The organism is Ferroplasma acidiphilum, from assembly GCF_002078355.1.
In the GTDB taxonomy this organism is placed as follows: Archaea; Thermoplasmatota; Thermoplasmata; order Thermoplasmatales; family Thermoplasmataceae; genus Ferroplasma; species Ferroplasma acidiphilum.
Map to the genome: position 1 here is coordinate 1,440,752 of NZ_CP015363.1, position 57,671 is coordinate 1,498,422.

Sequence of the window (57,671 nt, forward strand, 5' to 3'; positions counted from 1 at the left end):
AACTTGAATGGGATTTCAGGCTCAGCCACGTAAAATCCATAAACGTTTCAGGACATAAATTCGGGCTTGTGTATCCTGGCATAGGATGGCTTCTCTTCAAGGATAAAGCCGACCTGCCCGATGATCTGGTATTTTACGTTAATTACCTTGGAGATGATATGCCCACATATACGCTTAATTTCTCTAAAAGTGCTGCAAACATAGCACCACAGTACTATAACATAATAAGGCTTGGAAAATCAGGTTACCGCAATATAGCGGAAAATATAATGAAGAATGCGAAATATCTTGCAGATAAAATAGGGGAATTTCCGGAGCTGGAGGTTGTAAGCAGGGCAGAACATATACCTGTTGTAACGTTCAGGCAGAAGAAAGCTGGCAGTTACACCCTCTTCGACCTCTCCGCCGCAATCAGGAGCTATGGCTGGATTGTACCGGCATATTCCCTGCCGGATAATGCGAAGGATACGGTGCTTATGAGGGTTGTAGTCCGCGAAGGCTTTAGCAGGGACCTTGCCGATATATTCCTTGAAAATTTACAACAGTCTATGGAAAGATTATCCGGAAAGGGAATAGAAAAATCAAAAATTTCAAGCCGCAGGGGGCATGCTGTCTCCTGAACTTTTAATTTTTTCTCCTTTTTGATAGTTCATCCATTATATCGGATAGTTTTATATTTTCGTATGAGAGGAATACAAGAAGATGGTATAGCAGGTCTGCAGTTTCATATACAATCCTGTCCTTGCCCTGTGCCAGTATTGATTCAACTGCTTCTTCACCAACCTTTTTCTTTATGTTCTCCTCTCCGGATTCAAAAAGTTCCGTTGTGTATGAATTTTTCCTGGGTGTGTTTTTGGTTTTAGCTATTAATGATTCAAGTTCAAGGAGGACTTCCAGTGAATAATTTATATTTCCCACAACAACCGGAGTTCCAATTTCCCTGAAGCAGCTTTTGGTTCCCAGGTGGCAGGCAGCACCCTTCTGTTTTACCATGAATAAGAGGGAGTCATTATCACAGTCTATCATAACATCCTTTATTTCCTGTATATTTCCACTGGCTTCCCCCTTCATCCTTACCCGCTGCTTAGATCTTGAATAATAATGCATGAGGCCTGTTTCCATGCTTTTCCGGTATGCCTCTTCATCCATATATGCAAGCGTTAGAACCTCTTTTGTCTCACTGTCCTGTACAACAACGGGCATGAGCCCTTCAAATTTTAAATCATAATCTGACATTTACACCATTCTCCTTCAGGTATTTTTTGATCTCATTTGCAGTATACTTCCCTTCATGGAAGATGGAAGCTGCAAGTGCCCCATCCGCCCCGGCCTGGAATGCACCAAGGAAATCTGCAGGTGATCCGGCACCACCGGAGGCAATAACAGGTATATTGACACTTCCGGTTATTTTTTCAATCAGTTCCGTATCAAATCCCTTCTTTGTGCCATCTGTGTTTATAGAGGTAACCAGAAGCTCCCCTGCACCAAGGCTCTCTGCTTTCTGTGCCCATGAAATTGCATCAACTCCAGCATTCAAAGTTCCTCCATGGGTGTATACATAATAATTTCCATTATGCCTGCCTGAATCTATTGCTATAACTGTATTGGCTGAACCAATTCTATCCGATATTTCACCTATTATTTCAGGGTGTTCAACTGCGTATGTATTAATAAATATGCGGTCTGCCCCATTCCTTATTATTTTTACCATGGTTTCTATATCCGTTAACCCGCCTCCTACTGTAAATGGGATATATACCTCTGAGGCAACCCTTTCAACAAGCATATTCATAATGTTCCTTTTCTCACGGGTTGCCCGGATATCGAGGAATACAAGTTCATCAATTCCTTCCGATTCATAGCGTTTAGCAAGCTGGATAGGATCTCCGGAATCCCTTACATTCTCAAAGTTTACACCTTTTACTACCCTATCACCGGCAATGTCCAGTGCCCCTATTATTCGTTTTGCAAGCATTTTAATTCCTCTATTTTTATATTCCCATTATAAAGGGCCTTACCAATTATGGCACCATTAAACCCCATACTTTCAAGTTTCTTCAGGTCATCAATCGAGTTTACGCCACCGGCATACATAAAATATCCTTCATCCCAGAATTTCTCTATCCTGCTTATATGCCCGGTACCATCGCTATTTATTGCCGTAAATATAAAACGGTTTGCCATGCCCTTTACCATGGAATAAAAATCACGGTAACTGATTCCCGCCCCATCTGCCCATCCGTTGTATTTGATATAGCCATTGTATGCATCTATGCTGATGGTTATATTTTTATATTTTTCTGAAACTTCCTCCAGAATTTTTTTATCAAGGGAAGCTGTGCCTATTATAATGCTATCAATTCCAAGGCTATAGCCTGTTTCGATGGATTCCATTGTCCGGTAGCCACCTCCTGCCTGAATAAAAGATTTCACATTTTTCCTTATGCTTTTGATAAGATTGGTATTGGCAGGATTTCCTGTGAAGGCCCCATTAAGGTCAACGATATGCAATTTGCCCGAGATTGAAGAAAATTTCTGTGCAAATTTTACCGGGTCTCCAAATGACTCAATTTTTTCTATCTTCCCGTTTTCAAGGGATACTGCTTCACCATTATAAATATCAATAGCAGGATATATATCTATCATTTCAAACCTCCAAAATTTTTCAATACCCTTATGCCATCGTTTCCAGATTTTTCAGGGTGAAACTGCACCCCGTAGATATTTCCCATTTCGATTCCTGAAGCAAATTTATTTCCGTATTCTGTCTCCATAACTGTATATTGATTTTCAGGGACATAATAGGAATGCATAAAATAAAAGAATGAGTCATTCCCTATGCCTTCCATAATCTTTGAAGGGGATTTTACATTTACTGTATTCCATCCCATATGGGGAGTTTTTACACCATTAAACTTCTTTACAGTTCCATTGAATACTCCTAATCCGTTGCCGGGGCCTTCTTCGCTGTTTTCGAAGAGGATTTCCAGCCCGAGGCATATTCCAAGATATGGAATCCCGGACTTTATTCTCTCTACCAGCAGATCCTTAATAGGCTTAATAATTTGTGATACATACTGGAAAGACCCCACTCCCGGAAAAATTATTTTTTCAGATTTTTCTATTTCATATGGATCGCTGGTTACTTTTCCCCTGACTATTCTATTTATATTGGAAAGGTTTCCTGTATTAATATCGATAATTGCTATCACAGTATCCCCTTCGTGCTCCTTGTATATTCAGTTCCTTCCAGTGCATTTCCCAGGGCTACCCCTAAAGCCTTGAAGACATTTTCAGTTATGTGGTGTGAATTTGTGCCACTGAACTTAATCACATGCAGTGTCATGGGCATTGTCCTGGCAAGTGCCCACAGGAACTCATAGAGGAGGTTCAACTCGAAACCCTCTGCATCCCTGAAATCAACCTGGAAATTTATGTATGCCCTTGAAATATCTAAAGAAACCATTATGAGTGATTCGTCCATAGGCATTGTTGCACTTCCAAACCTCTTTACCGGTTTTTCGCCCTTTAAGGCTGTGAGCTCCATGGCAATTGTAATACCCAGATCTTCCCACAGGTGGTGCCTGAGATCATAGGAACACTTAATTTTTGCATTCCTGCCCATGTAGAAGAACAATGTGCGCATCATATGGTCCAGTATCTTATCCCCTGTTTCTATTATTGTACTTTCTGAACCGATATCCACCTCTATCACAGTTTCCTTCGTCTCCCTTATCATAGCCTTGCCTCCATAGATTTATAGTGAAGTGGCATCCCTTCTATTTTTGCCAGTTCCAGACCCAGCTCACGATCAGCCATAAAGTCTTCCCTGGATACGCTGGCAAAGGATGTTTTTTTCATAAAGTCGTCCACTGTAAGTGCTGAAGAAAATCTGGATGTCCCGCCGGTTGGCAACAGGTGGTTTACACCAAGGAAATAATCTCCAGCTGGCACAGGGGCATACTCACCTATGTATATTGCACCGGCATTTTTTATCCTGCTGAATATTCCCATTGGATCTTTTGCCTGTATTTCCATGTGCTCCGGAGCTATTTCATTTGCCTTTGATATGAGTTCGTCCATATTTTCGAAAACCATTACCTCTATTCTTTCATTTCCGGCAGTGGAAATGGCTTTGCCGGTGGTGAGCAGCCATGCCTTTGATGTTATGCCATGTTCCAGCTGTGAATTGAGGTCAGCCAGTATATATTCATCCTTTGCTGTTCCATCAGATATTACCATAACCTCCGATGGGCCGTATAAGCCATCTATCCCGGTAAATCCATAGACCTGCCTCTTTGCCTCGTTTACATATGAATTCCCGGGGCCGAATATTTTATCAACCTTTTTCATTCCAATGCCGTATGCCATTGACCCTATTGCCTGCACACCTCCGATACGGTATACCTCATGAATGCCCAGAAGGCCAGCTATATAAAGTGTGTATGGATTTACCCTGCCATTGCTTTCCGGAGCAGACACAATTACAATATCCCTGACGCCTGCTATTTTTGCCGGAATCCCTATCATCATTACGGTAGATGGCAGAGGCTTTTTTCCAGGTATATACATTCCTATTCTTTCTATTGGCGTGTATCTTATTCCATATATAGATCCCCTGGAAAAACGCACCTTATCGTTGTTATACTGTATAGCATGGTTTTCATATATCCTCTTATAGGTTCTGTTTATTATGTCTTTCTGGTATACCGGTATTAATTCTTTCGCTTCGGCAAATTCGCTTTCAGGAACTTTAAATGGCATCCCGTAGCCGTCGAATTTTTTGGAATATTCCGAAACTGCATCAATGCCGCCCGATTTAATATCATTCAATATATTTTTTACATACTCTTCTATTTCCATTTAATCCACCTGCTTTTTCAATAAAATTATTTATTTCCTTATATTTTATTTTCTGTGATACCCTGTTAACCACCAGAATTGCAGAGATATCCATTATTTTCTGTATTTCCACCAGATTATTCTTCTTCATGGTTTCTCCGGTCTGGACCACATCCACAATTGCATCGGCTATCCCTGTTTCCGGTGCAAGTTCAAGGGAACCGTTCAAAGGTATTATATTTGCATCTATGCCCATGGAAAAGAAATAATCCCGGGTAATATTGGGGTGTTTTGTGGCTATGTCAAGCCCTTCAAAATCTTTTATGCTGTATTTTTCCGGAGCAATTAAGCTGAGCCTGCATTTCCCGAAATTCAGGGTCAATGGCGTAAACAGCCTGCTCCTGCTCTCAGAAAGTGTGTCGGAACCGCATATGCCTATATCTCCTGCATATTCTGTATATACAGGTACATCCCTTGCCCTTGGCAATATAATTTCATTGCCATCCTGGTAGAACATGAGTTTTCTGTCATCATCGATATTTATTTTTATCCCTGCATTTTGAAGGAATGCCAGGGAATCATTCATCAACCTGCCTTTTGGTATTACAAATTTCATCTTTGCACATCTCCGTATAATTTTGATAATGCCTGCAAATCAAGCGAGAAGCCACATCCATTCATCTTTTTAATTACGTAATTTCCACCGCCTCCAAGAAATTCGTGCCTTCCATAGATCTCGAATATAAGGCCACGGTAATATTCAGGTTGCCTCACTGTCCCGAGGTCTATAATAACCCGTGGATCATTTATTTCTTCTAATATGCTGTCCAGTTCAGGTATGCCACTATTCCTTGTCCTGGTGTCCATTATCTGAAACAGTTTATCCATGCCATCAATATCCATATTCTGAAGCTGTGGATAGTTCCTGTTTTTCACTGCATTTAAAATTATGTCTCCATCTTTTTTCTTCCTATATGGGTCAAAAACATCTGTAATGCTGATATCAATATTGTAATCCCTTATCCCCAGGTCATCCAGAATTTTTATGGCCATTTTCAATATTTCTATATTTGCCTCACCTGGAACTGCCCCTATAATTTCCAATCCAGCTTTGAGTGATTCACCGAGAAATTCGTCTGCCTGCCGTGAAATATAATAAACCCTGGAATTTCCAGGAAAACGGTTGTTCATTAACCTGAGGGTAATATCGGGCTCAAGGACATACACATCATTCCTGAATATAAACCTGAATCCACCTATCCTATCAGATTTTACATATGCAGGAGGGAATATTTCCGAATATCCAGAATCATGGCATGATTTCCTGATGGAGTAGGCAATATCACTTAATTTCTGATCTTCCATTTTCAAAATAACCACTATAATTCAAAATACTATCTGGCAAACTATAAACTGTGGTTATCTTGCTATGATGATGTATATGCGAAGCCATTTTTGAAAAAGCAGTATCGCTGGCTATATATTCCGTATACATCTCTGTTGCCATGGGCTTTGATTATAATAGCATATATAAGAGTTATCAATAAAAATTATGCTTAAAATATCAATTTTAATATTAATGTGCCCCCGGTGGAAAAACTATGTCATCGAATTTTCTATATGTTTCTTCATCGAATCTCAATAAGTCAGGGTTTACATTCTGTTCCACCGCCATATAATATGCCAGATAATACAATGGAAGGACATTTAAAAGTGCGTTTATGTACTCGTCCCCTAAGTCCGGCAAATCTATGGAATAATCACCATCTCCGTTAATTACCACGGTCTTTGTACCTACTACTTTACATGCCCTTACTATATCATCTGTCCTTGAATTAACTGTATTGCTGTTAATTATGATCAAAAGCGACTTGTCATCTATGAGCGATGTACACCCATGAATAAATTCTTCAAGTTCTATTCCCTCCGCGTGTATATGTGTAGCTTCCTTTATTTTCTGTGCAGCTTCCCTGGCTACAGGCTCTTCCGGACCTGCGCCCAGTACGAATATCCTGTTGACGTATGAAAGGTTATGTGCGATTTTCTTTACAGTTGAATCCAGGGATGCTACAAGCCCCTTCAGTGTTTCTATGGTATTATCAATGTCCATGTCAATTCCTGCATATCTCGAAGCAATGTACATAGATGCAATGGCATTGTCAAAGAAGGATTTTGTATTGCAGAGTGATTTATCATCAGCATCGATAACTATGCTTTTATTTGATATGAGTTCCATGGGTGTTCCATGGTAATGTGTTATTCCCACTATATACGAAAATTTTTTCTGGTATATGAGGGAGTCTATGGTTGATTTTGTTTTTCCACTGTTTGATATTCCAACGACGGTTCCATGAACCGGGACATAATAATTTAAAAGTTCATATGACTGGACAAATGCGTATTTTAAATCCGTTTTATACAGGAATCCTGCGCCTATCTGGGCTGCGTGGTATGCCGTGCCATTTCCTGTAAACAGCAAAGGTTTGCTGGATAGAAATGAATAATCTGTATTTTCCATGGTTTTTCTTGTAATTTCAAGGGATTCTGGCGTTTCCCTGATCATATCATACATATAATACGGATGCCCATTGCGTTTTTCCGGAATTGTATCTGTCATAGGGGTATAAAGCTAAAAAGCATATATTTATTTTGTTACAATATAAATCTAATTTTTACAGGCATATTCCAGGGCCAGTAATACTTCATACAGGCTATAACAGAGAGAACTATAAATTGAAATACTGTTATGAATTTAATGAATATGGTAGATCCGGATTTTAATTCGCTTATAGAATTGTCAAAAAGTGCGGGAGATATGACGAAAATAGAGCCTGCTATGCTTAGAAATTTCCTTGACGAATCCTCACTGAGCTCCAGGGGGGCGCCAGTGGAGATAAAAGAGATCAAAGATTATAAAATAAAACTGGATGGGCGCACACTGAATGCCAGAATGTATGATGATAATAATGCAAAATCAGCTATTTTATATTACCATGGTGGAGGCTTTCTTTTCGGCAATATTGAAACATATGATAATTATTGCCGCTTCCTTGCTAAGGAGTCAGGGGTTAAGATTATATCTATTGAATACCGACTGGCACCGGAACATAAATTTCCAGATGCTTTCAATGATGCTTATGATTCGTTCCATTATATAGCTAAAAAGAAGAAAGATTTTGGAATAGAAGGCAGAATAGGCGTAGCCGGTGATAGTGCCGGTGCAAATCTTGCAGCTGCATTATGCCTGAAATGCCGTGATGGGAAAACTGAAATGCCTGCTGTACAGGTATTGTTCTATCCAAGCCTTGCACCGGATAATTTCTCCAGATCTTTTATTGAGTATTCCGATAACTATGTCTTAACGGGAAAGATGATAAGATATTTCGGAAATATGTATTCAAAAAATATGCAGGATCTGATAAATCCATATTTCTCGCCCCTTGTTGCCGATGATTTTTCAAATCTTCCACCAGCCATAATGGTAACTAATGAATACGACCCTTTGAGAGACCCTGAAGAAACATATGTTAAAAAACTCAGGGAAGCGGGAGTCAGGGCAGTTGGAATAAGGGGGATAGGAATGATTCATGGCTCGGCCACTGACTTTGAGGTTTCTGATGGTGCCAGAAACATTGTAAAAATGGTTGCCAGGATTATTCCTGACTATTTATAGATAGGAATGCAGGGTATTTTAACAACAGAATAGGCGAGATCAGGCAATAACCTGGAAACCATCATCTGTTTTTTTCAGAAGGCGGGAATAAATTCCCCATTCAATAAGTATTACCTCCAGGTCATGAGTTCCGTCCGGGTTGTTGAATGTAGGCACATCATTTTCCTTAAGCTTATCTATTATATCTTCAAGCGTGAATTCACTCATAGAAATAGCAGTTTTAAATGGCTCTATATTTTTAAGCGAATCCCGTATAATTTGCTTTCTTGTATTCATTCCCGATTTTATATATTCTATTCCCTTCTGTGATATCGATATATCTCCGGATTCTGCATTCACCAATCCAATATTTGATGCGGTGTATACTATTGGCATTAAATCGTCAAGGTCTACTTCCATTTCCTTTTCCATTTGATAAAGGTCAGTTTTTCCATCGAATATGTTATTAAGTACATAAAGCAATCCCAGCAGGTCAGCTATCCTTGCATCGGGGTCAATTACATCCATAAAGTGTATATATAATCTGCGTTTATAATATTAATGTTTTATAATGTGCTTATAATTGCATAATTTTAATATATACAATTATTGAATTGAGTTCTATATAATATATAATAACAGGCATTTTTATTATCCTTAGCGTAGATTCCAATAATACGGTATATAGGCTCCACTTCAATATCATATGGCATTTTGGGGCTGCTGGTGAGCTTACGATCGTATGGAAAGAAGCTTCTTTTCTAAAACAGGAACAGATGGCCTTAAATCAGTAACCCGGCAAATTTGTGAGGGCAATACTTATACAAAGGCATAGTTTTTGAGGCGTATCAAGCCGAGTAAACACCCTCTTCAGCAACATATTTCTTCTGTGCAAGATCCATCATTTTTCTTGTAAACAGTACAGAGTAAATAGCTACTATTATGCCGAATATTAAGGACCCCCAGGCCGCAAGGGTCAGGTCTCCGTTGGCAGTAGCAATATCTATAGTTTTCATAAGCCCGGTGTGTACAGAAAGGGAATGCGTGCCATATATATTTGGCCAGTATTCTCCTATCATTAACCCTCCCCATGCACTGTTTATTGTGGATGATATTCCACTGATGAGATATGGGAATGTAGAAGGAATTATTACCTTTCTCATTTTTTTGAAATACCCGAGTTTGAGATTTTTTGTAATTTCCCAATATTCAGATGGCATTGCCTTTACCCCCATCCAGAAGGAATAGAATACATAATAAAAGGTACTGACAAACCCGAGCGATAACACGTAGAGTTCATTGGTAAATCCTCCAAATAAACTTAACATGAATGGTTCTGTCAAGATAAACAGAAATGGGAAATAAATAGGAGCCGGATAAGCACTCAAAGATTGTATGATCGGTATCCAGTATTTTTCTGCCCTTTTATTCACAGCCAGATAATATCCAAGGAATATAGCTATTACCATGGATACCAGAAGTATTGATCCCACCCGGACATAGTCAAATCCCAGCCCTGTTAACAGAAATGGGGTTTTGTTGAATAATATACTCCATTCTGATGGCTTGACTGAAATTATTAAAGAGACAACGCCGTATAATAAAGCAATCAATATGATTATGCCAATTGAAGCATAGATGTATTTATACCTCTTCTGCTTCTTTTCCTTCTTCTCATATGTTTGCTCATGTTTGTCGCCCTCTCTGTATTTATAGTATCTTGCCAGCCTTGTGAGTGGATTTTTTGAAAGTGCCGCAAAAACCCTTGCTGTTTCCCTTAGATTTAGCCTGCCACGTTTCATTACAGGGGCATCTGTATCCAGTGTATACCTGCCAACTGCGTATTTGCTGAATTCCCTTAATACAATAACAATTGCCACTATTACTATGCCCAGTATAAGAAGCGCCATTTCTATATTAAAGAGCTGTGCACCGGCTACAAATGTATCCAGTACTGACCCTATGCCGAAGGTCTGGTATGTATGTACACCCACCTCAAAAACTTCGCTGACAGTTATATAAAAAAAACCGTTGGACACACTTGGAAAGAGGTTTGCAGTAATACGTGGCACAGAAAAAGGAATATAAAGGTACCGTAGCCTTGAGAATAGACCGAATCTGGAGTTTTCTACAACTTCAACCATTTCACGGGGAACCGTTTTAAAAGCCTGGTACTCTCCCATCCAGATATTCCATACTACAGCGGTAAACACCAGAAAATCTGCGGCAAGTTCAACACCCAGTGTACCGCCAACATGTGTAATGAATATCACCAGAACAACTGGAAAGAATGTAATTACCGGAATTGATTCAAATACTTCAATAAGAATGATATATATATTCTCAAAGAATTTGGATTTAATTGAGGCATATGCCAGAAACCAGCCTGTAAGTATGGAAAGCAGTATGAGCCCGATTACACGTCCTGCTGTGGCAAGCACAGCCAGTATTATTAGTATTATCGCATCCATAATTACACCTCATTTCTTCTTCCTCGGCGGTGTCAGATAGCTATAAAGCATATCTAAATTTGCATTAAATTCATCACTTCTCGGGCTCCTTGGCCTTTGCATCGTAACCTGTACTTTGCTGATAACAGTTGCGGGTATATTATTCAATATATATATTTCATCTGCAAGTTCCAGAACTTCTGTAAGGTTATGTGAGACCATTATAACTGATTTTAGTGGAGTTTCTCCGCTGAAAAGTATGTTGTATATATCCTGCCTTAGACCTTCAGCGGTAAGTTCATCAAGATGCGCAAATGGCTCATCCATGAGAAAGACATATGGGTCTGCAGCAAAAGCCCTTGCTATTGCAACCCTCTGGCGCATTCCCCCGCTCATTTCCTTCGGATATAAATCCTCAAAACCATCAAGCCCGACCCTTGACAATGACACTGTGGCTTTCTCTTCCATTTCATCCTTTGTCATATTCTTTGTCTTCATGGAAAGCATGACGTTCTCTTTTGCATCCATCCATGGAAATGTTACTATAGACTGATGAATCAATGCAACCTCCGGAGTAGGTTCATACAATGGTTTTCCCATTAACCTGACAATGCCTTTATCCGGTTTTAAAAATCCGCCTAATATGCGCAAAAGTGTTGATTTCCCGATTCCCGATGGGCCTATAATAGCAATAAATTTTCCGGGTTCAGCTTCAATATTTATATTTTCAAATACATCATAACCATTGTCGTATGAAAAATATATTCCCTCTGCCTCCAGAATTGAATTCGTTACATTTTCATCCTTAATTCCCATTTCCATTATGATTCACCCGCTGGTGAAAATACCCCCGATCATAATGGTTATTAATTGAATATTATTTTATTATTAACTCACGAGGCTATCTCCAACTTGGTATTAAAATAATATATATAACATTATCCCGTATCAAACTCTGGAAATTATATAATAAAAATCATTGTTTATTTTTAAAGAAATGCCACCATCCGGATTGTTTTTTATCAACTTTATTCTTTTTGCCAGATTTAACTCCGTTTACAGGTTCCAGCATTACATCACCGCCAACAAAAATAAAACCAAGGGTGATATTATCTATATTTTTGTTAACCCAGTCGTTATCCCTGTATTCCCTGAACTTGTCGTTCGAGACTATAAGGCAATTTTTTTCCCGGGCATAATCAAGTATAAATGTATCTGCTTTTATTCCTGATGGAGAGAGAATTAGCTTTTTGTTTGCAAGCATCCGGTTAAATTTATCTTTTTCGTCTATAATGTACCTGATATTGGCATCACATATTGTTATAATTTCTGAGGCTTTTAATTCTTTCAATTTTCTTATAACTTCCAGTATATTGCCGAGCACGGCAGTTTTCTTATCAGAATCTTTATGCCCGTAAAGAGCAACATTGCTCCCATCTATAATTACCGTTGCTCCTGAAATTTTATTTTCAAACATAAGTCAACTTAAATGTAAAATAAAATAAATAGGTTTTCTTAAATGTTTAATCTCCCAGTTCTTTTAATTCTTTTTTAGAGAATAATATTTCCTTTAATTCCCTGTCAAGTTCCGGGTCATTTCTCCTGAGGTATTCCAGCAGCAATGAGAAATGTTCTTTTTCATCGTCCCTGTTATGCTTTATTACTTCCTTCAATACAGGATCCTTTGATGCATCCAATCTCTCATCATAGAACATTATTGCCTGCATTTCCTCTATTAGCGATTGCCTTGCTCTTGACATATCCTTTGTCTTTTCATCCAGATCCTTTCCTACTTCATATACCGGCATGAAATATACAATCCAATTTCCAATATAAATTTATTGTATATATAAAAAGAGCCATTCATTTTAATATAAATTTTATAACATAAAATGACTGGAAAATATTGATTATTATGTGCTTTAAGGTCATTGTTATGAAAATATCAATATATTTGTATCAGAGATTCTAACAGATATAGAATAATTTTTGACAATGGTGTAATGATAAGCATTGATACAATCCATATCATACCAGAAATTTCACATATATAATACAGTAACTGCACAGGCAGCAAGGCCAGGGGATTACGGCCGTACAATGGGAGAATTATTATATTTATTAACCTAGAATCGATACCATGTTATGGCAAACAGGATAGAACAGATTATGAAATTTTCGGATGACCTGGAAACACTGAATAAAATGTTTGAACAGAACGAGAATTTATTTGCATACTTAGGCATAAAAATAACAAAAATTAGCAAGGGCTATTGCGAACTATCACTTCCATACAGTGAAAAAATAACCCGTGCCGGGAATGTTCTACATGGTGGCATAATGATGACCGCTGTGGATTATGCAGGCGGAATAACCACGATGACGGTAAACGATGGAATGGACCAGGTAACACAGGAAGTAAAAGTTAATTTTCTAGCTCCCATGTCAGAGGGGCCGTTTAGAATAGAGGGGAAAGCGATAAAAGCTGGAAGAACGGCAGTCATAGTGGAAATAAAGCTATTTGACTCTGAGGGCAAGTTGGGAATAGTGGCTCTTGGAACATGGTATGTGATAAGGGACAGGATAATAAAAAAGAGCTAATGCTATCAATGCCTAACGCAAAATAATTATAGGTATCCCATATATTAATTTATGAAAGGTGTAGAAATAGCATTTCAGACTAACAAAGATGGTGAAAATGACATAGTCACCGCACTGGGGAATCTAACAGGCAATTATTTCAAAAATGAGGAAAACATGGATATAACATGGAGGATTTTCCACGTAACACTTGATAAGGAAAAATACTACAGGGTTTTATATAAAGGAGAAAAGATATCTGAACTGCACCCTGAAAACAGGAAAAAAATAAAGGAAAAATTTGATCAATTGAGCAGGACAGATTATAATGCACTCATGGCTCAATATGAAAAAGAATCAAGAAAACAGGGCTTTGAAAAAATCGGAATAAAAGAGCTTACAGAGGAATACGATCTCTGGCAGGACCCGCTCTGGAATTATATTTAATCATTCTTTGTCACTATAATATCGAGGCCACGCCATTTTAATTTGTAGCCAAGGGCTGGAAGAACCCGTTCAGGTATAAGCCCCTGGCTCTCAACATAATCGAACATTTTTTCCGTCTGTGGATATAGCTTCTCCAGTTCTTTCTTGATTGAATCAACTGAATTGTCATCAAGCTCACCATTTAACTTCTTTTTTGCCGAATATTTTTCCGATAGTATTAATTTCAATGCAGGAAAATCTATGTCTTCGTAGAATGCTATTTCATCCTTCATTTTTTTGTCCTTCTGCCTTAAAATGAATATATTTTCCCAGTTTACTTTACCCTTAAGATTCTCCTTTATCTCATTATCCTGTCTGGCGTATGTTTTTCCTGTAATATTTATGTAAACAGTTTTATCCCCTATTTTCATTACGTAATCCGGAAAATAAACGGTTCCGTTTACTATCAAGGGTTGTGCCTTTTCAACAAAATCGTAATTTATGCTGTCAGTTTTATTGGATTCAGGAAGGTAATAGGAAACTGTGTCACTGAGTTTAAGTTTGTATACCTTTACGGTTTTTTCGAATTTGTCTTTGATTTTTATATCTGCCTCTATTGCCCAGTTTTCCAGCTGGCTTATTTTATGTATTAACATGGCAAATCTTGAACCGTAACGTTCAGGCGATTCAAACATTTCAAGCGGCCCGGTAATTTTAATGGATTTCAATTTACTTCCATCTATCTGCGCCGTAAACAATAACCCAAGCCGTTTAATTGATGTGATTGTATAGCTCCAGTCTGATGAAGTAGTAATATAGAGTGTACTGCACCTCATCATTATTGTCTCAACCTGTTCAAGGTTGTAAGCCCTTGCAATTTCAATGTTGCTTGCAGAATACGCCTGATGGAGCACGAGTTCACTTTCTTTATCCGCATAAAGCCCGTTGATTATTTCATCCATGCTGAGGCCATATTTTTCTTCCACAGGCTTGAGAATATTCCTTTTTTCATCCTGATTTACCGGCGGTATCCTGGCTATTTTAAAAACATCCTCACGCAATGCAGGGGCATCAACATCCACCGGCGGTTCAAAAATAGAATTTCTGAAAAATAGGAGGGAGAGAGCCCTTATAGTTTTCGTACTTGATGAATTTAGCTCTAATTCCTTAAGTGCCTTCAGTATTGTTTCCCTATTGTTCCCTGTATTTTCATTAAAAACAGTTTTCACACTATCTATATAGTCACTGTTTTCATCTGATAAAAATACAGGAAATACAAGCCCTGTTTTAAGTTTACGCACTATCATTAAGTCCGACGGGAACACCTTTTCTCCTCCTCCTGGAAGTTCCATACTCCGTTGTGCCGGAGGATACCAGCTCGTATAAATAGCTGGCTTTTCCCTCGGAAGGCCGGAGTATTCTGCCCAATCTCTGCCTGAACTGCCTTGTGCTGCCAGAACCACTCATTATAATGGCTATAGATGCGTCAGGCACATCAACGCCCTCGTCAAGAATCCTTGATGTGGCCAGTACTGTAATTTCACCTGATTTAAACATTTCCAGATATTTTTTACGTTCTTTTCCTGATGTCATGTATGTAAGCGCAGGGACAAGAAATTCTCTGGATATCAGATATGCAGTGGAGGTATCTTCTGAAAATATTATTATTTTTTCGCCCGCATGCTTGCTCAGCAAATATTTGAGGTACTCCACCTTTCTCTCTGCGTTGAATGCGATTTCCCTTGATTTTCTCCATGCCATGAGCGCTTCTTTCCCTTCAGCACTCCATGATGACCGGATCAAATCTTCAAAATTCATATTCCCGTTGATCTTTATGTCCCTTTTTCTAAGGTAGGATAAAAATATAGTATGGTTTTTCTCATATTCTATTTCGTCTTCATCGGTGAGGTCTATGGGTATTCTTACAATTTTATAATTGGAAATAAAATCATTCAGCTCTTCATATCCCAGTTCAAAAACCTTGCCGCCCATATATTTTTCCAGCACCTCATGCAGTTTGTCATCCCTTTCATATGTTGCTGTAAGACCCAATCTATAGGGCGATGCATAATATTTTGCTATCTGTAAATAGCTTTCCGAAGCCATGTGGTGGACTTCGTCCGCTATTATAAACTTAAAACGGTTTCCGAGGCTTTCAGCCATTAAATAGGCAGAATCGTAGGTCGATACTGAAATGTCCCTGATTTCTTTTTCGCCGCCACCGATTTGCCCCACTTCCACATTTAGAAGATCCCTCAATTTCTCCCTCCACTGGATTATAAGCTCTATTGTCGGTGCCAGAATTATTGTGGGAACTTTAAGCATGGTAATTGCATATATACCCAGTATAGTCTTTCCCGCTGCGGTCGGGAGAACAATTGTCCCTGAGTAATTATTTCGCTGCCACATCTCAAGTGATTTTTTCTGGTATGGCCTGAGGTTTATTTCAGAACTAATTTCGAGTTTTTTATCCTTAAAAACATTGTCAATGATTCCCGGCTTCTTTATGATATCTACATAACGGTAAGCTAGAGCCCTGTATTTTTTAATTCGTTCATCGTATGAAAATATGCCAGAGTAATTCTCATCAGATATTATACTTCCGGCTTTGAAATATATTTCCATGAATCTATATATGAAATCGTTTAATAAGTTTGTCCATTGGATTCCCCAAAAATCTTGTTTCTTGGAGCACCTTCAAGTATGGATTTTCCGTAATCTGTGGTATCCTTAAAGGCTTTCATCTCTACAAAATCTTTAAAAGCTTCACGTGATTTCCATTCTGTGTAAATCATATATTCACGTGGCGAATCTACTTCCTGGTATAATTTGCCATCTACAAATCCAGTTTCCGGTTTGCTTTTAAGCAATTCTAAAACATTGTTGAAAGTTTTAACAAAATCATCGTTATGCCCTTCTTTAACTTTGTAATACAAACCTACATGGATCATAAAAAGATATGGTTTTACAACTAATAAATATTATGGAAAAATAAAAAAATTAATAGTCTCCGCCTGGAGGCATTCCGCCTGCTCCGCCAGGTGAACCACCCTTTGATGACTTTGTTGCTATTACGTCATCAATTCTGAGTATCATCACCGCAGCTTCTGTTGATGCTTCTACTGCCTGCTTCCCTATCCTGATCGGCTCTATGACTCCAGCTTTTTCCATGTCCTCGACATTTCCAGAAAAGACATTCACTCCGAATGTTTTGTGCCCATTTGCATGTTCACTCCTTATTTTTATAAGTATGTCTATTGGGTCGAGTCCTGCATTTTCAGCCAGAGCCCTGGGTATTTCCTCAAGTGCGTCTGCGAACTTTTCTATTGCAAGCTGTTGTCTTCCACCAACTTTAGTAGCGTAGCTTCTAAGATTAAATGCTATTTCTTCAGCAGCGGATCCACCGCCTGTTGTATATGCCCCATCTTCAACGGCTGCTGCTACTACGTGTAGAGAGTCTGTAATTGACCTTTCAATCTCATCTGCTACATGTTCTGTACCAGCTCTGATTAACAGGCTTATTGCCTTTGGATTCTTGCTGCCTGTAACAAAGGTCATGTAGTCGTCGCCAATTTTTCTTTCTTCTACAGCGTCTGCGGCTCCAAGGTCGGATGCTACGATTTCTTCCAGTGATGAAACTATTGTAGCACCGGTAGCTTTTGCTATCTTGTCTACATCGCTTTTCTTAACTCTCCTTACAGCATATATGCCGGCTTTTGAAAGGTAGTGCTGTGCCATATCATCTATGCCTTTCTGGGTAATTACTACATTTGCGCCTGTTGCTTTGATCTTATCAACCATTTCCTTCAGGACATCCTCTTCCTGGCCCAGGAATTTCTGTATCATTGAAGGGTCATTTATCTGAAGATTTGTATCAAACTCTGGTTTCTTTATTTCAAGAGCAAGATCAAGCAGCGCTATTTTCGCATTCTTAACAAGCTTTGGCATGTTAGGGTGTACCTTTTCTTTGTCAAGGATTATACCATCTATAAGTTCAGTCTGATTGATTTCGCCACCGTTTTTCTTTACAACCTGGAGATTGTCAAAATCAACAAGATATTTGCCATCCCTCTCTTCTGCTATTGTTTTTATTGCATTGTATGAAATAGTTCCCAGAAGTTCTTTTTCCACAGATGCACTCTTGCTGTTAAGTGAAGTCTTTGCCATTTTTATAAGGATTTCCTTGTCTTTCAGTGTAACTGGTCTGGATATTTCCTCCAGAACCCTGCTCGCCTGTGCTGCGGCTGTTTTGTACCCCTCTGTAATCACTGTAGGGTGGACATTTTGCTTTACAAGGCTCTGTGCCTGGTCAAGCAATGCACCTGCTATTATAACAGCAGTTGTTGTCCCATCGCCTACATAACTGTCCTGGGTCTTTGAGACCTCTACCATCATCTTTGCTGCTGGGTGCTCTACATCCATTTCTTTCAGAATGGTGACGCCGTCGTTTGTTATAACTATATCACCTAATGAGTCCACCAGCATTTTATCCATTCCCCTCGGGCCCAGTGTAGACCTGATGGATGTGGCAATTGCCTTTGCAGCATCAATATTCTCGAACATTGCATCTTTTCCGCTTTCTCTTTTAGTTCCTTCTTTAAGGATAAATATGGGTTGACCACCAATCATGATTATCAAGTAAGTAAAAATAAACTTCTATATATAGTTTACTATATTTAGGTTAATTATATTATATAATTAAAATATATATAAGTATATATTTATATGCATAATGCCGGTAGAACTATACACTTGCTGTTTTGAAAATTGAAATTGCAATTTTTAATTTCTTCAAATGGAGTAAAAAGCAAGGCTGCAATACCTTATAACATAGGTATCAGTATATTGCTTAGTTATTTGATAAACAAAGTTTTTATATAGAGTTGTTATATAGAGTTGTTATATAACATATATAACAGGTAGCCATATGTTTAAAATAACTGTGAGATACAATAGCACAATTCCGGTCTGTGACCAGATATATTCCGGAATGATAGATGAAATAAGATCCGGCAATTTATATTATAAAACTAAAATACCATCCACGGAGCAGGTAGCAGGCGTCCTGGGGCTAAATTTGAACGCTGTTGATAGAGCATACGGGCTATTGCTCAAGGACAGAGTTATCAGGCAATTTAAGAATAAAAAATATGTGATGGCACCTGGAGACACAGACATTAATCCAATGATTAAGAAAAGGAGCAGAAACAAATGATTGTATTGAGGCTAGGAATATGAATAATCAGTTATATTTTATAGAATATATATTTGAATGCGGGCTCACAAAGGTGGATGAGAAATGAATGTAGAAGCGTTCAGGATTATTGAGCCCGTATGGGTACTTATAATAGGAATTTTAATATCTATAATACCGTATCTGACAGAGAAGTCAATAATATTTGGGGTACGGGTCCCTACAGATAAAATAAATTCAGATACAGTCAGAAAAATGAAGAAAATATACGTTTCCATAACTTTTATTTTAACCATTATTTTAACAGTGCTGACATATCTATTGTCATCATACCTCCTCGTAATAACTTTCTTCATGCCCCTGTTTATGGTACTGGTTGAATTTATGGTGTATTTGCCGGAACATTATAGCCTGGAAAGGATTAAAAGAGACGAACAATGGGAATTCAATGCTAGCAGTGTTACAGGAGTTTTCAATGTAGAGGATGGAAAAAAGTTTCCCTGGTTCTTCACACTTCCGGGTATTCTGGTACTTGTTTCTCTTTTCGTAACAGGCATTCTGGATTATAAAAGTATACCAGAAAGGTTTGCAACACATTATAATGCCAGTGGAATCGCAAATGCCTATTCAACAAAATCAATAGAAAGTGTATTTATTCTGGGCTTTATAAGCATAATAATAACAATTATGATGATTCTGATTGCATATGTTATAGCAAGGACTCCACTAAAAACCGATAACGCATCCCCACATGGAACTGAAAGGGTTGTAATATATCAGGAGAGAATGGTGTACCTGACTCTTCTAACACCGGTATTTATAAATTCTAGCCTGCTTATTGGCAGTTTCGGTGAATGGGGCATAATTAAGGAAAATGTTTTTCTAATACTTATCCCGGTATTTTTACTGATTATATTTGTTATTGCCATATCAGTGAAAACAGGGCAATTAGGCAGCAATATTAAAATTCCTGAAAGTAAAGGGCCGGAAAATACTATTCCGGATAATTCAGTGTCGGATAACAGAAATGATGATTCATTATGGAAAGCTGGCGTAATATACTGGAATAAAAACGATCCGCGCATAATGGTGCCTAAAAGGTTCGGTGTGGGATATACAATTAACTTTGCCCATCCTGCTGGCAAAGTTATACTTGTGTTAATAATAGCTATTCCCGTAATAATTGTTATATCGGTACTCTTTCTACATTGAATTTGATATAATTTTTTTAACATTCCAGTAAAAATGGATAGTGCACATGAAATGATGCAGTGTTGAAAATATTCTGTACAGCTTCCATATTACTGTATTTTTCCGGCCGTTTTTCTGAATTCAAGATTCAGTTTCCGGTTACGTTTACTGTATTCATCATTCTCCAGGATTCTTCATAGAATGCTATGTAGTTAAGTAAGTACTCTTTGCTGTGGCCTTCACGGTGAGTGTACAAATCTCTTTTCCACCGGTGGTAAATAAATACGGTACATTAGAAACCATGCTGGAAAATAAATTTACAATAATTAAACATTGATGATAATCATAAAAATACCAATATTTATATAATTATCCAGGATTAATTTATATGAAATCAATATGCCCTTTTTGCGGTGTTGGCTGTGGACTTGAATTAATGGCTGTAAATAATATTGTTGTTGGCGTAAAACCTGTTCCAGAACATGTAGTAAGCAGGGGGCATTTATGTGGCAAAGGAAGTGTTGCACATGAGGCTTTGACAGCATGGGATCGTTTATACTATCCATTAAAGAAAGTAAAGGGGGAACTTGAAAGGACGTCATGGGAAGATTCAATAAAATATACTATAGAATCTATAAAAAACATACAGAAAAAATATGGCAAAGACTCTGTGGCTTTTTACGGAGGATGCCAGAACTCCCTTGAAGAGGTTTATCTTTTGCAGAAGCTTGCAAGAGCCCTTGGAACCAATAACGTAGATTCATGTGCAAGGGTTTGTCATGACCCATCAGCGAAGGCGCTTAAGGAAATTGTAGGAGTTGGTGCCGGATCTAATTCCGCTACAGAAATCCCGAAGGCAAAAGTTGTTGTGGTAGCAGGAGAATCTGTAACAGATAGCCATCCTGTATTGATACAGTATTTTCTGGAAGCAAAGGAAAAAGGAACAAAAATAATATTAATAGATCCAAGGAATACAAGGTTTGCAAGCTTTGCAGACCTCCATTTAAAGATAAAGCCCAGAAGTGATATATTTTTATTCAATGCGGTTGCCAATTACCTTATCCAGAATAATATGATTAAACCGGATTTTATTGCTGCAAGGACTGAAGGGTATGAAAAATATAAGGAAAATGTTTCAAAATATACACTTGAACTCGCAGTAGAACAAACAGGGTTAGCTGAAAAAGATATTATAGAATTTGCAAAATACATATCTGAGGATAAGGTTATTTTTTCATGGGGGCTGGGGCTTACTGAATCTACTGGCACCAAGGGAATTAAATCTTATTTATCTCTCCCATTGTTAACTGGAAATATGGGGAAAGAAGGCGCAGGGGTAATTGTTTACAGAGGACAAACAAATGTGCAGGGGTCCGGAGACCTCATAAAACCGGATGTGTTTCCTAATGGTGAAATGAATGAGGCAAATAGTGAAGCATTATCCCGCATATGGGGATTTAAGCCACCAGTAAACAAGGGTTCTTCCATTATAGATACTTTTTATGGTTCCAAAAATATAAAGGCACTGTTTATTATGGGATACAACCCGGTAAGGAGCTTGCCGAACAGAAAAAAAGTAAAAGAATTTCTCGGGTCCCTTGAACTTCTTGTGGTGCAGGACATATTTATGACTGATACAGCCCGTTACGCCGATATTGTGCTACCTGCAGCGGCATGGGCTGAGAAGGAAGGTTCTGTAGCCAGCCTTGACAGGCTTGTGAAGTGGAGATTTAAAGCAGTTGATCCGCCAGGAATGGCAAGGCCAGATTATGAAATACTTTCTGACCTGGCAAAGGCTGCCGGGTATAACTTTAATTCAAACCCGAAAGAACTGTTTGAAGAGCTTAAAACAGCGGCTCCCCTGTATTCCCATCTTAATATAGATGATGTGATGGATTATTCAAAAGATTCAAGATACCCTAACGGTGAATTGCACCTTTATGGGGAGAAATTTTCAACAAAATCCGGAAAAGCGCAATTTATTCCTGTGGATTCCGAAAAACATAATGATGGGCTGATACTGGTTACAGGGAGAACCGTAACAAGATACAACAGTGATGAGGTTATAAATAGGGTACCCGGTATGCAGGAATACAATCCCACATTATGGGTCAATCCTTCAGATGCAAAAAATCTCGGAATAGAAAACGAGGATATGGTAAAACTTGCATCAAAGAGCGGTGAACTGGACATAATAGCAAAGATTACAGATGATGTTATACCAGGAGTTGTATTTACCTATATGCACAATCCCAAAATAAATGATATCGTATCTCCAGAATTTGATGACGAAACTAAAACACCCAAATATAAGTATACGCCCGTAACAGTTACTAAATAAAAAAATTCCTGATATATTTTTATATATACCAATTATTATTTCTTCTTTCCCTATTATGATATTTGTTATACACCGTATTTCATATTATATTCCACTATTCTTTATTATTGAACGGTATACTCCAGGCTTATGCCCTTATTTAAAAGCCCGGCAATATATTGCAGCATACCAACATAATTCAATACCATTCTCTGGATGCAAATACTTTCCAGTATATCCTGAATACTTCTGCACAACATTTCCATTTACACGCTTTTCATCAACCATGTTTTAATACTCCTTTCCGTTCTTCGCCATTGTTTTCACAGGTATTATTGCCCTTATGTATATTAACTGCTGCATACAATATAAATGCTTTAACATCCAGTATTTTCAGTAATAAATACAGTAAAAATAATTATTCTTCCAACGGAATATATTGCTAAAGAATAAACCATAAAATATTTAAACCTAAGGTTAATTAAGTGCTGTAGAAAATTTAAATATATTATTTGTTATTAAGAAAATAATAATTGTTTAGAGGGATTATATGGAAGTATTAAAAACTGGAACAACAACACTCGGTATCACAGCAGGCGATTACGTTATTATGGGAACTGATAGCAGGGCTACCATGGGCAATTTCATTTCAAATAAAAATGCACAGAAATTGTACAAAATAGATACTTATGCAGGCATGACTATTGCTGGCCTGGTAGGAGATGCACAGGTCCTGGTAAGATACATGAGGGCTGAAATGGAACTTTACAGGGTCCAGAGAAAGATAAATATGCCCATAGAAGCAGCGGCAACATTGCTTTCAAACATGCTTAACCAGTCCAAATATTATCCATACATGGTGCAGTTGCTGGTTGGGGGATTTGACAAAAAACCGCATATATTCTCTATAGATGCTGCGGGAGGATCTGTAGAAGATGAGTACGCAAGTACAGGATCCGGCTCCCCATTCGTTTACGGAGTTCTGGAAGCTGAATACCAGCCTAACATGAAACTTGACGATGCTATAAACCTTGCAATAAAGGCAATTAGCGTTGCAAAACAGAGGGATTCTGCATCCGGAAATATGCTGCAAATAGGAGTTATAGACCCGGAGAAGGGATTCAACTATCTTTCAGAGGACGACATACTGTCCAGAATGAAAAAATTAAAACTAACTTTATAAATTATTTTTTTTACATTAAAGGTGTTAAAACATGTCTTTTCGAGATTATCTTAGCGAGGGCAGGTCTATTTTTGATAGGCTTTATCCAGACAACAAGATTACGGAGATTGATTACGAAGGTTCAACAATAGTTGTATATACGAAGGATCAGAATTTATTTTCACAGCGTGATGACCTTGCAAGGCAGATTGCCCAGGAATTGCGGAGGAGAATAGCTATAAGGCCTGATCCCAGTATTATGTCTGATGAAAAGGAGGCGGATGCAAAAATTCGTGGAATCATACCATCCGATGCCGGTTTGCAGGACATATATTTTGAGCCCGACACGGGTGAAGCTGTTATAGAAGTGGATGAGCCCACAATAGCAAATCCGGAAATAATAAAATCCATTAAAGCCGAAACTAACTGGTCACCCAGAATAGTCCGGGCTCCGCCAATGTATTCAAGGACTGTAAAAGAAGTCAGGGAATATTTGAGGGATGTTAAAAAGGAAAGAAAGGAATTTCTCCATAACCTTGGAATAAAACTTACAACGCCCCTGATGCCAGGAGAGACATGGATAAGGATAACGGCACTGGGAGGCCATAGGGAAGTAGGGAGGAGCGCCACACTTATATCAACGAATAATTCAAAGGTTCTTGTTGACTGTGGCATGATAAACATAAATGACCCTGAACACCCATGGGAAGAAGCACCATATCTTTACGCACCTGAAATTCAACCATTCACATCGCTGGACGCGGTGGTATTGACACATGCACATCTGGACCACTCTGGATTATTGCCACTATTATTCAAGTATGGGTATACTGGCCCCGTCTATTCCACAGCACCCACAAGGGATCTTGCAGCACTGCTGCAGAACGATTATCTGAAAGTATCACACAGCGAAAACCATAAACTGTCATATGAATCAAAACATGTAAGGGAAGAGCTTAAACATACTATATCGCTTAAATACAACGAAACAGCAGATATAACGCCCGATATAAGGCTGACATTCTACAATGCAGGGCATATACTGGGTTCTGCTGCCGTGCATCTCCATATAGGGGAAGGCCTGTATAATGTGGTGCTCAGCGGTGACCAGAAATACGAGAAAACATGGCTTTTTAATCCTGCAGTTAACCGTTTTCCACGTGTTGAGACACTTATGCTTGAATCAACGTATGCGGGAAGAGATGATTATTCCTATACAAGAAATGAAGCCACAAATACATTAATTGATGTTGTAAACAGGACATTTGACCGTGGTGGTTCTGTCCTTGTCCCGGTTTTCGCTGTAGGGAGAAGCCAGGAGGTAATGCTTGTGCTTGAGGATGCATACAGGAATAAAATGATACCCGAGAATACAAAAGTATACCTGGATGGGATGATAATGGAAGCAACAGCTATACATGCAGCTTATCCAGAATTCCTTAACAGGGACCTGAGAGATGAAATCATGATCAAACGTGAAAATCCATTTCTCAGCCCTATATTCACCAGTGTGGAAACAAGAAAACAGAGGATTGATGTATGTGACTCACCTGAAAGCAAAGTAATACTTGCAACTGCAGGGATGATGAATGGTGGCCCTGTACTGGAATATTTCAAGACATTGTCAGCAGATTCCAGAAATACACTTGCGTTTGTAGGTTACCAGGCTGATGGAACACTGGGCAGAAGAATTCAATCAGGTGCATCCAGCATCACACTTTCTGATGGCGGAAAATCCACTAAATTTGACATAAATATGGCAGTTGAAAACGCAGAGGGTTTCTCAGGGCATTCTACCAAGAGGGAGCTGCTTAATTTCATAGGTGGAATGCAGCCCAGGCCAAACAGGATTCTTGTCAATCATGGAGATGGAAACAAATGCTATGATTTTGCAAGGTTAATCCATACAAAATTTGGCGTAGAGGCAATATCCATGAAAAATCTTGAAACAACAAGGCTATTTTAATTATTTAATTGAAAACACTGCATTATCAATGTTGCAGTTGAAAATTTTTAAAATTATATATTATTTTCAACATAATTTATATATTTATAGATATATATGATATATTATTTAATATAGGTTTATATTCATTGGCAAATATTCAATTTAAATACACAAATCTAAATATTTGATTTCCATTGCTATTTATGAAAAGCAGTCTGAAAAAAGATTCCCTTTCTTTGTCCAATGTTATTTTTCAGGGCGTAGCAGGATCTGCCCCTGCAGGAGCTGCTGTTGCAACTTTAACCGGATCCGCAGCATTTGCACTTGGTTCCCTTCCATTGTCAGCAGTAGTAGCATTCATTATAGTATTGATAAATGCGGTAATCATCAATAGGATTTCAAGGCACGTTGCAGGTGCTGGCGGCTATTACGCTTACAGCAGGGAAGGAATTGGAAACTTTGCTGGAATATTTACAGGCTGGATGTATATTATGTACCAGATCATGTCACTGGCCTTTATCGGGCTGAGTGTAGCCATATTCCTTCCAGCCCTCCTTGGAACCGTATTCGGAATTGATATCCCATTCTATTCATGGGTATTGCTTCTGATTCTCATAATGGGATTCGGGTATTTTGTATCATTCTCTGGAGTGCGGAATTCTGTAAGATACGCTATGGTAATGGCTACAATTGAAGTTGTCGTAGTAGCAGCTGTAAGCATTATAATAATAACTGCAAAGCCTTCAATAAACACGGTCTCAGTTTTTACACCGGTATACGCTGTACACGGATTTACCGGAGTAATGCTCGGCGTATTATTCATGTACACTGCATTTTCAGGATTTGGCACTGCAACGCCATTAGGCGAAGAGGCTAAAAACGCAAACGCCGTGATTGGCAAGGGCGTACTTATATCTGCAATAGTGCTTGGCTTATTTTTCACCCTGGTTTCCTATGCATTCACAGTAGGATGGGGGCCAACACGCATGCTTACCTACTCTACTGAACTGGTTCCAGGCATTATACTAGCAAAAAACTATCTGGGGCTTGCCGGAGCAATAGTTATAACTGTTTTATTTGTTAATAGCTTATTTACAGATTCTGTGGTGTTTACAAATTCACTTTCCAGGGTTGTTTTTTCAATGAGCCGGGACAATGTACTTCCTGGAATATTGTCCAGTGTCCATTCCCACAGGCAAACTCCACATGTTGCTGCAGGAGTTATGGTCATTATTTCATTTATAATAGGCGTTATCTCTGTAATAACACTAGGAGGGTTCAATGCTTTCCTGTTCGCTGGAATCGCCGCCACATTAAGTGCCCTGCTGGTCCATATGATTGCCAATGCATCACTGGCGGGAATTTTGCATAAAATGAAGCTGAAAATGAACATTGCAATGGATGTTGTGCTGCCTGCTGTTTCGATAGTAATACTGGCGTTTGTATTTTATGGAAGTTTTATAAGCATTGACAACGTTGTAATAATAGCATCTGTGAGTTTTATAGTATGGGCTATTGCGGGCCTTATATACTCCGCAATATCCAGAAAATATCTAATGCACGTGCAAATAAGCCAGAATTAATTATAAAAATTATTTTATAATATTAAATATTTATAAAAATTATAGGGGCAATGACCCATCAGGCGAAACTTTTTTCCAGTCATCCAGAAATCTGTTTAACCCTTCATCTGTTTTCGGGTGCATGGCTAGTTTCTTTATCACATCATATGGAATTGTTACGGCATCTGCACCCATAAGGGCAGCCCTTAGTACGTGCACTGGATTTCTAATTGATGCAACAAGCACCTCTGTTTTGTATCCATAATTTGTGTATTCAGTTTTAATCTGGTCTATAATAGCCATGCCATCTTCCCCAATGTCATCCAGCCTTCCAACAAATGGAGAAACAAATGCAGCCCCATTTTTTGCAGCAAGCAAAGCCTGTATTGCATTGAATATCAGTGTTGTATTGACCTTTATTTCTTTTTCTTTAAGAATCTTCATAGCTTTCAATCCCTGCAGTGTCATGGGTATTTTTATGACTGCATTGCTTCCCAGCGCATGGAGCTTGAGTGCCTGTTCCACCATATCTTCAGCTTTTTCTGCAACTACTTCCAGGCTAACAGGGCCGTTAACCTCCCTCAATATTTCTGTTGCTATTGCCTTAAAGCTTTTTCCGCCCTTTGAGGCTTTCATGATCAAAGATGGATTTGTTGTAACACCATCAATCAATCCAAATTCATTTGCTTCCTTTATTTCTTCAATGTTTGCTGTATCTATAAATATTTTCATTTAAAATCACCTTTAAAGAATCTGTCTGTCTTTTCTACTATATCGTTTACCCCTATATGAAAATAATCGAACAGTTCCATTCCCTTGCCACTCTTTCCAAAAATATCCGGCATCCCGATCCTCATAACCGGAACCGGGTACTCTTCAGATGTTACCTCTGCTACACGTGAGCCAAGTCCGTTGTATATGGAATGCTCCTCAGCGGTAACTATTTTCCCTGTTTCCCGTGCGGCCTTAATTATTGCGGGGCGGTCCAGAGGCTTTATGGATGACATATTGATTACCCTTGCGTCTATTCCCCTGTTTTTTAGCTGTTCTGCAGCTTTAAGGGCAAATGAAACCATTATGCCATATCCCATAATTGTCACATCAGAGCCATCCCTGAAAGTAACAGATTTCCCTTCTTTGAATTCATAATTCTCATCGTTGAGTACGGGGAATTTTTCCCTGGTAAGCCTGACATAATATGGTGATGTTTTCCTGGCTGCGAGGTAATCTATCACACTGACAGTTTCAATTGAATCTACAGGAACAATAACCTTCATATTTGGCAGCCCGGACATAATGCCAACATCCTCCAGTATCTGGTGTGTTGGGCCATCCTCACCAAGGGAAATGCCTGAATGTGTTACCACAAAATTAACCGGAGCTTCGTTATAGCATATTGACTGGCGTATCACATTGTATGTATTGCTTAGAAATACTGCAAAGGTTGAGGCAAATACAGTTTTTCCAGCAAGCGAAAGGCCTGCTGCTGCAGAAACCATGGACTGCTCCGATATACCCATGTTGAAGAACCTTTCAGGAAACTTTTTCCCGAATACCCCTGTTTTTGTTGACGATGAAAGGTCTGCGTCAAGTACCACAATATCCTTATTTTTTTCACCAAGTGAAGCCAGTTCCTTTCCATAGGCATCCCTCAAGCTTTCCATCCTATCCATCTTTTCCATCATTGTGACCCCTCAATTTCCTTTAATGCCTGTACATATTCTTCCTCATTGGCCGGAGGTGAGCCATGGTATTTCGGGTTATTCTCCATATAACTTACACCTTTGCCTTTAATTGTGTTTGCAACAATAAATAATGGCCTATCCCTTGGTTTCTTTGCATATTCAAGCGCATTGACAACTTCATCCATATTATTTCCGTTTATTGTTATAACTTCCCATCCAAATGGGGCCACCTTTTCAGCAACATTGCCCAGTGGCATTATATCCTCTGTAAATCCGTCGAGCTGTATCATGTTCCGGTCAAGAATAGCGGTAAGGTTGCCCAGATGGTATTTGGAAGCTGCCATCAAAGATTCCCATATATTTCCCTCTTCCATTTCACCATCGCCAAGTATGGCATAAATTTTATTTGGCTTTGAATCAAGCTTGGATGAAAGTGCAAATCCTATCGCAACACCGAGCCCCTGGCCAAGTGAACCTGTTGAGGATTCTACACCAGGTATTCCCCTGTGTACATGCCCTTCGAGCTTTGAATTTACTTTTCTGAAGCCTTCCAGCAATTCCACGGGGAAATAGCCACGGAGAGCGAGGGCAGCATACTCGGCAGGGGATGCATGCCCTTTGCTCATTATAAGAATATCCCTATCCGGCTTGTCTGGTTTTTCAGGGTCTATATTCATTTCCTTAAAATAAAGTGCAGTAATAACATCTGCAATGCTCAAAGAACCCCCTGGATGCCCGCTCTTTGCACTGTAAACCATTTTTATAATTTCCTTTCTGATTTCCCTTGCAGTTGCGTTAAGGTCATTGATGGTATAGCTTTCCATTGATTATCATTATTGTATTAACTATAGGCTTAAAAATCTTTTTAAATATATAAAGCAACAAATTTTTAGAGGTCAATTCATAAAGTCTATTTATATCAGGGATATTACAAATTATGATAAAAGTTGGCAAAGGGTTATATGTTGCAGATACGGCCGTAATAATAGGGAATGTAACAGTAGGTGATAATGTTACAATAATGGATTCCGCAGTTATACGGGCAGACCAGAATTCAATAAAAATTGGCGATAACAGCAACATTCAGGACAATGCAACGATACATGTTGACCTTGATTGCGAGACAGTAATAGGAAAAAACGTTTCAGTAGGGCATAACGCTATTGTGCATGGTGCTATTGTAGATGACGATGTCCTGGTAGGTATGGGAGCAATAGTGTTGAATAAGGCGCACCTGAGGCCCGGAACAGTGGTTGCTGCCGGCACTGTGATACCTGAGAACTTTGAGTCCGATGGGAATTGCATGATAGCAGGAGTGCCTGGAAAGGTTAAAAGGACAGGTGAACAGTATTTTACAATGGCTCATCTTAATTCTCTTGAATATTTGAAGCTAAACAAAGATTTCAGGGAAGGAAAATACGAAATTATGAAAGGAAATAGGCATGAATAAATACGTGGAAGGGCTAATATCAGCAATTTCTTTTTTCACAATAATACCATTAGGGGGAAACTATAAAATAACCGGCTATACCATGTATTTTTTCACCTTCACGGGGCTTATTGTTGGATTGATAGCAGGCATTCCATACCTGGTTCTAAGGCCGTATAATTCCCTTATAGCGTCCACGGTTTCAGTTGCTATTATTATCCTCTTATACGGATTCAACCATCTTGATTCCATAATGGACTTTGGTGATTCCATCATGGTAAGGGGCAAAGAGGAAAAACAACGTGTTATAAAGGATAGATATACGGGCTCCGGCGGCATTGGCATGTTATTTATTATATATATTCCTGCCATCGCATTTCTCACTTATTTTAAGCCGGTTACAGGTTTTTTCATAATTATTGCGGGGGAAATGGCATCGAAATACGCCACATTATTTTCCATGTACAGGGCCAAAGCATTCGGTGAAGGACTCGGGAAAATGTTCATTGATAAGGTAAGCGCAAATGCAATAGTTTTGAATGTAATCCCTTTGCTGCTTGCATTCGCATTTAATCTCTATAATATAGCAATAATTGCCGCTCTGATATTTTTATCATATTTCATGAGGTCTGCAATGGAAAAACATTACGGGGGGTTAAATGGTGATCTGGCCGGCAGCATTGGGGAAATATCCCGCCTGCTTTTCTATGCCATAACCTTTGTATTTATAGCCTTAAAATTAAACCTATTTCTTCTTTAGCTTTATGGAAAGCATCTGGTCATATTTCAGGGTATATTTGATTTTTTTATTCCTTATCTCATGTGCAACTTTTTCTGTAAGCTCCTCTATTTCCTCTGAAATAATGTTCCTGTAGATTGTCAATTCTTTTCTATCCTGTGGGAATATCATTTTAAACCTTGTATTTTCCCTTCTGTACCCGAAAGGTTTTTTATTTTTCCTTATCTCTTCCATATTCAATTCCAGCAGGATATCATCAAATTGCTTCTCCTCCTGGTTTAATTTTGATTCACTTTCAACGATTTCCCACATATCAGGAAAGTATTTTTCCAGATCCTTCCACTGGAAATTTTCATCAAATATAATATGGCCACTATAATTTTTCACCATTGCCAATATATAGATAATACATTAAGTTTTTCTTTGAACTTAGAAATGATTATATTTTATTGTGCTATAGTGTATAGAATGGTTAACAGGATTAAAGTTATAAATGATGTCGGTGAGCTGGTTACCATATTCCATGCGGCTGATACCGATGTAAAACGAAAGTTACTCCTTGACCTTTCTACCGGCTGGGTAACAATGCCACAGATAGATGAAAGGTATGGCGTTGAAGGCAAAAAATCACTTCATTACCTGGATAAAATAAGAATGATAGAGAGCCAGTGGATAACAGGAAACAAGGGTCCGGAAAAGGCATACCATACTTATTATACAAATGTTCAGATCAATCTTATAGGTTCTATGGCGGACCTTTCAGACATAATATTTGCTACCACATTAAACGATGAGCAACTTCAGTCCTATGAAGAAAAGATTATAGCAATGATGGCAAATGGCGGAGTGTTTGTAGGTGATGTTGCGGACTCATTAAAAATATCACAGACACTTTTAAAGGGAATTGTAAATAGATCCTCCGTGCTCACAATTAAGGGCTATAGAATAGAGATGGAAAACGGCGCATGATCACAGTAATCAGGATAGGGCACAGGCCATTCAGGGACAAGAGGATTACAACCCATGTGGCACTGGTGTCCAGAGCTTTTGGAGCTGACCGCATACTTGTGGATGAGAAAGATGAAACACTTGAATCCACTGTCAATAGGGTAACAGAAAATTTTGGCGGGAATTTTTCCATAAAAACAGGAATTAACTGGAAAAAGGAATTCAAAGATTTTAATGGAGTAAAGGTAAACCTTTCCATGTACGGAATAAATGTTGATGACCGGATAGGTGCAATAAGAGAATCAGTAAAGGGAAAGGACGTTATAATTTTAGTTGGTGCAGAGAAGGTTCCAATCGATGCGTATAATATTGCTGATTATAACATTGCAATTGCAAATCAGCCACACAGTGAAGTTTCTGCCCTCGCTATATTTCTTGACCGTTTTTATGAGGGCAAGGAACTGGAAAAAAAATATGAGGGAAAAATGAATGTTATCCCCATGGACAATGGAAAAATGGTAAAATTTATTCCTGATGAACAGCAATGCATGAAACTACTTTATGGGGAAAAGGCAGATGAAAGGATTATAGAGCATGTAACAACCGTCTATAAGCTGGCAATGGCTATTGGCAAATATGCCGGCGCAAATATGGAGTTAATCCGCGCAGGTGCATTGCTCCATGATATAGGCAGGACAAAAACCAATGGAATCGGGCATGCAGTAGCCGGTGCTGACATTCTCAGAGAAAAAAACATAGATGAGGCTATTGTCAGAATTGTGGAAAAACACACAGGGGCGGGTATCCTACCTGATGAGGCTAAAAAACTGGGGCTTCCTGATAGAAACTACATCCAGGAGACCCTAGAAGAAAAAATAGTTGCCCAGGCAGATAACCTGGTATCCGGGAAGAAAATAGTAACTCTGTCAGATACAGTAAACAGCTACCATCTCAAGGGGCTTGATGAACCTGCTGAGAGAATTAAAAAATTGCATATGGAACTTTCATCTATCTGTGGGAAGGATCTGGATATTATAGGCAAAGAAGTTATAATGGAAATGAATTAATTATTCCTCGTCCTTACTTTTGCTGGATATAAGAAATCTGCATGCGCTGTATCCATTTACCTGCCTGTGCGTAGATTTTACATTTGCATCTAAAACCTGTGAAAACATTTTTGTTTCCATGGAACATGCAATACCAAAGTTTTTTGAAATAGAAAGTATAGGGCAGTTATACTCTATTAACTCAAAATTTCCCTGGGCTCTTTTAACCTCCGGATAATAATCCGCATTTCTCCTGAGTATAGCAAGCTCATTTACCTTTTCATCAAGATTTTTCCCCCTCATGGCACCGGTATATTCAGATCTAACTTTTGAATACCTGTCCTTTAGAAATTCTTCGAGAAGTTTTTCATTGCCGGTAGTTTTTATAAAATCCATGAAATCATTTAGCATTGAATCAGAACTGTTTCCCAGCTTATTGTTTGATACTGGCAAAGCATAAAATATAAAAGAAGGCCTTCCTACCTTTTTCTTTACTATTTTCCTGGCCACGGCTCCCTGCTGTTCAAGAGCAGAAATATGATTAAGGACTGCCATTTTTGATATGCTCATTTTTTCGGCCAGCTCATCAAGGGTCAGGCCCGGAAATTCTTTCAATAAAAGTATTATTTTTACCGGTGTTGGATATTCTTCCATGGAAATGAATCCAGTTATAATATAAATATATATCTATTTTACTTTATAAAGTTTATAAATTATTATCTATATATAATATGCTTGCGTATCTAATATTATGGCACCATTAGATCCACGTGATATTGGAATTTATAATGATAGAAAGAAGTCCGAAATAGATGTGTATATCGATAGGGAATGGAATGGAGACAGATCCTGGCTTTATAAGAAGCATAATTATGAACAGAAACGCCATAGGACACACCGTTACTGTATCCGGAAAATATTAGTATCCATAAAATCCATATTCGGGAAAGCCTGACTGGGGACATGGAACGTTTCATGCACAATTTATTAGACAGAATTTAAATGGGTGTGCTAAATTATGTGGTTTACATTCGACTTATTGAAATTATGTGATATGGGCTACAACATAACTGGAGGCAAAATAAAATATATTATTGCCCGGAGGTTTTTTTATAAGATGAAATCTTCTTTTTAATGCTTAAATTCATACGCTTTAAGAATGCATTGTTAATTGCTAAATATAATACAGAAACTACGAGGCTACTCATGGCAATTAAAAGCCAGAATGTAGCCGTTGCACTTTCGTAATATGATAGCATATACAATCCGACTATTGAACCTGAAAATGAACCAAAGCTTATGAATAAATTATATATCCCTATGTAAGTTCCCTTCATGTTGTTTGGGGCAATGGAAGTTATTATTGTCTGTGTTGTAGGTGCAACAAAATCTTCACCGACAGTCATAATCCCCATGGATAAAAGGAAATAGTCTATGTTTTTTGAAAACATAAGAACTATAAAACCCAGAAAATAGAATAGCATGCCCACTGACCGGAACAATACGGGCCTTGTTTCCCTGTTCATTAGTTTGAAAATGGGATACTGCAATAAAACTACGAGAATGCCGTTCAGTGAGTAAATATAAGCCAAATAAAGTATTGGCAACCCCTCAAAGTCAAATGCATACAGTGTTAATGATGCCCCTCTTTGCCTTAAAACAAAGGCCATGATAATGCCTATAATTATAAATAAAATAAAAAACCTGTCCTTATATGCCAGTTTGATGTCATTCTTTGTTAAGTATTCTATTTTAGACGGGAAATAGGTTTCTTTAACGTTGAAATATAATATTATTATTTCTATGAACGTTGCTATACCTGCCATTAGGAATATGTATTGAAAGCCGTAAACAGATAAAATAGCACCGAGTATAGGCCCTATAGCCGCACCGGCATTTGCCATGACCCTTATTTCAGTATAGCCCGATAATCTCTGCTTCAGGGATGTGACATCAGCTATTGAAGCCTGTATAGCGGGATATTGCAATGCATTTATGGCAATTGTTGAATAGAACAGCCCTATCAATAACATGACAGGAAGCCTGTAAAGTACGGTAAAATACATAGATATATACAACAATCCTGCGGGGATAGGGATTAATATTAAAAATACTCTACGCCCAATTCTATCGGTCAATATTCCGGAATAATACTGTATTGCAGACATCAATAAAATTGCAACGCCCAAAACTATTCCAGTTTCTATAAATGATATGTGGTATATAAAAACAAATATTAAAGGCAGGAATATGAAGGAAGATACCCTGCCCGATGCACGTATTAGCCTTGTGAGGCCCAGATAGAACACCCTTCTATCCAATTATTACACCCCGGATTGAATTACATAGTAAATCCTGATGAAATTGCGGGCTACGGGAGAAGTAGAAAGAAACATATTATGCTTTATAATTTACCAGTATATTATTTTTTACTTGATTTTTAATATGTGTAAAGGATTGTTTTTCCAGAGGATGGCTAACATATAATTTTTAGTGGACATGCCTGCATAAAATCAATAGAAATGGTATATGCCAGAATGTAAGTAATTCCAATCTAAACAAACAGGAAAATTATATGATAGTGTTGAATGGAAGTACTTTAATATTAAACTAAAAAACTGTTAGAAATTAAGTGTGACATAGCTTCCGCTCTCCAATTATCAACAAAGATGTGCCAATGTGTTAATTCAATAAAATTTATATTTTACCCCTGCATGTTTGTCATATGTCTGGAAAATACCTTATAATAATATCTTCTGGTCTTGACCAGAAAGGGAAGATGATTGTTGGGCTAAATTTTGCAAAGAACATTTACAGGAAAAAACTGGCAGAAGATGTTAAAGTCGTATTCTTTGGGCCAAGCGAAGAGTCTCTGGCAAAGCATGATCCTGATGTTGACACCCTCTTAAAAATACTGAGAGATATGAACGTTATACAGATTGCCTGCAGTGGATATGCTGTTGCCAAGAATGTAAGTGAAGATATATCAAAAATAGGAATGAAGCTGGAAGACGTTTCTGATACTATTACTAATTTTGCGGATCAGGGTTATAGAATAATAACATTCTGATCTTCAGAGGGCGCAACTTCAGTGGTGCGGTATCGCTTCCCGTTAAGGAAAATTTTATTTTACGATCCAATCCGCAGGGAAGCCCATGATTTTTGCAGTAAATCAAACCGGGAATGCTAAACAAGGCCTTTGAAGAAATTCGTGGATAAGCATAACTTAAAAAATAGTAAACTTTTATGAATGGGCTCTTAATTCCAGGGAATATACACTCTAAAATTTTTTTTTTAATAACCTGTACACAAATTTCTGATTCGTTGAATTTGCGTGATGGAGTTAAATGGTACGATATGCGGAGAGAATGCTTTTATAAGAAACTTTTTATTATTGTTTATTATTGTTTATTATCTTTAAATGATGAAAATTCAATATGATATCGTAGCCGACACTTTATATATATACCTAACTAATTTAAAAATTGTTGACACCATTCCTGATAATAAAAATGAGAATATTTTTTTGATGTATCAAAATATGGAAAAATAGTAGGCATAGAAATTTTAAATGCGAGTCTTACGGATCTTAAATCGGTTAAAAATCGATTAAAACATTATAAAATAAATATACCGGAACTCAGAATTTTTGGCACAATAAAAACATTGGATTAAATAGGATAATATTATCATCGCACGCATCGGACAGAATTAAAGAAAGGTCAATAAAAACGAGTGAAATTGAAACAACCATTATTGCTCCGAACAAATCAATAAAGGAAGATTTTGAATTGAACACATGCCTTAATTAAAGGTCTCTACTCATCCTTACAGTTATCCTGGAACTTGCAACTCTAAATAGTTTTATATCGTCAGTTATTAGGCCATAGCCTTTTTCTATTGCAGATACAAGAAATGACGAATCATAGAATGTTAGGCCCTCCTTCAAGGCAAGGGACAATACAGAAGACCATGTCGGAATAACCTGTTCTATAGAATTAATCAACTCAAATAAAACTGAACCAATATCTTTTGCTTCTTCCTGTGTTATTGTATTCTTAATATTACTGTTTTTCCATATAACGTTTCCAACTTCATAAACTGCAAGAGGTATAGTTGCATTATCCATGATTTCCGTATACTTGCCCCGCTGGAACAGGTTAAATATTGAAGAGGTATCTAATATATTCATCTGTCCCTATCCTCTCTGATATCTTTTACTAATTCATCCATTTTTAATTTCGATAAAGTGGGTGCTATTTTTTTCATTTTTTCCATAAGTTCGTTATTCCTGTACTTTTTAATTTCATAGTGTATGGCTTTTCTAATAAGCTCAGTCGGGTTTATACCAAGTTTTCTTAATTCTTCCCTATCTTCTTCGGTAATTTTCGCGGATAGTGTTGTATACTTAGACATACGGCAATATATACTACACATATTTATAAATTATTGTAATACGTATATAACTACAACATTTCATCGGATAAAAATAGTCCAGAATAACCATGCGGCCAAAGCCTGTGTATCATGCATATGACCATATAAAATTGAAGTTGTTTTCTGTTTTGAAGTCTTCTCTGAATGATTGCGATTTTTGTTTTTATCATAAACAGGTAACTCTGTTTAATCGTATGTTAACTTCAGCAAAAAATTGTAATATTCCCTTCCATTAATGGCCATAAAAACTTAAGCGACCCATTTTCCATTGTAATAATCTAAAGTAATAGCAAGATTATAGATATATGCCAACCATAAAAACATTCAATGCTTTGAAGTTATACCCCGATAGTACTTAATGAGAAACCAATATAAAAGGAAGATTTGCGTTCAAATCCTGGTAGGCCATACCCGCATTGAGACCACAACCAGGTATACTCACTTAACACAAAAAGAGGTTGGGGAAGCCGTAAAAGAAAGTGTTGAGGCCTTATTTCGCCTCAATCGGCAAATGACGGATTTTGAGTGGGAGCAGTTGGGGGCTGACCCTAATGTAGTGGAAGCACTGGGATTTGAACCCAGATCTAAGGGTCTCTTCCATGTTTCATCGTTCCAGTCATTCATCATAAATTCAGACGACCTTTAGCTAATCACAAACTGACTGGAGCCCTCTAGGATACCTGACTACCCCATGCTTCCTGATACGTATATTTATTTTTAATATAAATATCTATAGGATAGCTCGTGTATGGGCCATTATTTCTGGTGCAGTATTATTACTGAATAAGCCAGTATACCTGAAAATCCCTTCTGCAATTCACATGAAGGGGGTGCTAGCTTTAAAGCATTATCGGAATACTAATGTTGTATTATTTGTAATTGTTGGCAAGCTTCTCACAGAGGCTATGTACTATAAAGTCGCTCTAATCCCTATTTTAATTAGCTCTCATGTTGAAGAATTTTTCTCCAGCATAGATGGCAAATAATTACAATACCGGTATTGCTAAGGTATAATGATAATATGTTTCCTTTAGGAAACAAAAACATATTTTTTATGTTTCTATGTAGAAACATATGTTGGATAAAGAATCTGTTAAAAGAACGATAACAGAATTAATGAATATCCAGCACCCCGATTTAGTAAAAAGGGAGATTGATATAGGTATATATAAATAAAATTGTAGTTATAGCAGAGGTGCGCCGCGCAGGAAAAACATATCAGATGTTTAATGGGTAAAATCTTTAATAACATCTGAAGTACCATGGAAAATATAAATCAATTAAAATATTATAAAATAAATTTACCGGAGCTCAGAATTTTTGGCACAATAAAAACATTGGATTAAACATGATAATCTTATCATCACACGCATCAGGGAGTATCAAAATATTTAATACCAAATAGACCTGCAACTTCGCTCTGGAGAGAGCCTAACATAGAAACACAGTTCAGCATTGCAAATTATTTTTATTAGAAAATTGACCTTAGGGGCAAAAAGAACAATCTTTATCAAGAATTTCTTTCATTGAAATCTATGTCATGAAACTTTCGGATAAAGAAATTACAGGGTTTGCAATATTGGTTCTTATTGCATAGAATGTAACTGGGATAAATACGTTGTTTGAAGATACATACAATAAATTAACAGACAATAATGATCATAAAATATGAATAGGAGAAAGACAAACTATAAGCTATAATAAATCCGGGTAACTCAAACGGCTGAACTCTTACACCTATCCCGTATCTTTTTATCTGTATTTCTCATATTTTATTACCTCTCTGCTCAAAAGATGTATATCTTCAGATTATTTTATGGTAAAATTCATTGATAACAGGATGGTTTATATTTACGCATAATTTCACACACAACCGTTTAACTGGATATTTTATCTTGCCGGTACTAACACTAAAATATAAATATTATTTGTTTTATTGTATACAATTGATATAATTATTATAGAAAAAAATTATATAACGTTATAGACTACATAACACAAATATGAAATCTAAAATTGTTTGCCCGAAATGCAACGAAGAATTCGATGCGCCTAGATGGGACAAAAAAAGATTCGGGTTTGGTGCGGTACCCCCTGGAGTTGGTTTTATTAAATGTCCATATTGTAAATACAAAGCCCATAGAAGCGAATTTTCTGTAGCTGAGGATACCGAGGAATAGATCTGTGAGCGTTTCGTTTTCCAGGGTAAATATACGTACCAACTACCCACAGCTAAAGTAGTGAGCTGGCATCGGGTTTCCACAATGGACGAAAAATAACCTGCTACAATAGGCTGGTTGGCAACAGCCATGTTTCTGATATTTAATGAATCAATAAAATATACCTTCTCTGCTAATCCACAGAAAATGCCTTTAAATATATCACAATGGGTATATTATTTCTATTCCAAATTCTTTAATAGTTCTTTCCTTATTTTTAAAATCTTTATCAAAGGTGATAAATTTATCCGCATGTATTATAATAGCATTGGCAATATGCAGGCAATCCAGTGTTTTTAATTTTATAGAATTTATTATATCTATTCCGGTATTTATGCTTCTGTTAAAATCAATATCAACTATTTTTATATCATTTTTTATTAATAGATACTCATCTAATGCCTCTATTTCCTCTTCAATTACACCGGATCTGGACAAAACACTTTTTATTTCAAGTAGATTTAATTCAGTAATAATTTTATTATCGTAATTTTTCATTAATTTATTGGCTAGATTGTATTTACTGTCATTTTTATCAATAAGGGAAATTAAAATATTCGTATCTATGTATTCCATTATTCTCTCTCTAAAATTGATTTTTCAGACAACCCTGCTGGCAATTCAGGCAAGCCTTCCTTTAAATATTTTTCAAGCAATTCCTGTGTTTTTTCCTTTTTTTTAATTACATTATTAACATTATTAATTCCGTGTTCCATTATATAATTTATAGCATCTGTCCTGCTGTTTACTATTTTAAATGATATTAGTTTATTTGTAGTATTTAGCATATCGTCTGATAATCTAATACTTACAACTTTATTCATATGATTACATAACCATAAATTGTATATATATCTTTGTAATTAATTACATATTCATTTTAGTATTACAACATAAAAAGCACTGTAATGAGTGGAGTTTATATTTACACATAATTATGTAAACTATCCTGTAAAAATTACTTTGCCCCCCATACTACTTTGCACTACAAAGTAGTAGTGTTATTGCTTGAAGAATTAACAGTAATTGAAACTTTCTGGATTATATTAAAAAACCATTATAAACACCTGAATTCTAATAGGATAAACTTTGTGGTGGACGCACTGGCACTCAAGGCAGGAATGTGCAGAAAAAGAAACAGATAGGAGGTATATAATTCCTTCCTGTGTTGGAAGAAAAAAGATCGGGCAGTATTAGGCTCCCATATCTGGGTATGAAATGAAGTGCGTGATATTATACATAGTTGCAACAAACATGTGTATTTCACCCGATAAATTGATTAAACTGTAGAGAAAAATGAGATTATATGGAAATAATACAGGATAAGCAGGAAATTCCATGCAAAAATTATAAAGCCCGAAAACTCACATGGTTTAATGCGGCTTTAATCTTAAAGCCAGTAATGCCCATACGTTTATTGCTTATCACTGTCCAGGATACCTGCTACGTGCTTCAATATTTCCCTCTCCAGTATAGTTCCTATAAATTTTCCCGATTTGTCAACTACCGCAACTATAGGCGGGTCATATTCCTTGAATATTTTAATCAGGTCGGTTGCAGGAGAATCGCAAAGTACCTTTGCTGCCGGAACTATCTTTCCCTGGTATACTGATAGTGTCCTTAACTGGTTATGCCCCATGGTAACCATATCACTTAGCGTAAGCTGCCCGAGAACCTTCAATTTTGAATTTATTACTATAACAGCCCTTGCATTTAAGTCTGTACACATTTTAAATGCCAGGCTTATAGGATTTTTACTATTTACCGACACAGACTGGAAGGAACTTGCTATATCACATGCCTTCAAATTTTTGAATTCAGCGTTTACCATTTCCCAGACATAATTTGACTTTTTAGTTTTGACCACCGGTGCCTTAACATTAAACAATGCCGGTATTACCACAGTCAATAACGTTATTGCTATCATGACTGCAGAATAATCATACCTGCCAATGAGGGATAATCCAAGAGCAACAACAAGCAAAGCTGCGTCCACGCCCCCGTGCACCGATGTTCCGAAGGCGTTTTTCCATGTATCCACATGCATGAACCTTGAGGTTATGGTGCCTGCTATTGGCTTTAATATAATGGCTATTGCAAAAATCAAAAGTCCAAGGGTGATAAGTGGCAGTGTAATCTTAACAAAATAGAGGCCAAGGCCAATAAAAAACAGGGGTTCAAAAAATCCATATGTAAATGTTGATACTTTTTCGGCAACAAGTGGCCTCTCGTTAATAAACTCTCTCAGGGAGATTCCTATAAAAAGGGCAATAATAGCTGAGTTAAATCCATATAGCTGCCCGACAAATCCAAGTACAAGGACAAACCCGATTATAACTGCTATTACAGTTTCATTGGCTCTGGCACTGAAATCTATCTTCACCAGTAGCCTTGTCAGTACATATCTTGAAAATAATAGTATAAAAACAAGTGATACAACGAGCTCCATTGCTATTTTGAGAACCAGGTATATGGTAACTACTTTTCCGTAGAGGTCAGCAAGGAATGAAAATAGTATAACTCCGGATATTTCCATTGTTACAACCTGCTGGAAAATGCTATTTCCCTCTTCAGTATGATTCAGCCCTGTGTCTGTCAGTAGCCTTGTTAAAGGGCCGGCACTGCTCATTCCTGTTACCAGGCCCACAATCAGGGCTATGAGGACACTGTGAAATATGTAGTATACAACAAATGATATTAAACCAAATGGAAGTATGAACTCAATTACGCCGGTCAATATGTTTGAAGGATTCAGAAGCTTTTTTGTTTCCAGTTCCTTGAATTCCAGGGCACCTCCCGTAAAAAGCAGAAAATTAATTCCAAGGGATATAAATAGGGAAATGTTTGGAAGTATTGTTATCAGCCCCAGTACTCCCGGGCCTATAATTATTCCAATTATTATTGCCGCAACATATGAAACGATCCTGAATTTTTCGAATAACCCCTCTCCAAGTTTGGCGAGTAGCAACAATGCACCGATAAATAAAAGTGCAAGAAGTGAGTCGGATAGTCCGTACATTACGGTAAGATGTAGGTGGATTATTTAATATTTTTGCTAAAATTTGCCTATTTTCTGCTATTTATTTAAAATAATCAAAGAATTTGCTTAAATCATAAAAATAAACCTGAATAAATCCCGGCTTCCGGATTCGAACCAGAGACCTATGGATGACTGCGTTTTCTGGCAGTATATCACTCTACAGTCCATCGCTCTACCAACTGAGCTAAGCCGGGTAGCAGATAATCATTACAACGGATATAAATTTTAACATTTATGCCGGTTATTATATTCTACTTGAATAACTAATGGTGGTATCATTCCACAGTTAAAGCGATGGAATTTTTCTTCTGTTGAATTAAATATTTTATTTGCTCCGCAACAGCAAAATTTCATTAGATACCTGCTGTTAAGCTATAAATTAATTAACATAATCTATTTATTGGATATTATGAAAGTAATAGATGGATTTAAAAATGAAAACTTGCATTTCAGATGGTCTCCGGCAAATATTCCTGTGGAACATGTGTCCCCTGGAGAAACGCTAACCATTAAAATTCCGGATTCATCAACAAAGCAGATCCAGAAAGATTTTAATAGTGAGGACCTTAAGAAAATAGACGACTCTAAGGTAGATGCAGCTGTGGGGCCGGTGTATGTAGATGGGGCTGAAAAAGGAGATACTTTGAAAATAGAAATAAAAAGCATAGAAGTAGGAACATGGGGATGGAGCGCAATAATGAAAGACTTTGGTGCCCTGAGCCCGGAGTTTGATGATAGGCTCGTAATATGGGATATAAATAAAACAGAAGCCAGATGCATGAATAAAGGCTTTCTTGACAATGTAAAGATACCGGTAAACCCTTTCCTTGGCATCATCGGAACTGCTCCTGGAAATGGAGAATTTGGGATGATACCACCGAGGAATTTTGGCGGGAATATGGACAATAAATTTTTAAGTGCCGGTTCTGTACTTTACCTGCCGGTCAATGTAAATGGTGCACTGCTTTCATTTGCCGATCCCCACGCATCCCAGGGCGATGGCGAGGTTTGCGGGACTGCCATAGAGACATCCTGCACAGCTGTGGTGAAAGTAGATTTGATAAAAGGGAAGGCAATAAAATATCCCAGGATAGAGTCCAGAGGAAATGCCGGAACTGATTGCATAATCTCTATGGGCATAGAAGATAGTTTAGAACCTTAACTCCACAAATTTATAGGGAATACATCCATTATTATTTTTAGTCATTATGTTTTTACAGTTATATAGCAATGCAAACATTAATATTATATATTCCCTATATAGGGTATATGGAAGAATGGGTAAAGGATGTACTGCAAGAAGAAAAAAGGAAAAGGAAGATTCCACTTGAGGTGAAGAGGCTAAACGGCAATTATTATTTATACCATTCAACAACTAAATATGATAAGGAAAAGCATGGTGCAAGGAAAGTATCTGATTACATTGGAAGAATTACAGAGAATGGCATAGTAAGCAATGACAATTCCAGGTCTGTGTATGAATATGGAAATTCAGAATTAATATACTCTGTATCAAAGGATATAATAAAACTATTGAAGAAATACTTCCCGGATACATGGGAATCAATATATGCAATGTCAGTGGTAAGGCTAATAAGCTATACACCGATGAAAAGCATTAAGGAAAGATGGGATAAACTGTACATGTCCAGATATATCAATGCGCATGTATCGCCCAATACATTGACAGACCTTCTTATTGAAACAGGTTCAGATATCAGCAGCCAGTATGATCTATTCAATGATTTAATGCACGATTCCATGAAGCTTGCATTTGATCTATCATCAATATTCTCAAGGTCAGAGAATATAAATATGGCAGAGAAGGGGCATAACCATGAGCATGAGTATATACCACAGATAAATATTGCAATGGTATTTGACTTAGATTACTATAAGCCTGTTTTCCTTAAATCATTGGATGGTTCTGTAAGGGATATAAAATCTTTAAGGAAGGTACTGGAAGAGATTAATTTTAATGGAGTATTAGTAATGGACAGGGGGTTTGCATCATATTCCTTAGCGGATGAAATAAATAATAAATTCATAATGCCATTGAGGAGGAATAATAAGATTATTGATTATAATGCTATATTCAAGTCAAGCTTCATGTACAGGGACAGGGGAATACTTTGTACATCATATAAATATGGAAAATATTATGTATACATATTTCAGGACCAGCTGTTGATGTCAGAGGAGGCAAATACATTCATATCATTGATAGCTGACAATAAGAAGAGCCAGGATGATTATAATAGTGCATCTAAAGTATTCGGCAAGATTGCAATATTGTCAAATATAGATGACAAACCTGAAAATATATACCTAATGTATAAGCAGAGGGAAGAGATAGAACAGTCATTTGATGCTATGAAGAATGAATTGGAAAATGACAAGTCATACTTGAGCAATGATGATTCCATAAGGGGATATTTCTTTATTTCATTTGTATCATTATACATATATTACTCAATATTTGTGTTAATAAGGGCCGCAGGATTGACTGATAAATTATCTGTAAAGGATGCATTATTAAAATATTCAAGGGTTTACAGGATTGTACACAACAGTAAGGAAATTATTTCAGAGGTTCCTGCATCATCCGAAAGGATAGATGAACAATTAGGTACAAATATATTCCCTAAAAAGTTGGGGAGTTAAGGTTTAGAAAAATCAGCTAAAGCGGCCATATGGGAAATGATCGGTATACTTTCTGAATATGGTTTCTCCAGAGAAGAAGCATATATCCTCTGCAGCGTGGCAGGGAACCTTAAAATTTCTGAAATGGTGGATATGCCAGACTATGTTGTTTCCATGGAACTGGACAAAAATACGGTTAGCAGCAGAAATGCCAGCCAATGACAAAATCTTATAATATACTATATGATTATTATTTAATGTTATTTTCAGAAGCCAGCAAAAAATTCATGGAGATGGAATCGACAACGAAGAGGCTTGAACTCACATCAATACTGGGTTCATTGCTTGAAAATGCAGGGGATGACCTGAAGGAACTGGTATATTTAATACAGGGCAAGCTGGCACCGGATTATGAGGGTATAGAATTTGGAGTTTCGGGGAAGCTTATAGTGAAATCCCTTGCAGCCATATCCGGAATGGATGAGGAAGAAGTCAACAAATTGTTTTACAAGAATGGCGACCTTGGTATAACTGCCTCTGAAATCAGGGAAAAAATGGAACAGAAGCCACTTTTCAGGGAAGACCTTACCGTACACTATGTGTATACAAGGCTTATGGAACTTGCAAAATCAGCAGGGCATGGAAGTGTAAAGGGGAAAACAGATATTTATGCGGACCTCATGGTAAATTCATATCCTGAAGATATAAAGTATATTACGAGGATAATCATGGGGAAACTCAGGTTAGGCGTTGCAGATTCCACAATACTTGATTCCCTGGTGCATGCATTTTTCTCTAAAGATAATGCGGATATGGTAGAAACAGCTTACAATTTTCATCCAGACATAGGGCTTATAGCAACGCTCCTGCAGAAAGGCGATATAAAGGCCATAAGCAACATAGGCCCTGAGCCATTGATTCCATTCAAGGTAATGCTTGCAGAAAGGCTGAGGTCCATCGATGATATAAGGGAAAAAATGAACCACCACGTATCATTTGAGTATAAATATGATGGGCTCAGGACAGAGTTGCACAAAAAAGGGGATAAAATTAAGATTTTTTCAAGAGGGCTTGAGGAAACAACTGAAAATTTCCCGGATATTATAGAAAATTTCAAAAAGAGCTATTCATTTGAATCCATAATAATTGATGGAGAATCGGTTCCGTTTAATCCCGATACAGGGGAATTGTTCCCATTCCAGATGGTTTCCAAAAGGAGGGGAAGAAAATATCAGATTACAGAAAAATCCACTGAAATACCCCTTGTTATGTTTATTTTTGATATACTTGAGCTCAATGGAAGGATACTTGTTAACCTCCCATACGAAGAAAGGCGTAAAATTCTTGAAGAAAATTTTGTAGATAATGAGCACTTTAGGCTGGCAACAAGATTGTCCTCGGATGATTCTGAAGAGATTAACAAATTCTTTGAACAGAGCATAGAGGATGGGTGTGAAGGCATTGTTGCGAAGGATACATCTGATGAATCTGTTTACCGTGCAGGGGCTCGTGGGTGGCTTTGGATAAAATTTAAAAGGGATTATCAGAAAGAACTTGCGGATTCCATGGACCTGGTAATTATCGGTGCATTTAATGGCCGTGGAAGGAGGGCAGGGGCATACGGTGCACTCCTCATGGCATCATATAACGAAGAAACACATGCATTCGAGTCAGTCACAAAACTGGGAACAGGATTCAGTGATGAGGTATTATTTTCATTGCCAAAAATGCTCTCTGATCTTGTAAGAGACCACAAACCTGCTATGGTTGAATCAAAAATGGTTCCTGACATCTGGATATATCCACAGATAGTTATGGAAATCCAGGGAGCAGAAATTACTGTAAGCCCTATACATACATGTGCTTTTGGAAAAATAGAGAAAGATTCCGGCCTTGCGTTAAGATTTCCCAGATTAATTAAAATACGTGACGATAAAAACGCTGAAGACGCTACAACTACCAATGAAATTATAGAACTTTATAAAATGCAGAAAAAAACAAAATAAATAAAGAAGAGTGTTTACTCTTCGTTGTCGTCGTTTCTGTTATAATTACTTCTTCTGTTGTTGTTTCCGAATCCACCACGGCCTCCGTTTCCACGGTTGCCCTGATTTCCGTATCTGTTGTTGTAATTATTGTACTGGTATTCGTATTCCTTCTCACTCATATCAAGTTCTTCGTTCGGCTCTATTTCCTCTTCTGATTCTGCCATGGCTCTGTATTTCCCTACGTTTAATCTCATGTGGCCTCTCAACAGGGAAATGTATCCGTTATCGATTTTAAGAACTTCTCCATCCCTTATATCTTTGGTCTGGTCATCCCACAGTGTGAGTGTTATTTTTCCTGTATCATCAGCAACTATAACCTCACTTACTGATTTGTCTTCTCCAAATCTGGTTTTGATCTCTTTTGGCTCTCCTAGTACTACAACCTTCCCAACAACATTAACACGCCTTGATGAAGGTGTTAAATCCTTAATTTTGGTTATTTCATCCATATTATTACTTCCTTTAATCCTTTCGGACGTACAATAATATTTAATGAATATATAAACATGCCTATTTTGAAAACATTTACCATTAATAATAAAGAACTTGCAAATATTGACTTGCATGTTGGTTCACATTTTCCTTAATCCCGGATGTATTTTTATTTTCAAAATATAGAGAGAATTGCTAAAGTCATATTCACAGAAAATTAAATGGTGCAATATAAAAATATGTTCAGTGGGGCTGGCCGGGTTTGAACCGACGACCACCTGGTTATGAGCCAGGCGCTCTACCTAGCTGAGCTACAACCCCAAACGCCGTCAGTCGGGCTTGAACCGACGACCGCTCGGTTAACAGCCGAGTGCTCTACCAACTGAGCTATGGCGGCTTACTACGGTTATTGCATTTTTGCTTTTAATATTTTGCTTTCAAATATTGAGGCAGTAACAATAAGTGTATATGACGGAATACAAAATCGGATAAATATTTTATCATTTTAAAAGCAATATTTCACTGTATTATTTCTATATCATCCTTTATTTCATTTTCGCCGATACTGAATATTTCCAGCCTGATTGTGTATTTTTCAGGAATAATGGAATGGGCATCAAGGGTTTTATAAGCATTTCTTGAGAAGAATATTCCGTCATTGGGGCCACAACCTCCCGGGTTTAGATATAACCTGACAGGAGTGCCCTCCAGATCCGCCAGGTCATCCGTGTTGAGGTACTTTTCCTTGCCAGTGACCTTCAGTATGCGCCCTTCCATATCGATTTCATTTTCAATTCCTAATTTCGAAGAAAATTTTAGTGAACGTGCAGGGATATACAAATTGGACGCATCGGGATTGATAGGTTTTACCAGCTTTTCAGTTTTTAATGTGGATTCTATAATTGCAGCCATGGGGTTAAATATGAATATAGTTTATAAGACTTATTTCGTGTTAGGAAGCAAATTGGATTGCCAGAAAGGTTCATCAAACCTGTCATCACATAGCCATATGCTGGAAGTATCCTCTGGGGATCTTGTAGACCTGCCTGCTGCCTGCTTTACTTTAATAAGTGCAAATTCGTAATAGAGCAGGTTGTATGCATTTTTTTTCAGCACTTTTTCAAGATATTTTATTTTATCCTTTCTGTAATCATCAAGGGGTATCAGAGGAAGCCCTGCAATGATTACATCGCTGATCAGGCTTTTTCCACGGTTAACCAGCTGTATGCCCTCAAGAAGTTTGCCACCGTGCACAGAAAAAATAATTATTTTTCTCTCCTTCGCTTTCTTTTCTATATAGGAGTAAGAAATTTTCTTGTTTTCGAATACACAGTTTGCCCTCATGCTTTCGGGCAGGTAATTACCTATGCCTGGTGTTTTTGTATAGGTGTCCCCAAAAAGTATGCGATATGAGGGAACAGCAACAAGTACACTTTTATCCGATTTTGAGTAAACGTCAATGGCAAACTGCATATATTTTCTGAGCATTTCAGCCCAATCATCCAGGTTTTCGCGGTAACGCCCCAGAGTTGTATAACCATTAACTATATGATATTGCTTTAGCCCACCGGCGTTTTTGAATATGCTATCAACTTTCAGGTACAGGACATTTTCCATATTCCATACCTTTGAGATGTGGTCGACGGATGGCATTGTTCCGGACATAAAAATAACAGAGTTATCCCGCAAAAATGAAAGATAGCCGGATGTATCATAATACATCAATTTAAGTTTTAAATCTTTTTTTTCCGGATTATTGATAGTAGAGTATACTGAACCATTTTCCATCCTCTGGTAATCATAGAGAAAATTGTAAACGTTTTCGAGGTAATTCCTGCTTCTCTTATTCAATGGCCGGTTTTCGTTTTTTTCTTCAAATTCATCACTGAATGCCCTGAGTGATTCAAGATTAGCAATCCTTGATGCAAAGTCATTGGAAAATTTGAACAGTTTCAGGCTATCGGTTCCCCTTGTAGAACTCATATTGGACAGAAGATTTTCCAGTATCAAATTTGCTTCAATTCTATCATATGAATTATAATTTTCAATTGGAAAATCCTTTACAAGCATATCAATTGCTTTTTCTACTGTTTTTATCTGCAGCGTCCGGCCAAAATTTTCTATTACGGAGTCCAGGTTATGTGCTTCATCAAAAACTATATAGCATTCATTAAGGTCAATCATTTCTTCCCCTTCGGTGCCATGAAAAACATTGAACCGTATTGATGGATTTAACAGATAGTTATATGTCATGGCTATTATCTGTGCATCTGCCATGTTGGACCGCACAGAATAATATGGGCAATAGGATTTTACATTTTCTTTCTTGATTGTAACAAGATTCCCCTTTGTATCCCTTCCGAGGGCCTTTGATTCCACATCCTGCCTGATAAGTTCCGTAGAATCAGCTTCTATGTCTTCCAGAAAACTCTCCGGGCTCCTTATATTTTTCAGATCAAGCTTTATGGTTTTATCCTTCAAGGGGCACCCTTTGCATACATTTTTCTGCCCATCATCTTCTGAGTCGTACCACCTCTCTTTAAGCGGGCATAATTTGCTTTTTCCATATAAATATAAAGCGGGTATGTTGAAATATTTCTGGTTATCCTCATAAAGCCTCGTGAATTCATTATGTGTTCTGGTAAGGTAAATTAATTTCTTCCCTGTAATAAAAGCCAGATATAGTATGAAGCTGGTCTTTCCGGAACCGGTAGGTGCCTCTATGGCAATTTTGTTTTTCTCCTCAAGGTTTTTTGATACGGTGCTTATCAGGGCATCCTGCCATTCCCTGGGGGTAAATTTTTCCATGTTATTATATTGTTAATTTGTATAATTATGTATTGATTCTTGATCATGTTTACAGCTAAAATATCTAGCTGAAATGTGCGTACGTATTGTGTTGCAAAATAAGCCCGGATTATTTAAATAGGAAAATAAATATATAGTTTTTTTGATTAGGTGGCTCAAGTGATTTAACGGACAATAGATGGTTTATAGGTTATGTATTTTCCAATCTTGCTGCGGGCTTAACAACACCCCTTATTCCGCTGTTTATTGTATTTTACCTTAAAAGCAATGTTGAATTTGTAGGGCTGGTCTCTGCAATTTCTTCCCTTGCATCCGTACCGGCCCTTATTGTGTGGGGAAATCTTTCAGATAAGATAAAAAGGAGGAAAATATTTATTATAATAGGCTTCGTCGGGTCGTTTTTATCACTTTTGCTGGTGCTGGTTGTCCATACAGTATCTACCTATATGTCAATGCTGATACTTTTCCAGATAGTTGCTATGGCCAGTGTACCTGTTTCCACACTATTAATACTAGAAAATTCGGACAAGTCATCATGGTCTAATGTTATGGGCAAATTTAACAGTTACAGCGCAATAGGGACTGTACTCGGATTGGGAATCGGCGTTTTAATACTCACGTTTTTTAGCGGCATGGGGCGCGAACTAATTCCCTATCTTTACATTGTTGCAGCATGGTTTTACCTTATTGCAGGGATAATTTCAATACTGGTGCTAAAAGAGCCAAAAACTGAAATAAGCAGGGGCAAAATAGGATATCTGTATGCCTTGCATGCTATTGAGAGGGTAAGATATTTTCCTACCCATCTGGTACATATACCGGGCAAGGAGAACAAAATTAAGATACCTGACTATTTAAAACTGTATTTAATAACGACACTGATATTAATGATGGGCTTTCAACTGTTTTTCATACCCTATCCAGTATTCGTTATTGACAGGATGAATGCCAGTGAGAATGACATATACATTATGTACCTGCTTAACAGCTTATTCTCAGCAGCAACATTTATACCTGCAGGCAGATATATAAATTATATAGGATCAAACAGGATGCTTTCTATTTCAACATCCATAAGGGTGGTATTATTCCTGGTAATGGGTGTAGTATCATTCTTTGTTTTCGACACAGTTGGATACCTCCTGCTTTTCATTGTAATGTATGGAGTATTCGGAGCAATATGGAGCTTTATAGGAATAAGCGAGATTACAAGCATTTCAAATATGGCTACTACACTGATACGCGGGAAAGTTATCGGTTATTATAATTCGCTAAATGGTGTAGGGCAGATAATAGGGGCAGGATTATCCGGATTTATAGCATATGATATAGGTTATTCATTTGATTTTATACTTTCTGCAATCATAGTTTTATCCGGTCTATTAATAATATTCTACTCAAAACCCCCTGATATCCAGTATTCCAAAAAAATAATCAAATCTCATTCCTGAATACGTTTTACAAAGAGATGGAAGAGGTTCCTGAACCCATCACGCCAGGTATTCAACTTGGGTTTGCTTATCCTTATCCCGTATTTTATCGGTATCTCTATTAATTTTCCAAGCCGTACTGCATCTATTTTAATATCCTCTGAAAAAGACATCCCATTGCTGAGATTTTTCATTTTATCGTAGAAATCCCTGTAAAAAATCCACATGCCACTCTGGGAATCGTTCAAGTTAATTTTGAAAAGCAACCTCATTGTAAAGTTCAAAACACTATTTCCAATATAATGCAGGGAGGTATAGTTATGCTGTGTTCTCAATGTCATCCGGTCACATGATATAAAATTGACCTCATCCATGCGGATAATATCCAGAAGAGGCCTGACAATATCTGTAGGGTAGGTGTTGTCCCCATCCATGCACACAATAATATCCCCTTTGGCATGCTGTAATCCGGTCTTATATGCCATGCCGTAACCGCTTCGGCTTTCGTTTATTACAGTAGCGCCCCTGCCTGTTGCTATTTCCTTTGTCCTATCAGTGGAATTTGTGTCAACCACGATGATTTCTATCCCCTCTACTGAATTCAGGAGCCCGTCTATTACTAAGCCAATAGTTCCTTCTTCATTGATAGTGGGGATAATTGCAGTTACATTCATCTCTACAGAATAACATAACACATTTATTATATTTTAGTATGTTAATTTTTTATTTAACATACTTTTATAGGTTTTCCACTGGTGCCTTACTATACTATCAATATTTATTCCATTTTTCAATGCATTTTTAACAAAATTTATTGTTCTCGGGTCAGAAGGGTAACCGGAGCCAAAATCCCCATAGTCCTTATGGAGCTTATCGATTTCACGGTCCCTTATTACCTTTGCAATTATAGATGCTGCAGAAACACAGGGATATATTTCATCTGCCTTATGCCTGCATACAATTTGCCTTTTTGTATTTTCCATGAGAAGAGACTGCAGCCTCAACTCGTTAACGTCGAAACTATCAACATATACAGTACTGCTTGCAGGAGCCCAGGATGCCAGTTTTGAGGCATAGGTTTCCTCTAGCACGTTCAGTTTTTGATGTTCCACATATCTGTCGATTTCGGAAGGGCTTATAATTACAAAATTATATTTGTACGATTGCAAGCGGGCAAACAGGCTTTCACGCCTGCCTGGTGACAATTTCTTTGAATCGGCCACACCAATGCTTTCAAGTGATTCCCTATCTCCGCATAAAATAGCCATTACCATAGGGCCTATAAGAGGCCCCCTGCCAGCTTCATCTATCCCGCATTCGTCCATTCATGCAGAATGCCCGGTTCAATAAAAATATATTTATAATATTTATATAGTAAGGATGGCAGATTACACAATAAAGTCCGGAAATATAGTTATTACAACAAAATTTCCCCGTGAACACATAAATGAATTTGTATCCTGTGCTAATGACAGTAGCCTTGGGTTGAATCTCATGTCACATGGATTTCATTATCCCTACACAGAAGAAGATGCTATGGAGTTTATTGATAAGAACAGGGAAGTCGAAGGTGAATCATTTGCAATTGATTTTTATATTATTTATGAAAATAACGTTGCAGGGGTAATTGGTTTGTCCGACATTGATTATGATAATTCCCGATCGCATGTAGGGTACTGGATTGGCAAAGATTACAGGGGAAAGGGAATTGCAACAGAGGCGCTGAAGGCGGTAATCTACTTTGCCGCCAGGACTTTAAGGTTGCACAGCCTTTATACCAGTGCCCTTATAGATAATATAGGTTCAATAATAGTCCTGACGAGAAACGGATTTTCAATAGATGGAATTTCAAAGGATTGCTTCATGTATGATAACAGATTTTATTCAGCGTTTATGTTTTCACAGCTCCTTTAATATCTGTGTTTTGCATGATATGTACAGATAAATTTCAAAAGCATTTTGGCAGCTTCATTTATATAGAAAATCACATTCATGGTAATATTTATTAACAATAATTCTATAAGTCTGTTCATATGACGAAATACGTTTTAATTTCGGACTCTACCTTGAGTTATGACTATAGAAATTTCCCGTTGCTGGATTTTTTGCCATGCGCCCCGGGAGACAAGGTACCCGGAAGAGTCTATAGATTTTTAAGAGGGCCTGCGCCGGAGGCATTGCCTAACGGTGAGGCAAAGTACGCACCATATGCCATAAGGAAAATTGAAGCAGGATTATTAAGAGACAATCCAAAGAAAGATGTAGCAGTTGCACACATGGACTATCTTTCAAACTTTATCACTGATGACACTGAAATAATAGGAGTTTCTACCATGGACCCACTTGGAATAGGTCCGACAACAATGTCATACGCGGCCCTTTTCGGCGGCGATCTGGATTCCTGGGTAAGACGGGAATGGGATATACTCATAGAAAGGATAAACCAGGTTAGAAAGGGCAAAAAAGCAAAGCTCGTTATCGGTGGGCCGGGAGTATGGGAGTTCACTGTCCTCAGAGATGAAATAGACAAATACCATTTTGACTATGTTGTATCCGGAGAAATGGATGATATTATTTCTGATCTATTCAGAGGAATTGAGCATGATGATATAGATAAAAATATGTTCACCAGGGGATACATGACATACGATGACCATTTCAGAAGAGTTGTAAAAAATGATGAATTATTCGTTGGAAGGGGAACCGGAATAAGGGCATACCCTGCACTTGAGGACATACCTGAAATTGTTAACCCTGCGTCAAAGGGAATGGTTGAAGTTATGCGTGGATGCGGTGTAGGCTGCGATTTCTGTGAAGTTACATTGCGCCCATTAAGGTATTATTCACTGGATAGAATAAAAAAGGAAATAGAGGTTAATGTAAAGGGCGGAAACGACCATGCATGGCTCCATTCCGATGAAATATTTGAATATAAGCATGAAAAAATGTTCACACCAAATCAGGATGAAATGGTAAATCTTATGAAAACCGTTATGTCTATAAAGGGTGTAACCGGTTCAAACCCAACACATGGGAGAATATCCATACCTGCAGCTTTCCCTGAATTGATACAGAAGCTCAGTACCATATTAAAGGCAGGGCCTGACAACTGGATCGGCATACAGACAGGAGTAGAAACTGGCAGTGACTCACTTGCAATGAAGCATATGCCCAATAAGACAATGCCATTGAGGATAGGCGCGGATGGCTCGTTCAGAGATATAGTATGGCAGGGCGTATACAATGAAACAAAGTATTACTGGAGGTCCGCATTTACAATACAGGTAGGGCAGCAGGAAGAGACAGATGAAGACAACTGGGATTCCATAGCCATGATTAACCAGCTAAGCCATTCATATGTTGATGGCAGGCCATTTGAATTTACAGTCACGCCTCTGGTAAATGTGCCACTTGGAAGAATAAAATCCAGAAGCCTTAATTCCATGCTTAATCCTGTGCAGATGGGTGTTTATTATGCATCATACAGGCATCTAGCCAAGATGGCAAAAAGGGATGGTTTCAGAGATGCCAATGGAAACATATTTGCAAGGGCAGGCACAGGAACCATACTGAGCGTTGGTGGCGAAGTAATGCTTAAAGTCGTGGAAAAAATAGCAAAGAAAAAAGGTGTGGACATAGACAAAGTCAAGAAATGGGGAATTGAAAGCGAGAAAGAAATTTCATCACTTAGCACCCTTACCAGAGCTTAAACCTTTAAAGTATTTATACCAATTTTTTATACCTTTCCATGGTTAATTATAATTTTTTAAAAAGGATTTTAGTAGTAGGAGAAAAGAACCTGCTATCACGGCTTTCACAATACCCGTTAATGGGAATTGAATCCTCTTCAAATCTCATATTCATGCTTAAAAATGCCCCTTCCGACATTGAAAAATATAATGAAATAGTACGGCAAATAGAAAAAAAAGGGGATGAAATGGATATAAATTTCAGGCACGAAGTAACAAGCGGTGCCATAAGTTCCAGCCTCATGGGCAATCTTCTGGATTTAATTGAGAAATGTGATGACATACTGGACAAATGTTACTTTACAAGCAGGGAAATTAACAGATTCAATATTAATTATAGTATGACGCCTGATGAAGTCGTTATAAAAGAATATGCATATGGCAGTTTCATTAAAATTCTTGAAGCAAACAAAGAATCACTGGAATTTGTACATAGCATACTTAATGAAAATGACCTGTCAAATATGAGGGGGGACAGAAAAAGCATAGAAGCCATAGAAGAACAGGTAGACGAAATAAAAGACAACATAATAGATTATACATATAAAAATTCCACAAAGATGTCATATATTGTATTTGAACATCTAAATACACTGGCGCACAAACTTGACGACCTCCTGGATGATTGTGAAGATATATCTGATTTAATTTTTACTATAATGCTTGCGGTGACGAGTTGATTTTATTTATATTTTCACTTATCCTTACGTTCATGCTAACCCTTCTTGTATCTGGAAACAACCTTTCCGCTGCAGTGGGAACCCTTGTAGGGTCACGTATTGTTGGTAGGTACGGCGGTGTAATAATTGGAGCAGGAGGATTTTTTCTTGGGCTTGTGCTTGAAGGCAGATTTCTCCATGGAGCCGCACTCTCGCTGATTCCACACTCATATTTTTATATAACATATGCCTTCCTGGTTTCATTCCTGATATTTCTGTTTGCAAATATAGGAAGGGCACCGCTGTCGCTTACAATGGCACTGGCCGGTACAGCACTGGGCATAGATGTGCGCATAGGGCGTTTAATAGACTATAAATTTGTAATTCTTATGGTGGCGTTCTGGGTTATTGCACCGGTCATATCCATAGTGGTTTCATATTTTGCCGAGAAGGGAATTTTTCGCAGGAATTTTAAAAATGTATGGAACGTCGCCAGGTGGCTGAAATTCCTTATAGTAATATCATCATTCCTCACTGCTTTCACCCTTGGCGCAAATACACTGGGGTTTATAGCCAATGTGGAAGGCTTTAATTTTCTTACAATAACAGTAATGACGGTTGCAATATTTTCCGGAGCCTTTTTCCTTAGCAGTGGCGTAATTAAAAGGGTTGGTGAGGAAATGTATTCAATGCGGTATTCCAATGCGCTTGTGTCCCTTGTGGTATCCTCTCTGCTGGTTGAAATTGCAACGTTTTTTGCAGTGCCACTTTCAAATACCCAGACACTCACATCAAGTGTTTTTGGGGTGGGCATATCGTATAAATACAAAGCAATTTACATGCGCCCATTCCTTATAATAATTTTAACATGGATTCTATCGCCCAGCATAGGGTTTATACTGGGGTATCTGGTTTGATCACAGGCTGTGGGTAAGATTGTCTATTCTCCCACCATCTACCACAAGTACCTGCCCATCCATATATTCCGATTCATTTGATGCGAGGAATATTGCGGCATCTGCAATATTTTCA

General features: G+C 37.7%; 63 protein-coding genes, 4 tRNA genes and 1 pseudogene (2 of these 68 running past the window's edge). 27 read left to right on the forward strand and 41 right to left on the reverse strand.

Features of this window, described 5'->3' with window-relative positions:
* Positions 1-620, forward strand: the 3' portion of a protein-coding gene (locus fad_RS07130; RefSeq protein WP_081142910.1) for a glutamate decarboxylase. 760 nt of this gene lie to the left of the window's left edge; only the last 620 of its 1,380 coding nucleotides appear in the window; its start codon lies off the left edge, out of view; it ends in the stop codon at positions 618-620.
* Between the two features lie 4 nt (positions 621-624).
* On the opposite strand, the gene hisIE is transcribed toward fad_RS07130, so the two are convergent.
* From hisIE to fad_RS07175, 10 genes are all read right to left on the reverse strand, one after another.
* Positions 625-1,236: a bifunctional phosphoribosyl-AMP cyclohydrolase/phosphoribosyl-ATP diphosphatase HisIE gene (gene hisIE / locus fad_RS07135; RefSeq protein WP_081142911.1), complete on the reverse strand. Its 612-nt coding sequence runs from the start codon at positions 1,234-1,236 to the stop codon at positions 625-627.
* The gene (gene hisF / locus fad_RS07140) at positions 1,223-1,975 is read right to left on the reverse strand and encodes an imidazole glycerol phosphate synthase subunit HisF (RefSeq protein WP_081142912.1); all 753 of its coding nucleotides are present in this window, start codon (positions 1,973-1,975) and stop codon (positions 1,223-1,225) included. Before hisF ends, hisIE begins: the two co-directional genes overlap by 14 nt.
* A complete protein-coding gene (locus tag fad_RS07145) occupies positions 1,957-2,646 on the reverse strand; it encodes a HisA/HisF-related TIM barrel protein (protein WP_081142913.1) in 690 nt (229 codons plus the stop codon). Before fad_RS07145 ends, hisF begins: the two co-directional genes overlap by 19 nt.
* Complete coding sequence (gene hisH, locus fad_RS07150) at positions 2,643-3,212, reverse strand: imidazole glycerol phosphate synthase subunit HisH (protein WP_081142914.1); 570 nt, start codon at positions 3,210-3,212, stop codon at positions 2,643-2,645. The genes fad_RS07145 and hisH overlap by 4 nt, the downstream gene beginning before the upstream one ends.
* On the reverse strand, positions 3,209-3,739 hold the full coding sequence (hisB, locus tag fad_RS07155) for an imidazoleglycerol-phosphate dehydratase HisB (protein WP_081142915.1): 531 nt from the start codon (positions 3,737-3,739) through the stop codon (positions 3,209-3,211). The genes hisH and hisB overlap by 4 nt, the downstream gene beginning before the upstream one ends.
* A complete protein-coding gene (gene hisD / locus fad_RS07160) occupies positions 3,736-4,863 on the reverse strand; it encodes a histidinol dehydrogenase (protein WP_081142916.1) in 1,128 nt (375 codons plus the stop codon). The genes hisB and hisD overlap by 4 nt, the downstream gene beginning before the upstream one ends.
* Positions 4,826-5,458 carry an ATP phosphoribosyltransferase gene (gene hisG / locus fad_RS07165; RefSeq protein ID WP_081142917.1) on the reverse strand — a complete coding sequence of 211 codons (633 nt, stop codon included), beginning with the start codon at positions 5,456-5,458 and terminating at the stop codon, positions 4,826-4,828. The genes hisD and hisG overlap by 38 nt, the downstream gene beginning before the upstream one ends.
* Positions 5,455-6,207 carry an ATP phosphoribosyltransferase regulatory subunit gene (locus tag fad_RS07170; protein ID WP_081142918.1) on the reverse strand — a complete coding sequence of 251 codons (753 nt, stop codon included), beginning with the start codon at positions 6,205-6,207 and terminating at the stop codon, positions 5,455-5,457. Before fad_RS07170 ends, hisG begins: the two co-directional genes overlap by 4 nt.
* Positions 6,185-6,349 (reverse strand): hypothetical protein, encoded by a 165-nt coding sequence (locus fad_RS09345; protein WP_155951143.1) that lies wholly within the window; start codon positions 6,347-6,349, stop codon positions 6,185-6,187. The genes fad_RS07170 and fad_RS09345 overlap by 23 nt, the downstream gene beginning before the upstream one ends.
* A 69-nt stretch (positions 6,350-6,418) precedes the next feature.
* Positions 6,419-7,459, reverse strand: a complete 1,041-nt coding sequence (locus fad_RS07175; RefSeq protein ID WP_081142919.1) for an SIS domain-containing protein — start codon at positions 7,457-7,459, stop codon at positions 6,419-6,421.
* A gap of 144 nt (positions 7,460-7,603) precedes the next feature.
* Here fad_RS07175 and fad_RS07180 point away from each other — a divergent pair, with 144 nt between their 5' ends.
* Entirely contained in the window at positions 7,604-8,515 is a 912-nt protein-coding gene (locus fad_RS07180) for an alpha/beta hydrolase (RefSeq protein WP_196795590.1), read from the forward strand.
* Positions 8,516-8,554: 39 nt separating this feature from the next.
* On the opposite strand, the gene fad_RS07185 is transcribed toward fad_RS07180, so the two are convergent.
* The 5 genes from fad_RS07185 to fad_RS07205 form a co-directional block, all read right to left on the reverse strand.
* Complete coding sequence (locus fad_RS07185) at positions 8,555-9,022, reverse strand: AAA-associated domain-containing protein (RefSeq protein ID WP_081142921.1); 468 nt, start codon at positions 9,020-9,022, stop codon at positions 8,555-8,557.
* 320 nt (positions 9,023-9,342) lie between these two features.
* The gene (locus fad_RS07190; protein ID WP_009886564.1) at positions 9,343-10,965 is read right to left on the reverse strand and encodes an ABC transporter permease subunit; all 1,623 of its coding nucleotides are present in this window, start codon (positions 10,963-10,965) and stop codon (positions 9,343-9,345) included.
* A gap of 9 nt (positions 10,966-10,974) precedes the next feature.
* On the reverse strand, positions 10,975-11,766 hold the full coding sequence (locus tag fad_RS07195; RefSeq protein WP_009886565.1) for an ABC transporter ATP-binding protein: 792 nt from the start codon (positions 11,764-11,766) through the stop codon (positions 10,975-10,977).
* Between the two features lie 154 nt (positions 11,767-11,920).
* Positions 11,921-12,421 (reverse strand): NYN domain-containing protein, encoded by a 501-nt coding sequence (locus fad_RS07200; RefSeq protein WP_009886566.1) that lies wholly within the window; start codon positions 12,419-12,421, stop codon positions 11,921-11,923.
* Between the two features lie 46 nt (positions 12,422-12,467).
* Entirely contained in the window at positions 12,468-12,752 is a 285-nt protein-coding gene (locus fad_RS07205; protein ID WP_009886567.1) for a ferritin family protein, read from the reverse strand.
* Between the two features lie 337 nt (positions 12,753-13,089).
* Here fad_RS07205 and fad_RS07210 point away from each other — a divergent pair, with 337 nt between their 5' ends.
* Entirely contained in the window at positions 13,090-13,545 is a 456-nt protein-coding gene (locus tag fad_RS07210) for a PaaI family thioesterase (protein WP_009886568.1), read from the forward strand.
* A 51-nt stretch (positions 13,546-13,596) separates the two neighbouring features.
* A complete protein-coding gene (locus fad_RS07215; protein ID WP_009886569.1) occupies positions 13,597-13,971 on the forward strand; it encodes a DUF2004 domain-containing protein in 375 nt (124 codons plus the stop codon).
* Here fad_RS07215 and fad_RS07220 read toward each other — a convergent pair.
* From fad_RS07220 to thsB, 4 genes are read right to left on the reverse strand one after another with little or no spacing between them, the layout of a single operon-like run.
* Entirely contained in the window at positions 13,968-15,275 is a 1,308-nt protein-coding gene (locus fad_RS07220; RefSeq protein WP_206599888.1) for a DUF790 family protein, read from the reverse strand. The genes fad_RS07215 and fad_RS07220 overlap by 4 nt on opposite strands.
* A complete protein-coding gene (locus tag fad_RS07225; RefSeq protein WP_009886571.1) occupies positions 15,244-16,575 on the reverse strand; it encodes a DEAD/DEAH box helicase in 1,332 nt (443 codons plus the stop codon). The genes fad_RS07220 and fad_RS07225 overlap by 32 nt, the downstream gene beginning before the upstream one ends.
* Positions 16,576-16,595: 20 nt before the next feature.
* On the reverse strand, positions 16,596-16,901 hold the full coding sequence (locus fad_RS07230; RefSeq protein ID WP_009886572.1) for an antibiotic biosynthesis monooxygenase family protein: 306 nt from the start codon (positions 16,899-16,901) through the stop codon (positions 16,596-16,598).
* A gap of 49 nt (positions 16,902-16,950) precedes the next feature.
* Positions 16,951-18,579, reverse strand: a complete 1,629-nt coding sequence (gene thsB / locus fad_RS07235; RefSeq protein WP_009886573.1) for a thermosome subunit beta — start codon at positions 18,577-18,579, stop codon at positions 16,951-16,953.
* 298 nt (positions 18,580-18,877) lie between these two features.
* Here thsB and fad_RS07240 point away from each other — a divergent pair, with 298 nt between their 5' ends.
* The 3 genes from fad_RS07240 (at position 18,878) to fdhF (ending at position 22,676) form a co-directional block, all read left to right on the forward strand.
* The gene (locus fad_RS07240) at positions 18,878-19,165 is read left to right on the forward strand and encodes a GntR family transcriptional regulator (RefSeq protein WP_009886574.1); all 288 of its coding nucleotides are present in this window, start codon (positions 18,878-18,880) and stop codon (positions 19,163-19,165) included.
* A gap of 84 nt (positions 19,166-19,249) precedes the next feature.
* A complete protein-coding gene (locus fad_RS07245; RefSeq protein WP_009886575.1) occupies positions 19,250-20,356 on the forward strand; it encodes a DUF1648 domain-containing protein in 1,107 nt (368 codons plus the stop codon).
* 367 nt (positions 20,357-20,723) lie between these two features.
* Entirely contained in the window at positions 20,724-22,676 is a 1,953-nt protein-coding gene (gene fdhF / locus fad_RS07250; protein WP_009886576.1) for a formate dehydrogenase subunit alpha, read from the forward strand.
* Between the two features lie 135 nt (positions 22,677-22,811).
* Here fdhF and fad_RS09545 read toward each other — a convergent pair whose 3' ends face one another.
* Complete coding sequence (locus fad_RS09545) at positions 22,812-22,943, reverse strand: hypothetical protein (protein WP_019841434.1); 132 nt, start codon at positions 22,941-22,943, stop codon at positions 22,812-22,814.
* Between the two features lie 262 nt (positions 22,944-23,205).
* Here fad_RS09545 and psmB point away from each other — a divergent pair, with 262 nt between their 5' ends.
* From psmB to fad_RS07265, 3 genes are all read left to right on the forward strand, one after another.
* Positions 23,206-23,838: an archaeal proteasome endopeptidase complex subunit beta gene (gene psmB / locus fad_RS07255; RefSeq protein WP_009886578.1), complete on the forward strand. Its 633-nt coding sequence runs from the start codon at positions 23,206-23,208 to the stop codon at positions 23,836-23,838.
* 31 nt (positions 23,839-23,869) lie between these two features.
* Positions 23,870-25,783 (forward strand): beta-CASP ribonuclease aCPSF1, encoded by a 1,914-nt coding sequence (locus tag fad_RS07260; protein WP_081142922.1) that lies wholly within the window; start codon positions 23,870-23,872, stop codon positions 25,781-25,783.
* 185 nt (positions 25,784-25,968) lie between these two features.
* Positions 25,969-27,348, forward strand: a complete 1,380-nt coding sequence (locus fad_RS07265) for an APC family permease (protein ID WP_081142923.1) — start codon at positions 25,969-25,971, stop codon at positions 27,346-27,348.
* Between the two features lie 39 nt (positions 27,349-27,387).
* Here fad_RS07265 and fsa read toward each other — a convergent pair whose 3' ends face one another.
* Genes fsa through fad_RS07280 form a run of 3 tightly spaced genes read right to left on the reverse strand, consistent with a single transcriptional unit; the run spans position 27,388 to position 29,836 of the window.
* The gene (fsa, locus tag fad_RS07270) at positions 27,388-28,059 is read right to left on the reverse strand and encodes a fructose-6-phosphate aldolase (RefSeq protein WP_009886581.1); all 672 of its coding nucleotides are present in this window, start codon (positions 28,057-28,059) and stop codon (positions 27,388-27,390) included.
* Complete coding sequence (locus fad_RS07275) at positions 28,056-29,009, reverse strand: transketolase family protein (protein WP_019841435.1); 954 nt, start codon at positions 29,007-29,009, stop codon at positions 28,056-28,058. The genes fsa and fad_RS07275 overlap by 4 nt, the downstream gene beginning before the upstream one ends.
* Positions 29,009-29,836: a transketolase gene (locus tag fad_RS07280; RefSeq protein ID WP_081142924.1), complete on the reverse strand. Its 828-nt coding sequence runs from the start codon at positions 29,834-29,836 to the stop codon at positions 29,009-29,011. The genes fad_RS07275 and fad_RS07280 overlap by 1 nt, the downstream gene beginning before the upstream one ends.
* 113 nt (positions 29,837-29,949) lie before the next feature.
* Here fad_RS07280 and fad_RS07285 point away from each other — a divergent pair, with 113 nt between their 5' ends.
* Both fad_RS07285 and cobS read left to right on the forward strand, forming a co-directional pair.
* Positions 29,950-30,462, forward strand: a complete 513-nt coding sequence (locus fad_RS07285; protein WP_009886584.1) for a gamma carbonic anhydrase family protein — start codon at positions 29,950-29,952, stop codon at positions 30,460-30,462.
* Positions 30,455-31,201 (forward strand): adenosylcobinamide-GDP ribazoletransferase, encoded by a 747-nt coding sequence (gene cobS, locus fad_RS07290; protein ID WP_009886585.1) that lies wholly within the window; start codon positions 30,455-30,457, stop codon positions 31,199-31,201. The genes fad_RS07285 and cobS overlap by 8 nt, the downstream gene beginning before the upstream one ends.
* Here the strand turns inward: cobS and fad_RS07295 are convergent.
* Positions 31,187-31,570 (reverse strand): hypothetical protein, encoded by a 384-nt coding sequence (locus fad_RS07295; RefSeq protein WP_009886586.1) that lies wholly within the window; start codon positions 31,568-31,570, stop codon positions 31,187-31,189. The two genes, cobS and fad_RS07295, sit on opposite strands and share 15 nt — an antisense overlap.
* Positions 31,571-31,648: 78 nt before the next feature.
* Here fad_RS07295 and fad_RS07300 point away from each other — a divergent pair, with 78 nt between their 5' ends.
* Together fad_RS07300 and fad_RS07305 are read left to right on the forward strand one after the other, a co-directional pair.
* Positions 31,649-32,149: an ArsR family transcriptional regulator gene (locus fad_RS07300; RefSeq protein ID WP_009886587.1), complete on the forward strand. Its 501-nt coding sequence runs from the start codon at positions 31,649-31,651 to the stop codon at positions 32,147-32,149.
* Positions 32,146-33,195 (forward strand): tRNA (cytidine(56)-2'-O)-methyltransferase, encoded by a 1,050-nt coding sequence (locus tag fad_RS07305; protein WP_081142925.1) that lies wholly within the window; start codon positions 32,146-32,148, stop codon positions 33,193-33,195. The genes fad_RS07300 and fad_RS07305 overlap by 4 nt, the downstream gene beginning before the upstream one ends.
* Here the strand turns inward: fad_RS07305 and fad_RS07310 are convergent, their stop codons facing one another.
* Positions 33,196-33,828, reverse strand: coding sequence for a helix-turn-helix transcriptional regulator (locus fad_RS07310; RefSeq protein WP_009886589.1), 633 nt, complete (start codon positions 33,826-33,828; stop codon positions 33,196-33,198).
* A 97-nt stretch (positions 33,829-33,925) separates the two neighbouring features.
* Between fad_RS07310 and fad_RS07315 the strand changes: the two genes are divergently transcribed.
* Positions 33,926-34,129: a hypothetical protein gene (locus fad_RS07315; protein ID WP_009886590.1), complete on the forward strand. Its 204-nt coding sequence runs from the start codon at positions 33,926-33,928 to the stop codon at positions 34,127-34,129.
* Positions 34,130-34,265: 136 nt separating this feature from the next.
* On the opposite strand, the gene fad_RS07320 is transcribed toward fad_RS07315, so the two are convergent.
* Complete coding sequence (locus fad_RS07320) at positions 34,266-35,495, reverse strand: MFS transporter (RefSeq protein ID WP_236940563.1); 1,230 nt, start codon at positions 35,493-35,495, stop codon at positions 34,266-34,268.
* A gap of 404 nt (positions 35,496-35,899) precedes the next feature.
* Between fad_RS07320 and fad_RS07325 the strand changes: the two genes are divergently transcribed.
* Both fad_RS07325 and fad_RS09590 read left to right on the forward strand, forming a co-directional pair.
* Positions 35,900-36,244 carry a DsrE family protein gene (locus fad_RS07325; protein WP_009886592.1) on the forward strand — a complete coding sequence of 115 codons (345 nt, stop codon included), beginning with the start codon at positions 35,900-35,902 and terminating at the stop codon, positions 36,242-36,244.
* 354 nt (positions 36,245-36,598) lie between these two features.
* The gene (locus fad_RS09590) at positions 36,599-36,727 is read left to right on the forward strand and encodes a DUF2283 domain-containing protein (protein ID WP_187288962.1); all 129 of its coding nucleotides are present in this window, start codon (positions 36,599-36,601) and stop codon (positions 36,725-36,727) included.
* Between the two features lie 255 nt (positions 36,728-36,982).
* Here fad_RS09590 and fad_RS07330 read toward each other — a convergent pair whose 3' ends face one another.
* From fad_RS07330 to fad_RS07340, 3 genes are all read right to left on the reverse strand, one after another.
* A complete protein-coding gene (locus fad_RS07330; RefSeq protein ID WP_009886595.1) occupies positions 36,983-37,366 on the reverse strand; it encodes a type II toxin-antitoxin system VapC family toxin in 384 nt (127 codons plus the stop codon).
* Positions 37,363-37,590, reverse strand: coding sequence for a hypothetical protein (locus fad_RS07335; protein ID WP_009886596.1), 228 nt, complete (start codon positions 37,588-37,590; stop codon positions 37,363-37,365). The genes fad_RS07330 and fad_RS07335 overlap by 4 nt, the downstream gene beginning before the upstream one ends.
* A gap of 578 nt (positions 37,591-38,168) precedes the next feature.
* Positions 38,169-38,310 (reverse strand) — tRNA-Trp (locus fad_RS07340).
* A 1,304-nt stretch (positions 38,311-39,614) separates the two neighbouring features.
* Between fad_RS07340 and fad_RS09420 the strand changes: the two genes are divergently transcribed.
* Positions 39,615-39,791 (forward strand): hypothetical protein, encoded by a 177-nt coding sequence (locus tag fad_RS09420; RefSeq protein WP_196795591.1) that lies wholly within the window; start codon positions 39,615-39,617, stop codon positions 39,789-39,791.
* 201 nt (positions 39,792-39,992) lie between these two features.
* On the opposite strand, the gene fad_RS07345 is transcribed toward fad_RS09420, so the two are convergent.
* The 4 genes from fad_RS07345 to fad_RS07360 form a co-directional block, all read right to left on the reverse strand.
* On the reverse strand, positions 39,993-40,406 hold the full coding sequence (locus fad_RS07345; protein ID WP_081142927.1) for a type II toxin-antitoxin system VapC family toxin: 414 nt from the start codon (positions 40,404-40,406) through the stop codon (positions 39,993-39,995).
* The gene (locus fad_RS07350) at positions 40,406-40,654 is read right to left on the reverse strand and encodes a hypothetical protein (RefSeq protein ID WP_081142928.1); all 249 of its coding nucleotides are present in this window, start codon (positions 40,652-40,654) and stop codon (positions 40,406-40,408) included. The genes fad_RS07345 and fad_RS07350 overlap by 1 nt, the downstream gene beginning before the upstream one ends.
* A gap of 590 nt (positions 40,655-41,244) precedes the next feature.
* Positions 41,245-42,849 carry a cation:proton antiporter domain-containing protein gene (locus tag fad_RS07355; RefSeq protein ID WP_081142929.1) on the reverse strand — a complete coding sequence of 535 codons (1,605 nt, stop codon included), beginning with the start codon at positions 42,847-42,849 and terminating at the stop codon, positions 41,245-41,247.
* Between the two features lie 115 nt (positions 42,850-42,964).
* Positions 42,965-43,064, reverse strand: a tRNA-Tyr gene (locus fad_RS07360).
* 215 nt (positions 43,065-43,279) lie between these two features.
* Here fad_RS07360 and fad_RS07365 point away from each other — a divergent pair.
* The 4 genes and pseudogenes from fad_RS07365 to fad_RS07375 all read left to right on the forward strand — a co-directional run bounded on the left by fad_RS07365 (position 43,280) and on the right by fad_RS07375 (position 47,519).
* Entirely contained in the window at positions 43,280-44,032 is a 753-nt protein-coding gene (locus fad_RS07365) for an acetamidase/formamidase family protein (protein WP_236940564.1), read from the forward strand.
* Between the two features lie 107 nt (positions 44,033-44,139).
* On the forward strand, positions 44,140-45,534 hold the full coding sequence (locus tag fad_RS07370) for a transposase (RefSeq protein WP_081143156.1): 1,395 nt from the start codon (positions 44,140-44,142) through the stop codon (positions 45,532-45,534).
* A 21-nt stretch (positions 45,535-45,555) separates the two neighbouring features.
* A pseudogene (locus fad_RS09355) lies at positions 45,556-45,735 on the forward strand (acetamidase/formamidase family protein); the annotation flags it as partial.
* A gap of 35 nt (positions 45,736-45,770) precedes the next feature.
* On the forward strand, positions 45,771-47,519 hold the full coding sequence (locus fad_RS07375) for an ATP-dependent DNA ligase (protein WP_196795592.1): 1,749 nt from the start codon (positions 45,771-45,773) through the stop codon (positions 47,517-47,519).
* A 14-nt stretch (positions 47,520-47,533) separates the two neighbouring features.
* On the opposite strand, the gene fad_RS07380 is transcribed toward fad_RS07375, so the two are convergent.
* The 5 genes from fad_RS07380 to fad_RS07400 form a co-directional block, all read right to left on the reverse strand.
* The gene (locus tag fad_RS07380) at positions 47,534-48,010 is read right to left on the reverse strand and encodes a single stranded DNA-binding domain-containing protein (protein ID WP_081142931.1); all 477 of its coding nucleotides are present in this window, start codon (positions 48,008-48,010) and stop codon (positions 47,534-47,536) included.
* A gap of 230 nt (positions 48,011-48,240) precedes the next feature.
* Positions 48,241-48,314: transfer RNA gene (locus tag fad_RS07385), tRNA-Ile, on the reverse strand.
* A gap of 3 nt (positions 48,315-48,317) precedes the next feature.
* Positions 48,318-48,390: transfer RNA gene (locus fad_RS07390), tRNA-Asn, on the reverse strand.
* Between the two features lie 122 nt (positions 48,391-48,512).
* The gene (locus fad_RS07395; protein WP_081142932.1) at positions 48,513-48,905 is read right to left on the reverse strand and encodes a hypothetical protein; all 393 of its coding nucleotides are present in this window, start codon (positions 48,903-48,905) and stop codon (positions 48,513-48,515) included.
* 30 nt (positions 48,906-48,935) lie between these two features.
* Positions 48,936-50,801: a helicase C-terminal domain-containing protein gene (locus fad_RS07400; RefSeq protein WP_081142933.1), complete on the reverse strand. Its 1,866-nt coding sequence runs from the start codon at positions 50,799-50,801 to the stop codon at positions 48,936-48,938.
* Positions 50,802-50,986: 185 nt separating this feature from the next.
* Here fad_RS07400 and fad_RS07405 point away from each other — a divergent pair, with 185 nt between their 5' ends.
* Positions 50,987-52,252 (forward strand): MFS transporter, encoded by a 1,266-nt coding sequence (locus fad_RS07405; protein WP_081142934.1) that lies wholly within the window; start codon positions 50,987-50,989, stop codon positions 52,250-52,252.
* Here the strand turns inward: fad_RS07405 and fad_RS07410 are convergent.
* The gene (locus fad_RS07410) at positions 52,243-52,905 is read right to left on the reverse strand and encodes a glycosyltransferase family 2 protein (RefSeq protein WP_081142935.1); all 663 of its coding nucleotides are present in this window, start codon (positions 52,903-52,905) and stop codon (positions 52,243-52,245) included. The genes fad_RS07405 and fad_RS07410 overlap by 10 nt on opposite strands.
* Before the next feature lie 33 nt (positions 52,906-52,938).
* Positions 52,939-53,556, reverse strand: a complete 618-nt coding sequence (rnhB, locus tag fad_RS07415; RefSeq protein ID WP_081142936.1) for a ribonuclease HII — start codon at positions 53,554-53,556, stop codon at positions 52,939-52,941.
* Positions 53,557-53,611: 55 nt separating this feature from the next.
* Here rnhB and fad_RS07420 point away from each other — a divergent pair, with 55 nt between their 5' ends.
* The 4 genes from fad_RS07420 (at position 53,612) to fad_RS07435 (ending at position 57,556) form a co-directional block, all read left to right on the forward strand.
* Positions 53,612-54,145 (forward strand): GNAT family N-acetyltransferase, encoded by a 534-nt coding sequence (locus tag fad_RS07420; protein ID WP_081142937.1) that lies wholly within the window; start codon positions 53,612-53,614, stop codon positions 54,143-54,145.
* A gap of 119 nt (positions 54,146-54,264) precedes the next feature.
* Positions 54,265-55,941 carry a B12-binding domain-containing radical SAM protein gene (locus fad_RS07425; protein ID WP_081142938.1) on the forward strand — a complete coding sequence of 559 codons (1,677 nt, stop codon included), beginning with the start codon at positions 54,265-54,267 and terminating at the stop codon, positions 55,939-55,941.
* 38 nt (positions 55,942-55,979) lie between these two features.
* Entirely contained in the window at positions 55,980-56,660 is a 681-nt protein-coding gene (locus tag fad_RS07430; protein ID WP_081142939.1) for a DUF47 family protein, read from the forward strand.
* A complete protein-coding gene (locus fad_RS07435) occupies positions 56,657-57,556 on the forward strand; it encodes an inorganic phosphate transporter (protein ID WP_155951145.1) in 900 nt (299 codons plus the stop codon). The genes fad_RS07430 and fad_RS07435 overlap by 4 nt, the downstream gene beginning before the upstream one ends.
* Here fad_RS07435 and fad_RS07440 read toward each other — a convergent pair whose 3' ends face one another.
* On the reverse strand, positions 57,557-57,671 hold the end of the coding sequence (locus tag fad_RS07440) for an SDR family oxidoreductase (RefSeq protein ID WP_009886650.1). It continues 653 nt past the right edge of the window; only the last 115 of its 768 coding nucleotides appear in the window; its start codon lies off the right edge, out of view — the gene reads right to left on this strand; it ends in the stop codon at positions 57,557-57,559.

Bases quoted from the DNA above. Each gene is read 5' to 3' on its own strand.
- hisB (WP_081142915.1), bottom strand. From the start codon at position 3,739: ATGATAAGGGAGACGAAGGAAACTGTGATAGAGGTGGATATCGGTTCA.
- fad_RS07335 (WP_009886596.1), bottom strand. From the start codon at position 37,590: ATGTCTAAGTATACAACACTATCCGCGAAAATTACCGAAGAAGATAGG.
- cobS (WP_009886585.1), top strand. From the start codon at position 30,455: ATGAATAAATACGTGGAAGGGCTAATATCAGCAATTTCTTTTTTCACA.
- fdhF (WP_009886576.1), top strand. From the start codon at position 20,724: ATGAAATCAATATGCCCTTTTTGCGGTGTTGGCTGTGGACTTGAATTA.
- fad_RS07310 (WP_009886589.1), bottom strand. From the start codon at position 33,828: ATGGAAGAATATCCAACACCGGTAAAAATAATACTTTTATTGAAAGAA.
- fad_RS07280 (WP_081142924.1), bottom strand. From the start codon at position 29,836: ATGGAAAGCTATACCATCAATGACCTTAACGCAACTGCAAGGGAAATC.
- fad_RS07430 (WP_081142939.1), top strand. From the start codon at position 55,980: ATGGTTAATTATAATTTTTTAAAAAGGATTTTAGTAGTAGGAGAAAAG.
- fad_RS07370 (WP_081143156.1), top strand. From the start codon at position 44,140: ATGGAAGAATGGGTAAAGGATGTACTGCAAGAAGAAAAAAGGAAAAGG.
- fad_RS07325 (WP_009886592.1), top strand. From the start codon at position 35,900: ATGTCTGGAAAATACCTTATAATAATATCTTCTGGTCTTGACCAGAAA.
- fad_RS07180 (WP_196795590.1), top strand. From the start codon at position 7,604: ATGGTAGATCCGGATTTTAATTCGCTTATAGAATTGTCAAAAAGTGCG.
- fad_RS07210 (WP_009886568.1), top strand. From the start codon at position 13,090: ATGGCAAACAGGATAGAACAGATTATGAAATTTTCGGATGACCTGGAA.
- fad_RS07410 (WP_081142935.1), bottom strand. From the start codon at position 52,905: ATGAATGTAACTGCAATTATCCCCACTATCAATGAAGAAGGAACTATT.
- fad_RS07365 (WP_236940564.1), top strand. From the start codon at position 43,280: ATGAAAGTAATAGATGGATTTAAAAATGAAAACTTGCATTTCAGATGG.
- fad_RS07375 (WP_196795592.1), top strand. From the start codon at position 45,771: ATGTTATTTTCAGAAGCCAGCAAAAAATTCATGGAGATGGAATCGACA.
- fad_RS07170 (WP_081142918.1), bottom strand. From the start codon at position 6,207: ATGGAAGATCAGAAATTAAGTGATATTGCCTACTCCATCAGGAAATCA.
- fad_RS07345 (WP_081142927.1), bottom strand. From the start codon at position 40,406: ATGGAATACATAGATACGAATATTTTAATTTCCCTTATTGATAAAAAT.
- fad_RS07145 (WP_081142913.1), bottom strand. From the start codon at position 2,646: ATGATAGATATATATCCTGCTATTGATATTTATAATGGTGAAGCAGTA.
- fad_RS07330 (WP_009886595.1), bottom strand. From the start codon at position 37,366: ATGAATATATTAGATACCTCTTCAATATTTAACCTGTTCCAGCGGGGC.
- hisG (WP_081142917.1), bottom strand. From the start codon at position 5,458: ATGAAATTTGTAATACCAAAAGGCAGGTTGATGAATGATTCCCTGGCA.
- psmB (WP_009886578.1), top strand. From the start codon at position 23,206: ATGGAAGTATTAAAAACTGGAACAACAACACTCGGTATCACAGCAGGC.
- rnhB (WP_081142936.1), bottom strand. From the start codon at position 53,556: ATGGACGAATGCGGGATAGATGAAGCTGGCAGGGGGCCTCTTATAGGC.
- fad_RS07420 (WP_081142937.1), top strand. From the start codon at position 53,612: ATGGCAGATTACACAATAAAGTCCGGAAATATAGTTATTACAACAAAA.
- fad_RS07195 (WP_009886565.1), bottom strand. From the start codon at position 11,766: ATGGAAATGGGAATTAAGGATGAAAATGTAACGAATTCAATTCTGGAG.
- fad_RS07355 (WP_081142929.1), bottom strand. From the start codon at position 42,849: ATGTACGGACTATCCGACTCACTTCTTGCACTTTTATTTATCGGTGCA.
- thsB (WP_009886573.1), bottom strand. From the start codon at position 18,579: ATGATTGGTGGTCAACCCATATTTATCCTTAAAGAAGGAACTAAAAGA.
- fad_RS07215 (WP_009886569.1), top strand. From the start codon at position 13,597: ATGAAAGGTGTAGAAATAGCATTTCAGACTAACAAAGATGGTGAAAAT.
- fad_RS07230 (WP_009886572.1), bottom strand. From the start codon at position 16,901: ATGATCCATGTAGGTTTGTATTACAAAGTTAAAGAAGGGCATAACGAT.
- hisD (WP_081142916.1), bottom strand. From the start codon at position 4,863: ATGGAAATAGAAGAGTATGTAAAAAATATATTGAATGATATTAAATCG.
- fad_RS07350 (WP_081142928.1), bottom strand. From the start codon at position 40,654: ATGAATAAAGTTGTAAGTATTAGATTATCAGACGATATGCTAAATACT.
- fad_RS09590 (WP_187288962.1), top strand. From the start codon at position 36,599: ATGAAAATTCAATATGATATCGTAGCCGACACTTTATATATATACCTA.
- fad_RS07315 (WP_009886590.1), top strand. From the start codon at position 33,926: ATGGCACCATTAGATCCACGTGATATTGGAATTTATAATGATAGAAAG.
- fad_RS07200 (WP_009886566.1), bottom strand. From the start codon at position 12,421: ATGTTTGAAAATAAAATTTCAGGAGCAACGGTAATTATAGATGGGAGC.
- fad_RS09345 (WP_155951143.1), bottom strand. From the start codon at position 6,349: ATGGCAACAGAGATGTATACGGAATATATAGCCAGCGATACTGCTTTT.
- fad_RS07245 (WP_009886575.1), top strand. From the start codon at position 19,250: ATGAATGTAGAAGCGTTCAGGATTATTGAGCCCGTATGGGTACTTATA.
- fad_RS07300 (WP_009886587.1), top strand. From the start codon at position 31,649: ATGGTTAACAGGATTAAAGTTATAAATGATGTCGGTGAGCTGGTTACC.
- fad_RS09545 (WP_019841434.1), bottom strand. From the start codon at position 22,943: ATGGTTGATGAAAAGCGTGTAAATGGAAATGTTGTGCAGAAGTATTCA.
- fad_RS07260 (WP_081142922.1), top strand. From the start codon at position 23,870: ATGTCTTTTCGAGATTATCTTAGCGAGGGCAGGTCTATTTTTGATAGG.
- fad_RS07380 (WP_081142931.1), bottom strand. From the start codon at position 48,010: ATGGATGAAATAACCAAAATTAAGGATTTAACACCTTCATCAAGGCGT.
- fsa (WP_009886581.1), bottom strand. From the start codon at position 28,059: ATGAAAATATTTATAGATACAGCAAACATTGAAGAAATAAAGGAAGCA.
- fad_RS07425 (WP_081142938.1), top strand. From the start codon at position 54,265: ATGACGAAATACGTTTTAATTTCGGACTCTACCTTGAGTTATGACTAT.
- fad_RS07240 (WP_009886574.1), top strand. From the start codon at position 18,878: ATGTTTAAAATAACTGTGAGATACAATAGCACAATTCCGGTCTGTGAC.
- fad_RS09420 (WP_196795591.1), top strand. From the start codon at position 39,615: ATGAAATCTAAAATTGTTTGCCCGAAATGCAACGAAGAATTCGATGCG.
- fad_RS07190 (WP_009886564.1), bottom strand. From the start codon at position 10,965: ATGGATGCGATAATACTAATAATACTGGCTGTGCTTGCCACAGCAGGA.
- fad_RS07265 (WP_081142923.1), top strand. From the start codon at position 25,969: ATGAAAAGCAGTCTGAAAAAAGATTCCCTTTCTTTGTCCAATGTTATT.
- fad_RS07275 (WP_019841435.1), bottom strand. From the start codon at position 29,009: ATGGAAAAGATGGATAGGATGGAAAGCTTGAGGGATGCCTATGGAAAG.
- fad_RS07205 (WP_009886567.1), bottom strand. From the start codon at position 12,752: ATGCCGGTATATGAAGTAGGAAAGGATCTGGATGAAAAGACAAAGGAT.
- fad_RS07285 (WP_009886584.1), top strand. From the start codon at position 29,950: ATGATAAAAGTTGGCAAAGGGTTATATGTTGCAGATACGGCCGTAATA.
- fad_RS07175 (WP_081142919.1), bottom strand. From the start codon at position 7,459: ATGACAGATACAATTCCGGAAAAACGCAATGGGCATCCGTATTATATG.
- fad_RS07395 (WP_081142932.1), bottom strand. From the start codon at position 48,905: ATGGCTGCAATTATAGAATCCACATTAAAAACTGAAAAGCTGGTAAAA.
- fad_RS07305 (WP_081142925.1), top strand. From the start codon at position 32,146: ATGATCACAGTAATCAGGATAGGGCACAGGCCATTCAGGGACAAGAGG.
- fad_RS07185 (WP_081142921.1), bottom strand. From the start codon at position 9,022: ATGGATGTAATTGACCCCGATGCAAGGATAGCTGACCTGCTGGGATTG.
- fad_RS07295 (WP_009886586.1), bottom strand. From the start codon at position 31,570: ATGGTGAAAAATTATAGTGGCCATATTATATTTGATGAAAATTTCCAG.
- hisF (WP_081142912.1), bottom strand. From the start codon at position 1,975: ATGCTTGCAAAACGAATAATAGGGGCACTGGACATTGCCGGTGATAGG.
- fad_RS07225 (WP_009886571.1), bottom strand. From the start codon at position 16,575: ATGGAAATATATTTCAAAGCCGGAAGTATAATATCTGATGAGAATTAC.
- hisIE (WP_081142911.1), bottom strand. From the start codon at position 1,236: ATGTCAGATTATGATTTAAAATTTGAAGGGCTCATGCCCGTTGTTGTA.
- fad_RS07400 (WP_081142933.1), bottom strand. From the start codon at position 50,801: ATGGAAAAATTTACCCCCAGGGAATGGCAGGATGCCCTGATAAGCACC.